The 43,073-nt window shown below is 68.4% G+C and carries 49 protein-coding genes and 3 pseudogenes; 41 read left to right on the top strand and 11 right to left on the bottom strand.

The genetic code is table 11. The annotated features are described in order from the left end of the window. The 4 genes and pseudogenes from MLGJGCBP_RS36600 to MLGJGCBP_RS36585 all read left to right on the top strand — a co-directional run. Nucleotides 1-102 (top strand): annotated as a pseudogene (locus MLGJGCBP_RS36600) (AMP-binding enzyme); the annotation flags it as partial. 43 nt (nucleotides 103-145) lie between these two features. Then, complete coding sequence (locus MLGJGCBP_RS36595; protein ID WP_201453301.1) at nucleotides 146-901, top strand: phosphoglyceromutase; 756 nt, start codon at nucleotides 146-148, stop codon at nucleotides 899-901. Between the two features lie 149 nt (nucleotides 902-1,050). Then, nucleotides 1,051-2,259, top strand: coding sequence for a sensor histidine kinase (locus tag MLGJGCBP_RS36590; RefSeq protein WP_087561671.1), 1,209 nt, complete (start codon nucleotides 1,051-1,053; stop codon nucleotides 2,257-2,259). Beyond that, entirely contained in the window at nucleotides 2,256-2,945 is a 690-nt protein-coding gene (locus MLGJGCBP_RS36585) for a response regulator transcription factor (protein WP_005251956.1), read from the top strand. The genes MLGJGCBP_RS36590 and MLGJGCBP_RS36585 overlap by 4 nt, the downstream gene beginning before the upstream one ends. Before the next feature lie 100 nt (nucleotides 2,946-3,045). Here the strand turns inward: MLGJGCBP_RS36585 and MLGJGCBP_RS36580 are convergent, their stop codons facing one another. Further along, nucleotides 3,046-3,381, bottom strand: a complete 336-nt coding sequence (locus tag MLGJGCBP_RS36580; protein ID WP_087561669.1) for a hypothetical protein — start codon at nucleotides 3,379-3,381, stop codon at nucleotides 3,046-3,048. Between the two features lie 69 nt (nucleotides 3,382-3,450). Further along, complete coding sequence (locus MLGJGCBP_RS36575) at nucleotides 3,451-4,236, bottom strand: hypothetical protein (RefSeq protein ID WP_160102026.1); 786 nt, start codon at nucleotides 4,234-4,236, stop codon at nucleotides 3,451-3,453. 66 nt (nucleotides 4,237-4,302) lie between these two features. Here MLGJGCBP_RS36575 and MLGJGCBP_RS36570 point away from each other — a divergent pair, with 66 nt between their 5' ends. The 10 genes from MLGJGCBP_RS36570 (at nucleotide 4,303) to MLGJGCBP_RS36525 (ending at nucleotide 12,793) form a co-directional block, all read left to right on the top strand. Next, the gene (locus MLGJGCBP_RS36570) at nucleotides 4,303-5,256 is read left to right on the top strand and encodes a Ppx/GppA phosphatase family protein (RefSeq protein ID WP_087561667.1); all 954 of its coding nucleotides are present in this window, start codon (nucleotides 4,303-4,305) and stop codon (nucleotides 5,254-5,256) included. Then, entirely contained in the window at nucleotides 5,253-6,506 is a 1,254-nt protein-coding gene (locus tag MLGJGCBP_RS36565; protein WP_160102024.1) for a hypothetical protein, read from the top strand. The genes MLGJGCBP_RS36570 and MLGJGCBP_RS36565 overlap by 4 nt, the downstream gene beginning before the upstream one ends. A gap of 7 nt (nucleotides 6,507-6,513) precedes the next feature. Beyond that, nucleotides 6,514-7,455, top strand: a complete 942-nt coding sequence (locus MLGJGCBP_RS36560; RefSeq protein ID WP_160102022.1) for a sugar phosphate isomerase/epimerase family protein — start codon at nucleotides 6,514-6,516, stop codon at nucleotides 7,453-7,455. Nucleotides 7,456-7,539: 84 nt separating this feature from the next. Then, entirely contained in the window at nucleotides 7,540-8,181 is a 642-nt protein-coding gene (locus MLGJGCBP_RS36555) for a MerR family transcriptional regulator (RefSeq protein WP_160102020.1), read from the top strand. Beyond that, nucleotides 8,178-9,020: a thioesterase family protein gene (locus MLGJGCBP_RS36550; RefSeq protein ID WP_160102018.1), complete on the top strand. Its 843-nt coding sequence runs from the start codon at nucleotides 8,178-8,180 to the stop codon at nucleotides 9,018-9,020. The genes MLGJGCBP_RS36555 and MLGJGCBP_RS36550 overlap by 4 nt, the downstream gene beginning before the upstream one ends. Nucleotides 9,021-9,056: 36 nt before the next feature. Then, nucleotides 9,057-9,872, top strand: coding sequence for a pyrroline-5-carboxylate reductase (proC, locus tag MLGJGCBP_RS36545; protein WP_087561662.1), 816 nt, complete (start codon nucleotides 9,057-9,059; stop codon nucleotides 9,870-9,872). Between the two features lie 125 nt (nucleotides 9,873-9,997). Further along, a complete protein-coding gene (locus tag MLGJGCBP_RS36540; protein ID WP_005258384.1) occupies nucleotides 9,998-10,234 on the top strand; it encodes a helix-turn-helix domain-containing protein in 237 nt (78 codons plus the stop codon). Nucleotides 10,235-10,433: 199 nt separating this feature from the next. Next, nucleotides 10,434-10,535 (top strand): 30S ribosomal protein bS22, encoded by a 102-nt coding sequence (locus MLGJGCBP_RS36535; RefSeq protein WP_003402602.1) that lies wholly within the window; start codon nucleotides 10,434-10,436, stop codon nucleotides 10,533-10,535. A gap of 159 nt (nucleotides 10,536-10,694) precedes the next feature. Next, nucleotides 10,695-11,777, top strand: coding sequence for an NAD-dependent epimerase/dehydratase family protein (locus MLGJGCBP_RS36530; RefSeq protein WP_160102016.1), 1,083 nt, complete (start codon nucleotides 10,695-10,697; stop codon nucleotides 11,775-11,777). Continuing rightward, complete coding sequence (locus tag MLGJGCBP_RS36525) at nucleotides 11,774-12,793, top strand: lysophospholipid acyltransferase family protein (protein WP_087561660.1); 1,020 nt, start codon at nucleotides 11,774-11,776, stop codon at nucleotides 12,791-12,793. Before MLGJGCBP_RS36530 ends, MLGJGCBP_RS36525 begins: the two co-directional genes overlap by 4 nt. A gap of 15 nt (nucleotides 12,794-12,808) precedes the next feature. Here MLGJGCBP_RS36525 and MLGJGCBP_RS36520 read toward each other — a convergent pair whose 3' ends face one another. Further along, nucleotides 12,809-13,795: an HAD family hydrolase gene (locus MLGJGCBP_RS36520; protein ID WP_160102014.1), complete on the bottom strand. Its 987-nt coding sequence runs from the start codon at nucleotides 13,793-13,795 to the stop codon at nucleotides 12,809-12,811. Between the two features lie 179 nt (nucleotides 13,796-13,974). On the opposite strand from MLGJGCBP_RS36520, the gene MLGJGCBP_RS36515 reads away from it, so the two are divergent. From MLGJGCBP_RS36515 to MLGJGCBP_RS36475, 9 genes are all read left to right on the top strand, one after another. Beyond that, nucleotides 13,975-14,235, top strand: a complete 261-nt coding sequence (locus tag MLGJGCBP_RS36515; RefSeq protein WP_087561658.1) for a glutaredoxin family protein — start codon at nucleotides 13,975-13,977, stop codon at nucleotides 14,233-14,235. Nucleotides 14,236-14,375: 140 nt separating this feature from the next. Continuing rightward, nucleotides 14,376-15,230, top strand: coding sequence for a redox-sensing transcriptional repressor Rex (locus MLGJGCBP_RS36510; protein WP_179220448.1), 855 nt, complete (start codon nucleotides 14,376-14,378; stop codon nucleotides 15,228-15,230). Then, entirely contained in the window at nucleotides 15,227-16,663 is a 1,437-nt protein-coding gene (locus MLGJGCBP_RS36505) for a glutamyl-tRNA reductase (RefSeq protein ID WP_087561656.1), read from the top strand. The genes MLGJGCBP_RS36510 and MLGJGCBP_RS36505 overlap by 4 nt, the downstream gene beginning before the upstream one ends. Further along, the gene (gene hemC / locus MLGJGCBP_RS36500) at nucleotides 16,660-17,625 is read left to right on the top strand and encodes a hydroxymethylbilane synthase (RefSeq protein ID WP_087561655.1); all 966 of its coding nucleotides are present in this window, start codon (nucleotides 16,660-16,662) and stop codon (nucleotides 17,623-17,625) included. The genes MLGJGCBP_RS36505 and hemC overlap by 4 nt, the downstream gene beginning before the upstream one ends. Before the next feature lie 75 nt (nucleotides 17,626-17,700). Beyond that, nucleotides 17,701-19,266, top strand: a complete 1,566-nt coding sequence (locus MLGJGCBP_RS36495) for a uroporphyrinogen-III synthase (RefSeq protein ID WP_087561654.1) — start codon at nucleotides 17,701-17,703, stop codon at nucleotides 19,264-19,266. Between the two features lie 78 nt (nucleotides 19,267-19,344). Next, nucleotides 19,345-20,319: a porphobilinogen synthase gene (gene hemB, locus MLGJGCBP_RS36490; protein ID WP_087561676.1), complete on the top strand. Its 975-nt coding sequence runs from the start codon at nucleotides 19,345-19,347 to the stop codon at nucleotides 20,317-20,319. A 28-nt stretch (nucleotides 20,320-20,347) separates the two neighbouring features. After that, the gene (locus MLGJGCBP_RS36485) at nucleotides 20,348-20,953 is read left to right on the top strand and encodes a hypothetical protein (RefSeq protein ID WP_087561653.1); all 606 of its coding nucleotides are present in this window, start codon (nucleotides 20,348-20,350) and stop codon (nucleotides 20,951-20,953) included. Between the two features lie 257 nt (nucleotides 20,954-21,210). Further along, nucleotides 21,211-21,693: a hypothetical protein gene (locus MLGJGCBP_RS36480; protein WP_160102012.1), complete on the top strand. Its 483-nt coding sequence runs from the start codon at nucleotides 21,211-21,213 to the stop codon at nucleotides 21,691-21,693. Next, nucleotides 21,690-22,025, top strand: a complete 336-nt coding sequence (locus MLGJGCBP_RS36475) for a hypothetical protein (protein ID WP_087561652.1) — start codon at nucleotides 21,690-21,692, stop codon at nucleotides 22,023-22,025. The genes MLGJGCBP_RS36480 and MLGJGCBP_RS36475 overlap by 4 nt, the downstream gene beginning before the upstream one ends. On the opposite strand, the gene MLGJGCBP_RS36470 is transcribed toward MLGJGCBP_RS36475, so the two are convergent. Beyond that, nucleotides 21,957-23,903: an acyl-CoA dehydrogenase family protein gene (locus MLGJGCBP_RS36470; protein WP_160102010.1), complete on the bottom strand. Its 1,947-nt coding sequence runs from the start codon at nucleotides 23,901-23,903 to the stop codon at nucleotides 21,957-21,959. The genes MLGJGCBP_RS36475 and MLGJGCBP_RS36470 overlap by 69 nt on opposite strands. Before the next feature lie 69 nt (nucleotides 23,904-23,972). Here MLGJGCBP_RS36470 and MLGJGCBP_RS36465 point away from each other — a divergent pair, with 69 nt between their 5' ends. Continuing rightward, nucleotides 23,973-24,215, top strand: coding sequence for a DUF3099 domain-containing protein (locus MLGJGCBP_RS36465; protein WP_236581571.1), 243 nt, complete (start codon nucleotides 23,973-23,975; stop codon nucleotides 24,213-24,215). Between the two features lie 4 nt (nucleotides 24,216-24,219). On the opposite strand, the gene MLGJGCBP_RS36460 is transcribed toward MLGJGCBP_RS36465, so the two are convergent. Both MLGJGCBP_RS36460 and MLGJGCBP_RS36455 read right to left on the bottom strand, forming a co-directional pair. Then, the gene (locus MLGJGCBP_RS36460) at nucleotides 24,220-24,723 is read right to left on the bottom strand and encodes a DUF427 domain-containing protein (protein ID WP_160102006.1); all 504 of its coding nucleotides are present in this window, start codon (nucleotides 24,721-24,723) and stop codon (nucleotides 24,220-24,222) included. Further along, on the bottom strand, nucleotides 24,720-25,577 hold the full coding sequence (locus MLGJGCBP_RS36455) for an alpha/beta fold hydrolase (RefSeq protein WP_160102004.1): 858 nt from the start codon (nucleotides 25,575-25,577) through the stop codon (nucleotides 24,720-24,722). Before MLGJGCBP_RS36455 ends, MLGJGCBP_RS36460 begins: the two co-directional genes overlap by 4 nt. A gap of 78 nt (nucleotides 25,578-25,655) precedes the next feature. Here MLGJGCBP_RS36455 and MLGJGCBP_RS36450 point away from each other — a divergent pair, with 78 nt between their 5' ends. After that, complete coding sequence (locus MLGJGCBP_RS36450) at nucleotides 25,656-26,114, top strand: MarR family winged helix-turn-helix transcriptional regulator (protein WP_160102002.1); 459 nt, start codon at nucleotides 25,656-25,658, stop codon at nucleotides 26,112-26,114. Here the strand turns inward: MLGJGCBP_RS36450 and MLGJGCBP_RS36445 are convergent. Further along, nucleotides 26,074-26,587, bottom strand: a pseudogene (locus MLGJGCBP_RS36445) (Lrp/AsnC family transcriptional regulator). The gene MLGJGCBP_RS36450 and the pseudogene MLGJGCBP_RS36445 sit on opposite strands and share 41 nt — an antisense overlap. A gap of 115 nt (nucleotides 26,588-26,702) precedes the next feature. Here MLGJGCBP_RS36445 and hppD point away from each other — a divergent pair. The 9 genes and pseudogenes from hppD (at nucleotide 26,703) to MLGJGCBP_RS36395 (ending at nucleotide 36,556) form a co-directional block, all read left to right on the top strand. Further along, nucleotides 26,703-27,911, top strand: coding sequence for a 4-hydroxyphenylpyruvate dioxygenase (gene hppD, locus MLGJGCBP_RS36440; RefSeq protein WP_087561646.1), 1,209 nt, complete (start codon nucleotides 26,703-26,705; stop codon nucleotides 27,909-27,911). 33 nt (nucleotides 27,912-27,944) lie between these two features. Continuing rightward, nucleotides 27,945-28,574 (top strand): annotated as a pseudogene (locus MLGJGCBP_RS36435) (SDR family NAD(P)-dependent oxidoreductase); the annotation flags it as partial. 421 nt (nucleotides 28,575-28,995) lie between these two features. Next, entirely contained in the window at nucleotides 28,996-30,321 is a 1,326-nt protein-coding gene (gene hemL / locus MLGJGCBP_RS36425; protein ID WP_160101998.1) for a glutamate-1-semialdehyde 2,1-aminomutase, read from the top strand. Nucleotides 30,322-30,400: 79 nt separating this feature from the next. Continuing rightward, on the top strand, nucleotides 30,401-31,060 hold the full coding sequence (locus MLGJGCBP_RS36420) for a histidine phosphatase family protein (RefSeq protein ID WP_087561644.1): 660 nt from the start codon (nucleotides 30,401-30,403) through the stop codon (nucleotides 31,058-31,060). Beyond that, entirely contained in the window at nucleotides 31,057-31,656 is a 600-nt protein-coding gene (locus MLGJGCBP_RS36415) for a TlpA disulfide reductase family protein (protein WP_087561643.1), read from the top strand. Before MLGJGCBP_RS36420 ends, MLGJGCBP_RS36415 begins: the two co-directional genes overlap by 4 nt. Then, nucleotides 31,653-32,483: a cytochrome c biogenesis CcdA family protein gene (locus MLGJGCBP_RS36410; RefSeq protein ID WP_087561642.1), complete on the top strand. Its 831-nt coding sequence runs from the start codon at nucleotides 31,653-31,655 to the stop codon at nucleotides 32,481-32,483. Before MLGJGCBP_RS36415 ends, MLGJGCBP_RS36410 begins: the two co-directional genes overlap by 4 nt. Beyond that, a complete protein-coding gene (gene resB, locus MLGJGCBP_RS36405; RefSeq protein WP_087561641.1) occupies nucleotides 32,480-34,144 on the top strand; it encodes a cytochrome c biogenesis protein ResB in 1,665 nt (554 codons plus the stop codon). Before MLGJGCBP_RS36410 ends, resB begins: the two co-directional genes overlap by 4 nt. After that, entirely contained in the window at nucleotides 34,141-35,118 is a 978-nt protein-coding gene (gene ccsB, locus MLGJGCBP_RS36400) for a c-type cytochrome biogenesis protein CcsB (protein WP_160101996.1), read from the top strand. Before resB ends, ccsB begins: the two co-directional genes overlap by 4 nt. A gap of 94 nt (nucleotides 35,119-35,212) precedes the next feature. Further along, nucleotides 35,213-36,556 (top strand): MinD/ParA family ATP-binding protein, encoded by a 1,344-nt coding sequence (locus MLGJGCBP_RS36395; RefSeq protein ID WP_160101994.1) that lies wholly within the window; start codon nucleotides 35,213-35,215, stop codon nucleotides 36,554-36,556. 47 nt (nucleotides 36,557-36,603) lie between these two features. Here the strand turns inward: MLGJGCBP_RS36395 and MLGJGCBP_RS36390 are convergent, their stop codons facing one another. Next, nucleotides 36,604-36,807: a hypothetical protein gene (locus MLGJGCBP_RS36390; RefSeq protein WP_072939927.1), complete on the bottom strand. Its 204-nt coding sequence runs from the start codon at nucleotides 36,805-36,807 to the stop codon at nucleotides 36,604-36,606. Nucleotides 36,808-36,973: 166 nt separating this feature from the next. Then, complete coding sequence (locus MLGJGCBP_RS36385) at nucleotides 36,974-37,201, bottom strand: BldC family transcriptional regulator (protein ID WP_005252019.1); 228 nt, start codon at nucleotides 37,199-37,201, stop codon at nucleotides 36,974-36,976. Nucleotides 37,202-37,388: 187 nt separating this feature from the next. Between MLGJGCBP_RS36385 and MLGJGCBP_RS36380 the strand changes: the two genes are divergently transcribed. Both MLGJGCBP_RS36380 and MLGJGCBP_RS36375 read left to right on the top strand, forming a co-directional pair. Beyond that, on the top strand, nucleotides 37,389-37,757 hold the full coding sequence (locus tag MLGJGCBP_RS36380; protein WP_160101992.1) for a DUF4229 domain-containing protein: 369 nt from the start codon (nucleotides 37,389-37,391) through the stop codon (nucleotides 37,755-37,757). Further along, on the top strand, nucleotides 37,754-38,863 hold the full coding sequence (locus tag MLGJGCBP_RS36375; RefSeq protein ID WP_160101990.1) for a PLP-dependent cysteine synthase family protein: 1,110 nt from the start codon (nucleotides 37,754-37,756) through the stop codon (nucleotides 38,861-38,863). The genes MLGJGCBP_RS36380 and MLGJGCBP_RS36375 overlap by 4 nt, the downstream gene beginning before the upstream one ends. On the opposite strand, the gene MLGJGCBP_RS36370 is transcribed toward MLGJGCBP_RS36375, so the two are convergent. After that, nucleotides 38,851-39,396 (bottom strand): GNAT family N-acetyltransferase, encoded by a 546-nt coding sequence (locus MLGJGCBP_RS36370; RefSeq protein WP_087561636.1) that lies wholly within the window; start codon nucleotides 39,394-39,396, stop codon nucleotides 38,851-38,853. The genes MLGJGCBP_RS36375 and MLGJGCBP_RS36370 overlap by 13 nt on opposite strands. Nucleotides 39,397-39,523: 127 nt before the next feature. Between MLGJGCBP_RS36370 and MLGJGCBP_RS36365 the strand changes: the two genes are divergently transcribed. The 4 genes from MLGJGCBP_RS36365 to MLGJGCBP_RS36350 all read left to right on the top strand — a co-directional run bounded on the left by MLGJGCBP_RS36365 (nucleotide 39,524) and on the right by MLGJGCBP_RS36350 (nucleotide 41,558). Next, a complete protein-coding gene (locus MLGJGCBP_RS36365) occupies nucleotides 39,524-40,276 on the top strand; it encodes a lysophospholipid acyltransferase family protein (protein WP_087561635.1) in 753 nt (250 codons plus the stop codon). Between the two features lie 64 nt (nucleotides 40,277-40,340). Continuing rightward, a complete protein-coding gene (locus MLGJGCBP_RS36360; RefSeq protein WP_005258323.1) occupies nucleotides 40,341-40,556 on the top strand; it encodes a hypothetical protein in 216 nt (71 codons plus the stop codon). A 6-nt stretch (nucleotides 40,557-40,562) separates the two neighbouring features. Continuing rightward, entirely contained in the window at nucleotides 40,563-41,129 is a 567-nt protein-coding gene (locus tag MLGJGCBP_RS36355; protein WP_160101988.1) for a Clp protease N-terminal domain-containing protein, read from the top strand. A gap of 48 nt (nucleotides 41,130-41,177) precedes the next feature. Beyond that, complete coding sequence (locus MLGJGCBP_RS36350) at nucleotides 41,178-41,558, top strand: phage holin family protein (RefSeq protein ID WP_072939943.1); 381 nt, start codon at nucleotides 41,178-41,180, stop codon at nucleotides 41,556-41,558. A 10-nt stretch (nucleotides 41,559-41,568) separates the two neighbouring features. Here the strand turns inward: MLGJGCBP_RS36350 and MLGJGCBP_RS36345 are convergent, their stop codons facing one another. Further along, nucleotides 41,569-42,438, bottom strand: a complete 870-nt coding sequence (locus MLGJGCBP_RS36345) for a 1,4-dihydroxy-2-naphthoate polyprenyltransferase (RefSeq protein ID WP_087561633.1) — start codon at nucleotides 42,436-42,438, stop codon at nucleotides 41,569-41,571. A 103-nt stretch (nucleotides 42,439-42,541) separates the two neighbouring features. Between MLGJGCBP_RS36345 and MLGJGCBP_RS36340 the strand changes: the two genes are divergently transcribed. After that, a partial coding sequence (locus MLGJGCBP_RS36340; protein ID WP_236581570.1) for an AfsR/SARP family transcriptional regulator occupies nucleotides 42,542-43,073 on the top strand: 532 nt, incomplete at its 3' end.

Raw genomic sequence — 43,073 nt, 5'->3', positions numbered from 1 at the left:
AAGAAGGTCCGCAAGGTCGAGTTCATCGACCTCGTCCCCAAGTCCGCCGCAGGCAAAATCCTCCGCAAGGACCTCCGGGCCGGCGAGGCCCGCCGGAGCTGACGGCGGGGGTTCACGGCGCGAGGGTTCCGGCAGGCATGCCAGGATGAACGGCATGAGTACCGGAACCCTTGTGCTGCTCCGCCACGGCGAGAGCGAATGGAATGCGCTCAACTTGTTCACCGGCTGGGTGGACGTTCACCTGACCGATAAGGGCATCGCCGAGGGCAAGCGCGCCGGCGAATTGCTGCTCGAGCACGACCTGCTCCCCGACGTGCTGTACACGTCGCTGCTGCGCCGCGCCATCAGCACCGCCAACATCGCACTCGACACGGCAGACCGGCACTGGATTCCCGTCGTCCGCGACTGGCGCCTCAACGAGCGCCACTACGGCGCCCTGCAGGGACGCAACAAGGCGCAGGTCAAGGAGAAGTACGGCGACGAGCAGTTCATGCTGTGGCGCCGCAGCTACGACACCCCGCCGCCCAAGATCGAGCCGGGCAGCGAGTACAGCCAGGACACCGATCCCCGCTACGCGAACCTCGACGAGGTCCCGCTCACGGAGTGCCTGAAGGACGTCGTCGTCCGCCTGATCCCGTACTGGGAAGAGACCATCTCGGCCGACCTGTTGGCCGGCAAGACCGTCCTGATCACCGCGCACGGCAACTCGCTGCGCGCCCTCGTCAAGCACCTCGACGGAATCTCCGACGAGGACATCGCCGGGCTGAACATCCCCACGGGCATCCCGCTGCGCTACGACCTGGACGAGAATCTGAAGCCGCTCAACCCGGGCGGGACCTACCTCGACCCCGAGGCGGCCGCCGCAGGCGCTGCCGCGGTCGCGAACCAGGGCGGGAAGTAACCCGTGCAACCGGCCGGACGTCCTGTTCGCGGGACGTCCGGCCAACAGCAGGTTAACTGCGGACGAAGACTCCGGTTGTCGCGTGTGACGTGCGCGGAAATGCCTGGACCCTGCGTAACCGGCCCGCCGCGCGAACGTACGATTCAGGCGTGAGTGTTGTTCAAGCCGTCTTGCTTGCCATCGTGGGCGGCTTCGTCGGTTACCTCGTCGGTGGCGTGCTGATCCCCATGCTCTCCACCCGGCAGGCTCAGCGAATGGAAGAGACGTCCGGGCTCACGATGTCGCAGGTCCTCGACCTGATCGTGCTGGCGTCCGAGAGCGGCATCGCCGTGGTCGACCAATTCCACGACGTCGTCCTGTTCAACCCCCGCGCCGAAGAGCTGGGCCTGGTGCGGAACCGGCTCGTCGACGACCGTGCGTGGGTGGCGGCGCTCCGCGTCCTCGAAACCGGTGAACCCGTCGAGGTCGACCTGAGCACCAAGACCCCGCAGCGGGGACGCGACCGGATCGCGGTGCGCGGCACCGCACGCCTGCTCAGCAAGGAAGACCACAACTTCGTGGTCCTGTTCGCCGACGACGACTCCGAGCAGGTGCGGATGGAAGCGACCCGCCGCGACTTCGTCGCCAACGTCAGCCACGAACTCAAGACCCCGGTCGGGGCGATGGGACTGCTCGCGGAGGCACTTCTCGAATCGGCCGACGACCCCGAGTCGGTCCGGCACTTCGGTGAACGCGTGCTCGGTGAATCCGTCCGGCTCGGCAAGATGGTCACCGAACTGATCGCGCTGTCCCGGCTGCAGGGCGCCGAGAAGCTGCCCGACCTCGAGGCCGTCTCCGTCGACGAGGTGGTCGACGAGGCCCTGCAGCGGTGCAAGATCTCCGCAGAGGCCGCAGGCATCGCCGTCACCACCGACCACCACAGCGGCTACGAAGTGCTCGGCGACCGCGCGCTGCTCGTCACCGCGCTGTCCAACCTGGTGCAGAACGCCATCGCCTATTCGCCGAAGGGATCCCCGGTCTCGGTGAGCCGGTCGATCCGCGGCGACAACGTGGCGATCTCGGTGACCGACCGCGGCGAAGGCATCGCCAAGGCAGACCAGGAACGCGTCTTCGAACGTTTCTTCCGCGTCGACAAGGCACGGGCCCGGGCGACCGGCGGAACCGGGCTCGGCCTCGCGATCGTCAAGCACGTGGCCGCCAACCACAACGGATCGATCGACTTGTGGAGCAAGCCCGGAACAGGTTCGACGTTTACCCTGCAGATTCCTGCACACATCGAGACAGTAGAGACGAACGGCGGGGACGCCGACGGCGGAACTGTCGGGAGGAGAGAAACCGGTATGGAGGCCAAGCGATGACAAGTGTGCTGATCGTGGAAGACGAGGAGTCACTGGCCGACCCACTGGCCTTCCTGCTCCGCAAGGAAGGATTCGAGACGACGATCGTCGGCGACGGACCGTCCGCGCTCGCCGAGTTCGACCGGGCCGGTGCCGACATCGTCCTCCTCGACCTCATGCTGCCCGGCATGAGCGGCACGGACGTCTGCAAGCAACTCCGCAGCCGATCCGGTGTCCCCGTCATCATGGTGACGGCACGGGACAGCGAGATCGACAAGGTGGTGGGCCTCGAACTCGGCGCCGACGACTACGTCACCAAGCCGTACTCCGCGCGGGAACTGATCGCCCGCATCCGCGCCGTGCTGCGACGCGGCGTCGACAGCGAACTCGACGTCGCGCAGGATTCGGCCGTCCTCGAGGCCGGACCCGTCCGGATGGACGTCGAACGGCACGTGGTCCAGGTGAACGGTGAGGCCGTCACGCTGCCGCTCAAGGAGTTCGACCTCCTCGAGTATCTGCTGCGGAACTCGGGCCGGGTGCTCACCCGCGGACAGTTGATCGACCGGGTGTGGGGCGCGGACTATGTCGGCGACACCAAGACCCTCGACGTGCACGTCAAGCGTCTGAGGTCGAAGATCGAGACCGACCCGGCCAAGCCGGAACACCTCGTCACCGTCCGCGGGCTGGGCTACAAACTGGAGGCGTGAGCGGACGCGCCCGTCACAGTTGCACACGAATTCGTCAGCCGCACAGGCAATTGCCGGTGCGGCTGACGAATTCGTGGGCTTTTGTCGGAACGGGCGCCTGTCAGAACGGGTTGTACACGTAGACACCGCGGAACGGCGCCGAGATGATCTGCGTGATCGCGTGCTCGCGGCCCTGGTCGTCGAACTGCCTGCAGTAGACCGCGACGTAGTGTCCGTCGCCCTTGCACTCGATGACCCGGCCGGTTCCGTACGGGCTCAGCACGAGTGCGCGGTCGCCCTTGTCGCCGAAGGCGCCGGGATCGAACGGTGCGACGAAGTTCGCCGTCTTGTCGTAGAAGGTGTTCCAGTCCGGGGTCGGGTCGGCGGACGCGGTCGGCGCGAGGGCGAGCGTGGCAGCGGCGGTCAGCAGGGCACCGGTCAGAATGCGAGCGAACATGATCTCTCCCGTCGTGGCTGTGCCCGGAATGGGGCAGCGACGGCTAAATCGACCGGTGGGTCCGATCCGTTACCCGGCGGGCTTCTTCTGCGCGGCCACGGTGGCGGGATGCACGGCGACGAGTCCGAGGCCTGCCCTGCGCTTGCACAGCTTCGCCAATTCCGCGTACGCGGCCTTGCCGAGCAGTTCCGTCAACTCCGGCGCGTACGACTCCCAGACGGCCTTGGCGCCCACATGGGCGTCGGGTGAGCCCGAGCAGTACCAGTCCAGGTCCGAGCCGCCCTCACCCCAGCCGCGCCGGTCGTACTCGGTGATGGTGGTCTTGAGGATCTGCTCGCCGTCCGGGCGTTCCACCCACTCCTGGGTGCGGCGGATCGGGAGCTGCCAGCACACGTCCGGCTTGACCTCGAGCGGCTCGATTCCGCGCTTGAGCGCCATCGAGTGCAGCGCGCAACCGATGCCGCCCTCGAAGCCCGGGCGGTTCAGGAAGATGCAGGCCCCCTGATACCGGCGGGTGCGCAGCGCGGGCTCGTCCTCGAGGTCGTCCTCCTCGACGTACCCCTTCTTGCCGAGTCCCTTGTCCATGAACTGCCAGTCCTCGGGTGTGAGCAGCTTCACTGACTCGTTCAGCTTCTCCAGATCCTCCTCGTCGGAGAGGAACGCGCCGTGCGAACAGCAGCCGTCGTCCGGCCGGTCGCCGATGATGCCCTGGCAGGCCGGGGTGCCGAACACGCAGGTCCAGTGGGATAGCAACCACGTCATGTCCGCGGCGATGAGGTGCTCGGCGTTGTCGGGATCGGGAAATTCGACCCATTCGCGAGCGAAGTCGAGGGGTACTTCGGGGCTGGGTGTCATCTTGTGTGAACGCCCTGCTTTACGTGCTGTCACAAAGCCCGACGGTAGACCCAGTACCGTGTCAATGTGCGACTAGGGGTACTCGACGTCGGAAGCAACACCGTCCATCTTCTCGTAGTGGACGCCCACAGGGGCGGCCACCCCACACCGATGAGTTCGACCAAGTCGACTCTGAGGCTGGCGGAGAACACCGACGACAGGGGTGACATCACCACTCAGGGCGCAGATCGCCTGGTCATGACGGTGGCAGATTTCTCCAGCATCGCGAGGACATCCGGGTGCGGTGAACTCATGGCCTTCGCGACGTCCGCCGTCCGCGACGCCAACAACTCGGACGACGTGCTGGCGCGCGTGCACGACGAGACCGGCGTGACGCTCGAGGTCCTGTCGGGTGTCGACGAGGCGCGGCTGACGTTCCTCGCCGTGCGCCGCTGGTTCGGCTGGAGCGCGGGCCGCATCCTGAACCTCGACATCGGCGGCGGATCCCTCGAACTGACGACGGGCGGCGACGAGGACCCGGACGTCGCGCTGTCGCTGCAACTCGGCGCGGGGCGGCTCACCCGGGACTGGCTCGAGGAGGACCCGCCCGGCAAGCGCCGGGTGGCGGTGCTGAGGGACTGGCTGGACGCCGAACTGACCGTCCCGTCGAAGGAACTGCGCGCGGCAGGGCAGTGGGACCGGGCCGTCGGCACGTCCAAGACGTTCCGCTCGCTGGCCCGGTTGACGGGCGCCGCCCCGTCCGGCGCAGGCCCGCGGGTCAAGCGCACGCTCACCGCCAGCGGTCTCAGGCAACTCATAGCTTTCATTTCGCGGATGACGGCCTCGGACCGTGCAGAATTGGAAGGGGTGAGCTCCGACAGGTCGCAGCAGATCGTGGCCGGAGCACTCGTTGCGGAGGCCAGCATGAGAGCACTGGGCGTGGAGGAACTCGAAATCTGCCCCTGGGCTCTGCGCGAGGGTTTGATCCTCCGCAAGCTCGATACGGAAATGGGCGGTGAATTGATGGTGGGTGCTCGATGACCGAGGACAGTCAGCAGATCTCTGTGTCAGAGCTGCTCAAACGCAACGGGCAGCAGGTGGAGTCCCGGGGCGGGCGCCGTCGGCGCGGTGTCGCGGGAGGAATCTCCGTCGCCGAGTTGACCGGTGAAATTCCGGTGGTCCGGGATCCGTCCGATTCGCGGGCACTCGAACCCGAACCGGAACAGGAACCCGCCGCGCCCGAGCCGTCGCGCACGCCCGCGCCGGCAGCACCGTCTGCGCGCGCCGACGAGCGCACCGCGGCATTCAAGGCTCCGGTCGACGACAGCGACGAGGACGACGACGAACCCATCGCCAGTCGCCCCGCCGGCCGTGGCCGCGCCGTGGTGTCGGGCGGGACGTCCCGCGATCACCAGGGAACGTGGGTCAGCCGCGCAGTCCGGAAGGAACCGCCTGCGCCGGAGTCCGCGGCTTCCACACCGGCTCCGACCGTCGCCGCCCCGGCCGTGAAGAAGCCGGAGCCGGCCCCGACCGTCGCCGCTCCGCGCGTGACACCGGCGCCGAAGACCGAAACCCCGGCCAAGCCCAACACAACGGCCAAGGCCGAACCGGCCGCGAAGTCCGACGCACCCGCGAAGTCCGAGGCACCGGCGAAACCCGGAATGCCGGCGAAGGCGGGTGCGGCAGCGAAGTCGGACTCCGCAGCGAAGTCGAATGCCGCAGCGGCGTCGAACGGCGCGTCGAAGTTCGTGAAGACGCCGAAGCCGGAAGCTCCCGCCAAGGCGAAGCCGGAACCCGCGCTACTGTCCGGATCGACGCTGGCCGGCGACCTGATGCGCCAGTCCCGGGACTCGGACGCGGCGAACGCGGCCGAAAAGACGGACCTCATCGAGGCCGCCACCGACGAGGCGGACACCGAGAAGCGCGACGGCGACACGCAGAAGTCCGACACCCCGCGCCGTTCCCGCAAGGAGGCGAAGGCCGAGGCCGCGAAGGCGGAGAAGGCAGGCAAGGGCGAGGCCGGCGAGAACTCCACCCGCGAGTGGGTCGTTCTCATCGGTCAGGGTGTCGTGGCCGTCATCGCCGGGGCCCTGCTCTTCAAGGGTTTCGAGAAGCTGTGGGACGTCTTCCCGTGGGTCGCGCTGATTCTGGCGCTGCTCGTCATCGTGGGCCTGGTCGCCATGGTCCGCATCCTGCGTCGCACCGACGACATCACCAGTTTCGTGATCGCCGTCGTCGTCGGGATGATCGTCACTCTGGGGCCGTTAGCCTTCATGCTTGCGTCGGGCTGAGTTGCTCATGGTCGGGGACAGTGGGCACGAGCAGGTTCGACGGTCACCGCGCGGGCGGAAGGTACTGGTAGGCCTGTCGACGGCCTCGGTGTACCCGGAGAACACCGAGGCGGCCTTCCGGTACGCGGCCGATCTCGGATACGACGGCGTCGAACTGATGGTGTGGGCCGAATCGGTCAGCCAGGACGCCGCCGCCGTAGCCGCGCTGGTGCGCAGGTACGCGATCCCGGTTCAGGCGATCCACGCGCCGTGCCTGCTCATCTCGCAGCGGGTGTGGGGCGCCGACCCCGTCGCGAAGCTGGAGCGGTCCGTCCGCACCGCCGAATCGCTCGGGGCGGCGAGCGTCGTGGTGCACCCCCCGTTCCGCTGGCAGCGCCGGTACGCCGACGGCTTCGCCGATCAGGTGGCCGAACTGGAACAGCGCAGCGACGTGATCGTCGCGGTCGAGAACATGTTCCCCATGCGGGCGGACGGCTTCTTCGGCAGCAAGGAGAGATCCGCCCAGCGGTTGCGGCGGCGCGGCGGACCGGGGGCGGCGCTGTCGGCATTCAGCCCGTCCTACGACCCCACCGATTCGGGGCACGCCCACTACACGCTCGACCTGTCGCACACGGCCACGGCCGGGATGGATGCGATGAAACTGGCGGAGCGGATGGGGGAGGGCCTCGCGCATCTCCACCTCGCGGACGGCCGGGGTGCGTCGATGGACGAGCACCTCATTCCCGGTCACGGCGCCCAACCGTGCGCGCAGCTGTGCCGGCACCTCGTCGACACCGGGTTCGACGGGCAGGCGGTGGTCGAGATCAACACGCAGAACGCCCGAACCCAGCGGGAACGGTCGTCGATGCTGGCGCAGGCGCTGGCCTTCGCCCGTGAACATCTCGAACCGGGCCGCGCCGCGTCGGGGTCGCCGCGCAGCCACTCCGGTGGCGATCACGACGACACCTGACATGTCTGCCGAGTTCTTCCTGCGGTAAGCTCGGGGCCACATTGGATAGTTTCAGTATCCAGTCGAGTTGCCGAAGGAGGGGCCGTGCGCGTTTCCGAGTTGGTCGCCCGCACCGGCGTACCGCTCGCGACGGTGAAGTACTACCTGCGCGAAGGCCTGCTGATGCCCGGCGAGGCGACGAGCGCCACCCAGGCGAAGTACGGCGAGGAGCACGTACAGCGCCTGGGCCTCGTCAAGGCGCTGGCCGGCGCCGGGCTCCCGATTCCGCGTATCCGGGAGATACTCCGCCTCGTCGACCATCCCGACGGCTCGCTGTTCGAGGTGCTCGGCCAGGCCATCGCGCAACTCCCCCCGTACCTCGACACCCCCGCCGCCGACGACGAGGCCGACGAGTTCCCGCGGGCCCGCGCCGTCCTCGACAGGCTCGGGCAGGTGTACGACCCCGGGTACGTCGCGGTCGGTCAGCTCGAACGTGCACTCGCGGCCCTCGAAGAAGCCGGCATCCCGATGACCGACGACCGACTCGACGCCTACGGGCGCCACGTGCGCGGGATCGCCGAGATCGACATCGGGCTCATGCCCACCGCATCGGCCGAGGATGCGATCCGGTACGCGGTGCTGGGCACGGCCGTCTACGAACCGGTGATCGCCGCGATGCGCCGGCTCGCACACCAGGACGTCGCGCAGAAGCGTCTCCGGAACCCCGAAGAACAGGACCAGCAGTGAGCTCAACTCCCTTCCGCGATCTCAACGTCCTCACCGCTGCCGGTGACGGGACCTACCGGGCGTCGATCGACCCGATCTGGACGATCGGCCCCAAGGTGCACGGCGGTTCGATGATGTCGCTCTGTGCCGCCGCCGCCCGCAGGCGACTGCTCGACGAGACCGGCGATGCCGGGCCGTCCCGGGTGCAGCCCCTCGCGGTCGGGGCCAACTACCTGTCCGCCCCCGATCCGGGCGAGGTGACGCTGTCGACGACGGTGCGCAAGCAGGGCAAGCAGGTGTCGTTCGTCGACGTGGAGCTGACGCAGGGCGACCGCGTCGCCGTCCGCGCGTCGGTCACGCTCGGCGTGCCCGACATCGGGGAACCGCAGTACAGCGGGGACCACGCCCTGTCGCGGCTCCCGGTGGAACCGCCCGCCGACGCCGTCGTGCTCACGACCGACCACCCGATGGGGCAGATCGTGCACGTGGCCCAGGGCTGCGACATGCGGGTGGACGGGACGTCGGCGCACTTCCTGACCGGCAACCAGGGCGAACCCGAGGTCCGCATGTGGGTGCGACCGCGCGCGGGCGACGAGAGCGACCCCGACACGGCGGCCCTGTTCGCGATCATGACCGGCGACATCAGCGCCCCCGTGACGATGAACCGCGGCATGTTCGGCTGGGCGCCCACGGTCCAGCTGACCACCTACCTGCGCAGGCAGCCCGCACCGGGCTGGCTGCGCGTGATGGCCAGCAGCACGGTGCTCGGCGGCGCCTGGTTCGAGGAGGACCACACCGTCCTCGACTCGACCGGGGCGATCGTCGTGCAGAGCCGGCAACTGGCGATGATCCCCCGCTAGGAGGACGCCGCAGAGCGTCGTGGCAGGCTGTTCGCCATGACGAGAATTGCGGTAATCGGAGGCGGCAAGATCGGCGAGGCCCTCATCTCGGGGCTTCTGCAGGCAGGTCACGCCGTCAAGGATCTGGTGGTGGCCGAGCAGCACCCGGCACGCGCCGACGAGCTGGCCGCGGCGTACTCGGTGCGGGTCACCACCCCCACCGACGCCGCCGAAGGCGCCGACGTCATCGTGATGGCCGTCAAGCCGGGAGACGTCGAGTCCGCGCTCACCGAGGTGTCCAAGGTGGAACTCGACGGCGAGCGCGAGCAGCTGCTCGTCTCCCTCGCTGCAGGCATCCCCACCGCCTTCTACGAGACGAGACTGCCCGCAGGGTTCCCCGTGGTCCGGGTCATGCCCAACACGCCCATGCTGGTCGGTGAGGGCGTCAGCGTGCTTGCGCCGGGCAGGCACGTGAAGAAGGAACACCTCGAACTGGTCCGCGGCGTCCTGTCGTCGGTCGGCAAGGTCGTCGTCGTCCCCGAATCTCAGATCGACGCCGTCACCGCCGTCTCCGGCTCCGGTCCGGCCTATTTCTTCCTGGTCGCCGAGGCCATGATCGACGCCGGCGTGGGGCTCGGACTGACTCGGGCGACCGCGACCGAGCTGGTCGTGCAGACCATGGTCGGCTCCGCAGCCATGCTGGACAGGTCGGGGGAGAGTGCGACCGAACTTCGTGCCGCCGTGACTTCGCCCGGCGGAACCACCGCGGCGGCAATCCGCCGATTGGAGGGAAACGGACTCCGAACGGCTTTTTTCGACGCCCTCGAAGCCGCGAAAATTCGTTCTGCCGAACTCGGCACGACGACCGAATGAATATTCGATTGCCCACACCCGTCGCAGTAACCCCATCCGTCCCGCTAAGCTCGAAGTAGCACGTGCGTGTCTGTTCCGCCGGAGGGGAAGCCGGCGGCGCGAGACGTGCCGGAGGTAAGTGGTTGATGACGTCTGCAAAAAAGCCGTCCAAGGGCTCGGCCCCGGACGGACAACCGGCACTGGCCGGAACGCAATTTCTCACCGTCGCCGAGGTAGCGACGCTGATGAGAGTGTCCAAGATGACTGTGTATCGGTTGGTGCACAGCGGCGAACTGCCCGCCGTCCGCGTGGGCCGTTCGTTCAGAGTGCATGCGAAAGCAGTGCACGACTACCTCGAAACCTCGTACTTCGACGCCGGTTGACCGGTCGGCACGAAGAGGGTCATCGACCTCGGTTTTCGAGGAGAGGACCCGCACCGGTACGATTAGCGACTGTCGTACCAGCCAGCTGGTGTCGTAAGGCGCTGAGCTAGTTAAAACGAGGCCCAGGCGCCAGAGTGGCGCGAGCGTACGTGATCGGCGTGCGCAGGAACGCTAGAGAAGAACGTGAGGGACACCCGCTATGGGTTCAGTGATCAAGAAGCGACGCAAGCGCATGTCGAAGAAGAAGCACCGTAAGCTGCTTCGCCGCACCCGAGTGCAGCGCAGGAAACTCGGTAAGTAAAGAGTTGCGTCTGGATGCCCGTCACCTCCGGTGGCGGGCATCCTTCGTTTCACGGCGGGCCTGTCGCGTATTGGGCGACCGACCAATTGTCGTTGTGCGGAGCGCCATCCCCCTCCTGCACGTATCGTTGACGTCACTCGCTACGTGATCGGGGGTCTTATGGTTGTGAGTGACGAAGACAGTACTACGCGGACGGCGGTGCCGCGCGTCGTGCTTGTCACTGGGGCAAGCAGGTTTCTGGGTGGATACCTGGTCACCCGGCTCGCTCAGAATCCGGCCATCGAGCGAGTGATCGCGGTGGATGCGGTGTCGCCGAGCAAGGACATGTTGCGCCGCATGGGCCGCGCCGAGTTCGTGCGCGCCGACATCCGGAATCCCTTGATCGGCAAGGTTATTCGTAACGCCGAGGTCGACACCGTCGTGCACGCGTCGACGTTGGCGCGCCCGCCGAAGTCGGGTAGTCGCGCGGCCATGAAGGACATGAACGTCATCGGCGCGATGCAGTTGTTCGCCGTCTGCCAGAAGGCCCCGAGCGTCCGCAAGGTCGTGTTGCGTTCGGCCTCCGTGGTCTACGGCTGCAGCGCCAAGGACCCGGCGAAGTTCACCGAGGAGATGAGCGCGCGGCGCCGCCCGGCGGGCGCGTACGCGCGGGACTGCATCGAGATCGAGGGATATCTGCGCGGAATGGGGCGCAGGCGCCCCGACATCGACGTGTCGATCGTCCGCCTCGCACCGCTGGTCGGGCCGCGACTCAACGCGACGGTCGCGCAGTACCTCACCTCACCGGTCGTGCCGACCATTCTCGGACGGGACGCACGCCTGCAGGTCCTGCACGAGGAGGACGCGCTGGCCGCACTCGAACGGGCCACGGTGTCGGGTCCGGCGGGCACGTTCAACGTCGCAGGCGACGGCATCGTCATGATGTCGCAGGCCATCCGCCGCGCCGGGCGGATCGAGGTCCCGATGCCGTTCGGGTTGTTCCGCAACGTCGGGCGTGCGCTGATGGGTCCGGTGATGCGGTCGTACACCACAGAACAACTCGAATACTTTCATTTCGGTTGCGGTCTGGACACCACTCGCATGCGAACCGAACTATCCTTCGAGCCACGGTGGACTTCGATGCAGGCGCTCGACGACTTCGCTCGCGCGGCAGGCGTCAAGGCGATCATCAAGAACGAATGGGTCGACGCAGCAGAAAACGCACTACTCGCTCTTACCGGCACGGCGAAAGGGGAGAGGTGAACGAAGTGGCGAAGGTCATTCCGTTGCACGGTGCGACAGCCGCGCGCGGGACCGCTATCGGACGTTCGAGGCGTGAGCAGAGCGAGAGCAGACATCCGTCGGCGATGCCGCCACCTGCCGTGATCACCCCACCCGAGCCCGTCACCGAGTCTTCGGCCGTCGACGCCGTCCGCCACGCCCTGGCCGAGCAGATCGTCAACACCGCCGAGTTCCTGCGCCGCCGGCTCTCGGGCGACTATCACGTCGACGACTTCGGCTACGACCCCCACTTCGCCGAGAACGTGTGGCTCCCCATCCTGCGTCCGCTGTTCGACAAATGGTTCCGCGTCGAGGTCAGCGGTCTGGAGAACATCCCGTCGACCGGCGGTGCGCTGGTGGTCGCCAACCATGCCGGTGTGCTGCCCATCGACGGCCTGATGACCTCGGTCGCCGTTCACGATCATCACCCAGCGCATCGCCCGTTGCGGATGCTGGCCGCCGATATGGCGTTCGAGATGCCGCTGGTCGGTGGTGTCGCCCGCAAGGCAGGCCACACGCTCGCGTGCCACCCGGACGCGGTGCGCCTGCTGCAGGACGGGGAGGTCGCGGCCGTGTTCCCCGAAGGTTTCAAGGGCATCGGCAAACCGTTCAGCGAACGCTACAAGTTGCAGCGGTTCGGCCGCGGTGGGTTCGTGTCCGCCGCCATGCGGACCGGTGCGCCGATCATTCCGTGCTCGATCGTGGGGTCCGAGGAGATCTACCCGAAGATCGGTGAACTCGGGACGCTCGCCCGGCTGCTCGGGATGCCGTACTTCCCGGTGACCCCGCTCTTCCCGCACTTCGGACCGCTCGGGCTCGTGCCGCTGCCGTCGAAGTGGTACATCGAGTTCGGCAAGCCGATCGTCACCGACACCTACGACGCGTCGGCGGCCGACGACCCGATGGAACTGTTCGAGGTCACCGACCACGTCCGGGAGACCATCCAGCAGACGCTGTACCGGCTCCTCGCGAAGCGCCGGAACGTGTTCCTGGGCTGAGCCGCGGCGGGCGGCTCAGGCCGCCTGTTCGCGGCGTCGCGCGACGATCGCGGCAAGTGCGCCGCCTGCCGCGCCGAGGAGTAGGGCGGTGGGGACGCCGATCTTGGCAGCCTTGCGTCCGGTCCGGAAGTCGCGGATCTCCCAGCCCCGGTTCTTGGCGAGCTCGCGCAGATCGGTGTCGGGGTTGATCGCGACCGCGGTCCCGACGAGCGACAGCATCGGCACGTCGTTGTGGCTGTCCGAGTAGGCGGTGCAGCGCTTGAGGTTGAGGCCCTCGCGGACCGCCAGGGCGCGCACGGCGTGCGCCTTGCCGAGGCCGTGCAGGATGTCGCCGACCAGACGTCCGGTGAACATCCCGTCCTCGCTCTCGGCGACCGTGCCGAGGGCGCCGGTGAGACCGAGACGCTTCGCGATGACCTGCGCCAGCTCCACCGGGGTCGCGGTGACGAGCCACACCTGCTGTCCGGCGTCGAGGTGCATCTGCGCCAGCGCCCGGGTGCCGGGCCAGATCTTGTCGGCGATGACCTCGTCGTAGATCTCCTCACCGAGCCGGGCGAGTTCGGCCGTCGACCGGCCGGAGACGAATGACAGGGCCTTCTCGCGGCCGGAGGCGACGTCGTCGCTGCTCTCCTTACCGGTGATGCGGAACTTGACCTGCTTCCATGCGAAGTCGACCAGGTCGGACGTCTTCAGATACTTGCGGGCGGCGAGCCCGCGGGCGAAGTGGATGATCGAGGCGCCCTGGACCATCGTGTTGTCGACGTCGAAGAACGCGGCGGCCGTCAGGTCGAGGGGAACGTCGTGTTCGACCAGTTCGGTGTCTTCGCCGGACGCGACGTGAAGAGCGAGGGCCGCGTCGGCGCTGGCCTCACCTGCGACGTTGGCACGTACCTCGGCTTCGCTGGGTCCCAGCGGATTCCTGAACTGGCGCCGGCCCGGGAGGATGATCCCCGCCAGACCTGAACCGAAACCCGAGCCGTTCGGTAGTGATCGCGCAGGCACTCGCACCTCCCGTATCGCAGAAGCCTCTGGGAGCAGCCTATCCCCCGAATCGGGGACGGGGCGGATGGATGGCCCCGCGGGGGGAACTGTGTGACGTTCATCTCCGAGCCGATTGGCGTCCGCGGACCCCGAAACGGCACAGTGACTCCACCGGAGGCGTCGAAAGGAAGTGACGGGGCATGGGCACGGGCGGACACGAGGTGACGCTTCTCACGAGGGCGGGGTGCGGTGCGTGCGCGCCGGCCCGCGAGCGGCTGCTGGTTCTGTGCGAGGAGTTCGGGCTGGAACTGACGTGCATAGACGTCGACGAGGCGGCGGCCACCGACCCCGAGATCCGGGCCGAATTCGGTGACCGATTGCCGGTGGTGTTGCTCGACGGACGTGAGCACAGTTACTGGGAGGTCGACGAAGAGCGCCTTCGCTCGGATTTACGCAAGTAAGGGAACCCTAAAAGGGCGATCTTCCGATGCCGTGCAGGTAGGACCGCATGTCGCGCAGTCGCAGCGACTTTGTGCATGGGTTCACAAGCAGTTACCGTGGTGTGAACAATTCCCCGGAGCATCGTGAAGAACGGCATCGAATGCCGGTCGGACGAGGAGCCAACGACGTGACCGAAACGCACCAGACGCATGGGTCTGTGGCCCCTGGCGTCACGGGGGCGGTCGGGCGGTCTGTGGTCGGGTCACCGGCCCCCTCGGTCACCGGCGCGGCCCCGCTCCCCGAATCGCGGGACATCCCCCAGGCTACGGTGACGCGCCTCGCGACGTACCTGCGGGTCCTCGGAGTGCTGACCGAACGCGGCACGATCATCGTCTCGAGCGAGGAACTCGCCGCCGCTTCGGGTGTCGGCTCGGCGAAGCTTCGCAAGGACCTTTCCTTCCTGGGGCCGAACGGCGTGCGCGGCGTCGGCTACGACGTGACGCGCCTGCGGGCCCGCATCGAGCGGGCGCTCGGCCTGGACCGCGGACACAAGGTGGTGCTCGTCGGCGTCGGCAACCTCGGCCAGGCGCTCGCCGGCTACGGCGGTTTCGGTCGTCGCGGGTTCTCCATGGTCGGACTGTTCGACAGCGACCCGGCCCGGGTCGGTGCGCCGGTGGGCGATCTCACCGTGCGGCACGTCGACGAACTCGAGCAGGCCTGCGTCGAACTCGAAGCCACTATCGGCGTCATCTCGACCCCTGAGGAGGCAGCGCAGGAAGTCGCCGACCGCCTCGTGCGCGCCGGACTGCGCTGCATCCTCAGCTTCTCGCCCACCTCCCTCGACGTCCCCGATCACGTCGAGATGCGCCGCGTCGACCTCGCGGTCGAAATGCAGGTCCTGTCGTTCAACAGCGCACGCAACACGGAATCGGTACCCACCGCTCCCCGCGTCCGCATCGGACATTCGGCTGTCCCGTCCACCGCACCAAGAAACGGATCAGTGATCGCGCCGTGAGTGTTCTACTTGTCGGGGTCTCGCACAGGACGGCCCCGGTGCCGGTTCTCGAGCGGGTGGCTGTCACCGACACCGATCGCCCGAAGTTGACGGACAAGCTTCTGGCGTCGTCGCACATCTCGGAGGCGATGATCGTCTCCACCTGCAACCGGGTGGAGATCTACGCCGTCGTCGATGCGTTCCACGGTGCGCTGGCCGAGGTCGGCGAACTGCTCGCCGACCATTCGGGGCTCGATCTCACCGATCTGCACCGGCACGCGTACGTCCGCTACAGCGAGGCTGCGGCGGAGCACCTGTTCGCCGTGGCCAGCGGTCTCGACTCGATGGTCATCGGCGAGCAGCAGATCCTGGGGCAGATCCGGACCGCGTACGCGTCCTCCGACGCCCAGCAGGCCGCGGGCCGCACGCTGCACGAACTCGCACAGCAGGCGCTGCGCGTCGGCAAGCGGGTGCACTCGGAGACCGGCATCGACTCCGCGGGCGCGTCCGTCGTGTCCGTGGCCCTCGACCGCGCCGCCGGCATCGTCGGCGCAGGCGGACTGACCGGACGCACCGCCGTCGTGGTCGGCGCCGGATCGATGGGCGGCCTGTCCGTCGCACACCTCACCCGTGCCGGAATCGGCCGCATCGTCGTCGTGAACCGCACCAAGGAGCGTGCCGAACACCTCGCCGACACGGCCCGCTCCAACGGCGTCGCAGCGGAGGCCCTCGAACTGGCCGAACTCCCGGACGCGATGGCCCAGGCAGACGTCCTCGTGACCTGTACCGGCGCGGTCGGCGCCGTCGTCACGCTCGCGGACACCCACCGCGCGCTGGCACAGCCCGGCCGCGACGCCGAACGTCCCCTCGTCATCTGCGACCTCGGACTGCCCCGCGACGTCGAACCCGCCGTGTCCGGTCTGCCCGGGGTCACCGTCCTCGACATGGAATCGCTGCAGCGCGATCCCGCCGCGGGCGCGGCCGCATCCGACGCGGACGCCGCGCGGACGATCGTCGCCGCCGAACTCGCCAACTACCTCGCGGGCCAGCGGCTGGCTGAGGTCACGCCGACCGTCACGGCCCTGCGCCAGCGCGCGGCGGACGTGGTCGAGGCGGAGCTCATGCGACTGGATTCGCGTCTGCCCGGACTCGACGATCCCGAGCGCGACGAGGTCGCGCGCACAGTGCGGCGAGTGGTCGACAAACTCCTGCACGCACCCACCGTCCGGGTGAAGCAACTCGCCTCCGCGCCCGGAGGCGACTCCTACGCCGCCGCCCTGCGCGAATTGTTCGAACTCAGCCCCGGATCCGTCGAGGCCGTCGCGAAGCCCACCGAACTCGGTGGCGCCGACCTGGGCGCCATCGACATCACGGAAGGCTTCTTCGCAGGCCAGGACCCGCTCCTGCGCCGCTTCGTCACAGATGACAACCACGGGAAGGGATCGCAGGCATGAGCGCCGTCGGCACCCGTACGCTGCGGATCGGAACCCGTGGGAGTGAGCTCGCGACCACCCAGGCCGGCACCGTGCGCGACGCACTGATCTCGGCCGGGCACGACGCCGAACTCGTCATCATCAAGACCAAGGGCGACCAGTCCATGGAATCGGTGGAGAAGATCGGTGTCGGCGTCTTCACCGCCGAACTCCGCGAAGCGCTCGCCGACGGCCGGGTCGACGTGGCCGTCCACTCCTACAAGGACCTGCCGACCGCCCGCGACGAGCGGTTCACGATCGCGGCCATCCCGCCGCGCGAGGATCCCCGCGACGCGCTCGTGGCCCGCGACGGACTGGTCCTCGGTGAGCTGCCCGCCGGTTCGAAGGTCGGCACGTCCGCACCTCGGCGCACGTCGCAGTTGCGGGCCCTGGGCCTCGGCCTCGACATCCAGCCGCTGCGCGGCAACCTGCAGCGGCGCCTCGGCAAGGTCGAATCCGGCGAACTCGACGCCGTCGTCCTGGCCCGGGCCGGCCTGGCGCGAATCGGTCGACTGGACCTGATCACCGAGTCCCTCGAACCGGTTCAGATGCTTCCCGCACCCGCGCAGGGCGCGCTCGCCGTCGAATGCCTGTCGGTCAACACGGCACTCGTCGCGATCCTGTCCGAGCTCGACGACCCGAACAGCCGCGCCGCCGTCACGGCGGAACGCGCCTTGCTCGCGGAACTCGAGGCCGGCTGCACCGCGCCCGTCGGCGCCATCGCCGAGGTCGTCGAATCCCTCGACGACGACGGCCGCATCTTCGACGAATTGTCCGTCCGGGGCTGCGCCGCGGCCATCGACGGTTCCGACGTCATACGCACGGGGGCCGTGGGCTCCCCGGAGAACGCCGAAGAACTCGGCCGCTCCGTCGCGCGGGAGCTTCTCGAGCTCGGTGCGCGGGAGCTGATGAATGTCACCGAGGCCGGTGATGCCGATGTTTGATGTGCGAAGGCCGACTGATCGGCCGATCCGCTTCCTGTACCCATCTCGACACATGATCGCACTGGAGAATTACCGATGAGCCGAGTCCGTAAGAACACCCCCGGACGAATCCTGTTCGTGGGATCCGGACCGGGCGATCCGGCACTGCTCACCGTGCACGCACGGGACGTCCTTGCCGCAGCCACCCTCGCCTTCACCGACCCCGACGTCGACAAGGGCGTCACCGTCCTCGTGGGCACCGAGCTGGGCGTCGACGCCGAGACCGGTGAGCCGCTCGCCGAGGTCCGGCCCGCACTGGGTGAGCCGGCGGAGGTCGCGAAGACCCTCGTCCACGAGGCGCGGAACGGCCACGACGTCGTGCGTCTGGTGTCCGGCGATCCGCTGACCACCGACTCCGTGATCGCCGAGGTCACCGCCGTGGCCCGCACCCAGGTGCAGTTCGAGGTCCTGCCGGGCCTGCCGTCCGCGTCCGCCGTCCCCTCCTACGCCGGCATGGCACTGGGATCGGGACACACCGAGGCCGACGTCCGCGGCGAGGTCGACTGGGCCGCTTTGGCCGCCGCACCCGGACCGCTGGTCCTGCACGCCACGTCGGGTCACCTCGCCGAGACGGCGAGCGCGCTCGTCGAGCACGGCCTGGCCCCGCAGACCCCGGCCGCCATCACCGTCCGCGGCACCACCCGGCAACAGCGCACCGTGGAGGCCACCCTCGCGACGCTGAACGAGGCCGGCTCCGAACTGGTCGGTTCGCTGGTCGTGACGGTCGGCAAGGTGGTCGCCCAGCGCAACAAGATGTCCTGGTGGGAGTCGCGCGCGCTGTACGGCTGGAAGGTCCTGGTGCCGCGCACCAAGGATCAGGCAGGCGAGATGAGCGACCGCCTCGTCACCCACGGCGCCATCCCGATCGAGGTGCCCACCATCGCCGTCGAGCCGCCCCGCAGCCCGGCGCAGATGGAACGGTCCGTCAAGGGCCTCGTCGACGGTCGCTACCAGTGGGTGGTCTTCACCTCCACCAACGCGGTGCGTGCGGTGTGGGAGAAGTTCGAGGAGTTCGGGCTCGACGCCCGCGCGTTCTCCGGCGTCAAGATCGCCTGCATCGGTGAGGCCACCGCCGCCAAGGTGCGCTCGTTCGGAATCAACCCCGAACTCGTGCCGTCCGGCGAGCAGTCGAGCGAAGGCCTGTTGGCCGAATTCGCCCCGTACGACGACGTTTTCGACCCGGTCAACCGGGTTCTCCTGCCCCGCGCCGACATCGCCACCGAGACGCTCGCCGAGGGCCTGCGCGAACGCGGCTGGGAAATCGACGACGTCACCGCGTACCGCACCGTCCGGGCCGCGCCGCCGCCGGCCGAGACCCGCGAGATGATCAAGACCGGTGGATTCGACGCCGTCTGCTTCACCTCGTCCTCGACGGTCCGCAACCTCGTCGGCATCGCCGGAAAGCCGCACGCACGCACCCTCGTCGCCTGCATCGGCCCGAAGACCGCCGAGACGGCCATCGAGTTCGGCCTGCGCGTGGACGTGCAGCCGGAGTCCGCTCAGGTCGGCCCGCTGGTGGAGGCTCTCGCAGAGCACGCCGCGCGCCTGCGCGCCGAGGGCGCACTGCCCCCGCCGCGCAAGAAGTCCCGCGCACGGCGATAGGCGCTACGCGCCTGTGCGCCTTTTTGGTTGTTCCCACTACCAAAAAGGCGCACGGGCCCGACGAAGGAGGGCATGTCCTTGTTCCCGACCCACCGGCCGCGACGGCTCCGCAGGACGCCGGCGCTGCGCCGCCTTGTGGCCGAGACTTCGCTCGAGCCAAGGCATCTCGTGTTGCCGATGTTCGTGGCGGACGGGATCGACGAGCCTCGTGAGATCTCGTCGATGCCCGGCGTGTTTCAGCACACCCCCGACTCGCTGCGGCGGGCGGCCACGGAAGCGGCCGAGGCGGGGCTCGGTGGGCTCATGCTCTTCGGGGTGCCGCGTCCCGACGACAAGGATGCCGAGGGTTCGGGCGCGTCCGATCCGGACGGCATTTTGAACCGCGGATTACGCTGGCTCGCAGACGAAGTCGGCGACTCTACGGTGATCATGGCGGACACCTGCCTGGACGAGTTCACCGACCACGGCCACTGCGGTGTTCTCGACGCGAACGGTGCGGTGGACAACGACCTCACGCTGCAGCGGTACGTCGACATGGCGGTCGCGCAGGCCGAGGCCGGTGCGCATCTGCTCGGGCCGAGCGGAATGATGGACGGCCAGGTCGGCGCCATCCGGAAGGCACTCGACGGCGCGGGCTACACCGACGTCGGTCAGCTCGCGTACTCGGCGAAGTACGCGTCCGCGTTCTACGGGCCCTTCCGTGAGGCGGTGGGTTCGTCGTTGCAGGGCGATCGCCGTACTTATCAACAGGATTCGGCGAACCGCCGCGAATCGTTGCGTGAGGTGGACCTCGACCTCGACGAGGGCGCCGACATGGTGATGGTGAAGCCGGCGATGTCCTACCTGGACATCCTGCGCGAGACGGCGGACCGCTCTCCGGTGCCCGTTGCGGCGTATCAGATCTCGGGTGAGTACTCGATGATCACGGCCGCCGCGCAGAACGGCTGGATCGACCGGGACGCCGCGATCCTCGAATCGCTCACCAGCATCCGCCGCGCGGGCGCCGACGTCGTGCTGACGTACTGGGCGACCGAAGCGGCCGGCTGGTTGTGATCGCCGCGCAGGCGGATACGGTGGTGCCATGACCCAGCAGTGGCCACCGACACCGCCGCACCAGGCCCCGCATCAGCAGGGCCCGTCTCAGCACAATTTCCCGTACCCCCCGCCGGTGCCGCAGCCGGAGCCCGAACGTCCGGCACCGGTCGACGTAGGCACCGCGGCCCAGTTGCTGTGGGCGGTGGCCGTGCTCGGCCTGATCCAGGCGCTGGGCGCGATGGTCCTGGTGGTGGGGGAGAAGTCGACGTTCGTCGACGAACTGATGAAGAACCCCAGCTTCACGTCCGGCGAGGTCGACATGACCCGCGACGGCGTGGAGAAGCTGTTCTACGTGGGTATCGGATTCACGGTCGTCCTCATCCTGATCCTCACCGGGCTCTTCGTCCTGTTCGTGCACTTCATGCGGAAGGGCCGGAACTGGGCCAGGATGCTGATCACCATCGCGTGCGTGATGATGGTGGTGTGGACGATCCCGGTGCTCTTCGGCATCGGATCGGACGGAACCGGAACCGCGCTCGCACTCGGCGGCGTGCAGATCCTGCAGGCCGTGGTGGCCGTCGGCGCCGTCGTGCTGATGCACCGCAAGGATTCCAACAGCTACTTCCTGAGGTTGCCCCCCTCCGCCGAGTAGCTTCGATTTGCTCGTGAAATATAAAGATGTACCGTGAAGTACGTCACAAGAGGTAGAACGGCAGACTTCATTTCGACCGAAGGACTTTTCTCCATGCGCGCTGACGATCGAGCACACGGGTCTCGCAAAGAAGCAATGATGTTCGCGATCATCGTGGCCTTCGTGCTGCTGACTCTGTTGCTCGTCGTGATCCCCGGCGTGCTCTCCTGACGAGCCCCACGTTTTCCTCGCGGACCGCGATGTCGCAGGATGAGCGGGTGAACGACACTGCTGTCCTGTTCAGTGAGCCGGGTGCCCGCTGGCGGATGGTGGCGTTCGGTCCGGTGTTCTGCCTGATCGCATTGGTCATCGAACTGCTCACCGGCCCCGTGGTGCACTGGTTCGCGCTGTCGCTGTTCGCGGTGCTGCTCAGCGGGTTCGTCTACGTGCAGGTGGTGGCCGCCCGCAGGCATGCGAGCGTCGAACTCACGACGTCGTCGTTGCGGCAGGGCACCGAAGACCTGCCAATTGCCGAGATCCTGAAGATCATGCCACCCGCCGACCCCGAGTTGTACGAGCAGCAGCCGTGGGAAACCGCCCGGAGTCTGGGCGAACTGTCCGCGGTTCCCCGCCGCCGGAAGGGCATCGGACTGCGACTGCGGGGCGGCGCCCTGGTGCAGGCGTGGGCGAAGGACGACGCGGCATTGCGGGCGCAACTCGAATCGCTGCTCGCGAAATCGGCGGGAGGATCTGCCGAATGAACCGCCGGACCGTGACGGCGGCAGCGGAGTGGCTCGGCGCGGTGGCTGCCCTCGCCGTCGCGGTGTGGTGCTGGAACCACGCCCGGGTCACATCGGAATTCGGTCCCGTCGCGCCGGGTGCGCCCTCGTTCGAGGGCACCGCGTATTCCGGGTCGTGGATCGCCGTCGCCGCCGCACTGGTGGCGGTCGCCGGACTGCTGGTGATCGATTCGGTGCGCCGGCTACGGCCAGGCCCGGCGGGCGAACCCGCCGAGCCGGCCCCGTCACCGGAAGATCTGGGTCTTGCGGACGGTGTCGGTCCCGGGACCGTCGAGCATCGCGGAGCCGAGTAGCGCCTCGGGAACCCCGAGCCCCTCGATCAGCGCCTGCGCGTGCGGCCGCAACGACCGGCACCGCTCGTTGATTCCCCGCTGCACCGCCTTCGACCGCTCCACCGACAGCTGCCGGTGTTCCATGAACCACGCCTTGTCGTCCTCGATCACGCTCAGCGCGTAGAGGTCGCAGACATCGCTCAGCAGGTCGCGGGCCTCGTCGTCCTCGCACTCGTCGATGCCGGCGACGAACGCCTCGAGCACGACCCGGTCGATGTGGGCCTGCGCGGCGTGCAGCACATGGTCCTGCACGAAATTGAAGGCGTCGAACGGGTTCTCCTCGCGTTTCTGCGCACCCTGCAGGCGGCGGGCGGCGGTCGAGAGCAGGTACTGCTCCCGGTCCTCGAACATCGTGAGCTGGGTGCCGCGGTTGAAGAGGCTGCCGTCCTCCTCGTTGTCCTGACGGGTGTCGAGGATCGTCTGGATGATCTGCTGTGCGGCGGTGCGCTTCTTGACGACGTCGGAGACCGTCGTGGCCGCGAACCGCATCCATTCGACGGGGCTCATGCCGCGCACCTCGTCCGCGTACGAGGTGAGCAGTTCCTTGGCCACCAGCTGTGTCAGGACGTGATTGTCGCCCTCGAACGTGGTGAACACGTCGGTGTCCGCCTTCAGTGCCGTGAGCCGGTTCTCGGCCATGTACCCGGCGCCGCCGCACGCTTCCCGGGCCTCCTGGATCGCGCGGGTGGCGTGCCAGGTGTTCGCCACCTTGAGCCCGGCGGCACGGCCCTCGAGTTCGCGCTGTTCCTGGGGGTCGGCGTCGTCGCGGCTCTGAATCTCGTGCATCTTCGCGACAAGCTCGTTCTGGGCGAATTGCAGTGCGTAGGACCGTGCGATCAGCGGGAACAGCCTGCGCTGATGGACGAGGTAATCCATGAGCAGCACCTCGTCCTCGGCCTGCGGTGCGTTGAACTGCCTGCGCTGCAAGGCATACCGGGTGGCGATCGCCAGAGCGACACGGGCGGCGGCGCCCGCGGACCCGCCGACGGTGACGCGTCCGCGCACCAGAGTGCCCACCATCGTGAAGAAGCGGCGGTTCGCGTTGTCGATCGGCGACGTGTACGTGCCGTCCGGCTCGACGTCGGCGTACTTGTTGAGCAGGTTCTCCCGCGGAATTCGCACCTGGTCGAACGTGATTCGGCCGTTGTCGACGCCGGGGAGGCCGCCCTTGTAGCCGCAGTCCGACGTGTGGACGCCGGGGAGGTCGTTGCCGTCCTCGTCCCGGATCGGCACGACGAAACAGTGCACGCCCCGGGACTCGCCGCCCGTGATCAACTGCGCGAACACCGCGGCCGTTGTCGCGTGCTGTGCCGCGCCGCCGATGTAGTCCTTGCGGGAGGACGGTGTGGGGGAGTGGACGACGAATTCGGCCGTGTCCGGATCGTACGTGGCGGTGGTCTCGAGCGCCTGCACGTCGCTGCCGTGACCCGTCTCGGTCATCGCGAAACACCCCAGCAGATCCAGGTCGACGAGACGCTTCACGTACGCCTCGTGGTGGCGCGCCGTGCCGAGGTTCTCGATCGCGCCGCCGAACAGTCCCCATTGCACGCCGGCCTTGACCATCAGCGACAGGTCGGACATCGCGAGCATCTCGATGCTCGTGACGGCGGCGCCCGCGTCACCGGTGCCGCCGTGATCTTTCGCGAACCCGGCGGCCGCGTAGCCGTTGCTCGCGAGCAGGCGCAACTGTGCCAGCGTCTTGGCGCGGGCCTCGTCGAGGTCGGGGGTGTAGTGCGGGGCGAAGTCGGGAGTGCCGGACAATTCCGCCCTGACGCGCTCGCGTACCTCCCGCCAGCGTCCGTCGAGTGTGCTTCTCAGGTGGTCAGCTGTGGTGGCCATGACTCGACAGTAGACGGCCGCCGCGACGGGTTGTGGGTTCGGTTCGCCGGTACCGGGTACTCCTGCCTCGTGAGTGCTCACCGCCATCCGATCAGCATCACCAGCGCGTCGGTGTCACTGGACGAACGGCATCGGCTGCGGGTGCGCCGGTACGTGATCGTGACGGCGGGCAGGCTTCTCGCCTTCGTGCTGTCGGCGGTGGTCTACGGACTCATCGGCAACCCATGGCTGGCGGTGGGGGTCATCGGGATGTCGATTCCCCTGCCGTGGTTCGTCGCCCTCGTCGTCGACGACCGGCCGCCGTGGGGGTAGGGGTTCACCAGAAACGACTGCCGGGCCCGCCCTTGAAGGGGCCGACCACCCGATAGGTGATCCAGCCGCCGTAGAAGCCTCCCACCTGGGGTCGCGCCCGTTCGCCGTCGACGAAGCATCCGTCCATCGAAATCGGTGTGACCGCCACGTGCCCGAGAAGGAGGTCGTAGCCGGCGACCGGCCGCGGATAGTGCCACGCCGCACGTTCGGCGACGTGCTCGCCGGCGACGACGTCGAAATAGTCTGCCCGCCCCTTCCACTCGCACACCGTGCTGCCGGTGACCGGACGCAGGACGCCGTCGGCGAAGCACGACCGCGGCAGGTAGTACGTCGGCGGGTGGCTCGTCTCGAGCACGCGCAACGGGGTGCGGGTGCGTGCGACGAGTTGTCCGCCGAACCACACCTCCACCAACTCGTCGCTCCGCCGGACCGCGGGCGGTCGCGGGTAGTCCCACACCGACTCCTGCCCCGGACCGACGGGGTCCGGCACCGGACGGCCGCTCGTCACGGCAGGTCCGCCGACGCGGTGATCACGGTGCGGCTCGGGTCACGCCAGAACTCGGTGATCACGTCGGCGAGCGTGCCCGGATCCGCGATCAGCGGTGTGACGTGTCCGGCACCGTCCACCGTGGTGGCCGCGGCGTGCGGCATCGTCGCCGCGGCGGCCCGTGCCTGCTCGAGGGAGATCATCGTGTCTGCGCGGGGGACGATCATCAGCGTCGGTGCACCGATCCGGGGGAGCAGGGGGTCCAACCCCTCGCGGTGCAGCATGACCGACTGCATCGCCTCGTGCATGCCCCGCCGCGGCGCCTGCCGGAAGGTCCGGGAGACGGCCTGGAACTGTTGCGGGTACGTTCGTGAAAGCTCCTTGCCGAGAAGGACGTTCATCACCGCGGTCGTGAGCGGCGGAATCGGCCCGGCGAGGCGGTAGGCCCACACCATCGGCACGATCCGGGCGCGTTCCCGTCGGGTGAGGGCTTGGGTCGGTGTCCCGATCGTGACGACGGTGCGGCATCGGTCGGGACTGTGGGCGGCCGCGACGAGTCCGACGTGTCCACCCCAGGCGTTGCCCACCCAGTCGACGGGTTCGGTGACGTCGAGCGCGTCGAGGACGGCGACGGCTGCCGCGGCGCACTCCTCCAGCGTGAACCGTCGCTGCACGGCGGTGCTCGCCCCGTGGCCGGGTCCGTCGATCGAGATCAGCCGACGGTGCGCGACCAGATGGCTGCGCAGGGGAGCCCACGTCGTCGAGTCGACGAAAAGGCTGTGCCACAGCACGGTCGGAGGTCCGCTGCCGGTGACGTGGACGGCGAGGTTCCCGACGCCCGTCGGGATCGTGCTGGTGATCGCTTGTGTATCCATGGGATGCCCCAGGTGAGTGACGTTTCGAGAATTGCTTCGGAAACCGAAACTTCGGTAACCGTAGTATTCTCCTGTGTCATGGAACGGTCAAGTGGTCTGCCGACCGATCGGCCGGCGGTAGGACAGTTGCTGGTCCGTCTGCTGCACGAGTTCCGCCGGGAGCTGAGCGAACCCATGGCGGAGCGCGGGTACGGCGACATCCGGCCACCGCATCTGCAGATCTTCGGCAACATCGGCTGGGACGGGCGGCGGCTGACCGAGATCGCCGCCCGGGCCGAATTGAGTCTGTCCGCCACGTCCGAACTGATCAACGATCTCGAGCAACTCGGGTACGTCGAGCGGGTGCCGGACACGCGGGACCGGCGCGCCAAACTCGTCGTCCCGACCGCGCGGGGGCGGCAGGCGCTGCAGGACGCCGCGATGCGTGTCGCCGAGATCGAGCACCACTGGGGCAGCCTCGTCGGCCACGACCGTTTCGACGACGCCTGCCACCTGCTCAGTGCGCTGCTCGACGAACTGGGTCCCGAGGACCGCTAGGCGCGCGGCGGGACCGCGGCGCGGACGAGCTGGTCGTGACGCAGCGCGATCTGGGTCTGCGTCGCGATGACCGTCGACGAACGAAGGACGTTGTGCCCGTCGACGATCGAGTTGATCACCCGCTGCAGGTCGGCGTGGGTGCGGGCCACCACCCGGACGAGGACGTCGCCGGCGCCGGTGATCGTGTGCGCCTCGAGCACTTCGGGGATGGCGCTCAGGTGCTCGACGACCGCGGCGTGCCCGTTGCCCTGGGCGATCTCGAGGGTGGCGAACGCGACCACCGGGAACCCCAGCGCCTCCGGGTCGAGGGTCGGTGCCGAACTGGTGATCACGCCGGTGCGTTCGAGCCGGTCGAGTCGCGCCTGGACGGTGCCGCGGGCCACTCCCAGGCGTCGCGAGGCCTCGAGCACCCCGACCTTCGGTTCGGCGTGGAGCAGGTCCAGCAGTGCGGCGTCGAGTTGATCGATGTTCATGGCGTCCCTGGTCAAGATGTAGGGTCGATCGGTATTTTCATCCAGCATTGTGTACAGAATGAGCAGCGTCAAGGAGCACCGTTGCGCAGCGGTGTGTGCTGGATCACAGTGAGGTATGACTACCACCGACATTCGCCTGACGCCCCGTGAGGTGGCCGCACAACTGGAGTCCGACGAGCTCCGGCAGCTGGTCGGTCTCGTCGAACACGACGACGCATCGGATCCGTTTCCCGTGGTCGCGATGGACGCCGTCGTGTTCGTGTGCGGCAACGCGACGCAGAGCATGCAGTACTTCGTCTCCACCTGGGGGATGACCCTCGTCGCCTATGCCGGGCCGGAGACCGGTCAGCGCTCGCACAAGTCGTTCGTCCTCGAATCCGGAACGGCGCGATTCGTGCTGCACGGCGCCGTGGATCCGAAGAGCCCGCTCGCCGACCACCACCGGGCCCACGGCGACGGCGTGGTGGACCTCGCCATGGAGGTGCTCGACGTCGACCGCTGCATCGCACACGCACGCTCACAGGGGGCCACCATCCTCGAGGAGCCGCGCGACGTCACGGATCGGCACGGCACCGTGCGGCTCGCGGCGATCGCCACCTACGGCAGCACCCGGCACACCCTCGTCGACCGCAGCCGGTACGACGGCCCCTACCTGCCCGGATTCGTCTCGCGCTCCAGCGGTTACGCGGCGCGGCCGGGGAAACCGACACGACTGTTCCAGGCGCTCGACCACGCGGTCGGCAACGTCGAGATGGGCCGCATGGATCACTGGGTGCGGTTCTACAACCGGGTCATGGGATTCACGAACATGGCCGAATTCGTCGGCGACGACATCGCCACCGAGTACTCGGCGCTCATGTCGAAGGTCGTGGCGAACGGCAACCACCGGGTGAAGTTCCCACTCAACGAACCGGCGGTGGGAAAGAAGAAGTCGCAAATCGACGAATATCTCGAGTTCTACGGGGAGCCGGGCTGCCAGCACCTGGCCCTCGCGACCGGTGACATCCTCGCCACCGTCGACGCGCTGCGCGCGGAGGGCGTCGAATTCCTGGCCACACCCGATGCCTACTACGAGGATCCGCAACTGCGTGCCCGCATCGGCACGGTGCGGGTGCCGGTGGAGGAACTGCAGAAACGCGGAATCCTCGTCGACCGCGACGAGGACGGGTACCTCCTGCAGGTCTTCACCAAACCGCTCGGTGACCGGCCGACCGTGTTCTTCGAGGTGATCGAACGGCACGGATCACTCGGGTTCGGGGCAGGCAACTTCCGGGCGCTCTTCGAATCCATCGAGCGCGAACAAGCGGCCCGCGGCAATCTGTGAACCTCCGAACGGCACGCGGTGCAACATCGACTGATGGATGACTCGGATCGGGGAACGTTCGCAGGGAAAGTCGCTCTCGTCACCGGGGCCTCCTCGGGGCTCGGACACGCCGTCGCCCGGATCCTCACCGACCGGGGAGCCCGCGTCTTCGGGGTCGCCCGGAGCGGGGATGCACTGCGACAGGCCATGATCGAGATCGCCGGACCCGAAGCGGCGGGGAGCTGTGTGCCCGCCGACGTGGCGTCGCCGGATGCGTGCAGTGCGGCCGTTGCGGCCTGCGTCTCCGGGCTCGGCGGTCTCGACGTGCTGGTCAACGTCGCCGGATCGCACACCCTCCGGCACACCGCCGACGTAACGGACGACGACTGGGCCCGGGACCTCGCCGTGAACCTGAACGGGCCGTTCTACCTCTCGCGGGCAGCGTTGCCGCATCTTCTCAACGGCACCCCGCTGCGGATCAACGCCGTCTGCCCGGGCGGGATGATGACGCCGCAGGTCACGAACTTCGCGTTTCCGGACGGTGTCGACTTCGACCTCGTCATGAAGTCGGCCTCCCCGAGAGGGTTGATGGAACCCGGGGGCGTGGCGAAGACGGTGGCCTTCCTCGCCTCCGACGACGCCGCCGCCATCCACGGAGCCGTGTACTCGGTGGACAACGGGAGATGGCATGAGTCTCGTAGAGGGCCCGATCTTCCAGATCTGCTGGGTCGTCGACGACATCGAATCGGCGGAACGGTACTTCACGGAGCAGTTGGGCGTCGCGCGCTGGTTGCGGCTCCCGGACGGCATCCACCACGTGGCGTGGGTGCCCGAGGACTTCGAGGCCACCCTCGCCGAGGCCGCGCGCCGTGGACTGCCGGTGGTCCAGCAGGGCCGGTCGAGGGCGTCGGGATGGAGTTCGCCTACCTGGACGGCGGCCCGCTCGGCGGCTACGTGGAGCTGATGAAACTGTCCGAGGAGATGCGCGCGATGTTCGCCTCGCTCGTCCCGGAACGTCGCGAAGCGCCGGAGCGGGCAGAGTGATCCTTGCCACCCACTACACCCTGTCGTTGGCAAATTCGACAGAACTGGGACACTGGAGGCCGTGACTGTTTCCTCCGGTGACCCCGACGTGCACGCTTCCCGCTCCGCCCAGCTCTTCGAGAGGGCTGATCTGGTCATTCCCGGCGGCGTCAACTCTCCGGTGCGGGCCTTCCACTCGGTCGGCGGCACCCCGCGGTTCATCAGGGAAGCGTCCGGCTACACGCTCACCGACGTCGACGGCAACGACTACGTCGACCTCATCTGCTCCTGGGGACCGATGATCCTCGGGCACGCGCACCCCGCCGTCGTCGAGGCCGTGCAGAAGGCCGCCACCACCGGACTCTCGTTCGGTGCGCCCACCGAGGGTGAGATCGAACTGGCCGAGGAGATCGTCCGCCGCGTCGCGCCGGTGGAGAAGGTGCGGCTGGTCAACTCCGGCACCGAGGCCACCATGAGCGCCGTCCGCCTCGCCCGCGGATTCACCGGCCGGACCAAGGTCCTCAAGTTCTCCGGCTGCTACCACGGACACGTCGACGCGCTGCTCGCCGATGCCGGTTCGGGACTCGCCACGTTCGGCCTCCCCACGTCGCCCGGCGTGACCGGCGCGCAGGCTGAGGACACCATCGTCGTGCCCTACAACGATCTCGACGCCGTCGCCCAGGCGTTCGCCGCCAACGACGGCCAGATCGCGTGCGTCATCACCGAGGCCGCCGCGGGCAACATGGGCGCGGTCGCGCCGCAGCCCGGATTCAACGAGGGCCTGCGCACGCTGACCCGCGACAACGGTGCGCTGCTCATCATGGACGAGGTGATGACCGGATTCCGGGTCAGCTCCGCCGGCTGGTACGGACTCGACGGCGTCGCCGGTGACCTCTACACGTTCGGCAAGGTGATGAGCGGCGGTCTGCCCGCCGCGGCGTTCGGTGGCCGCGCCGACGTCATGGCCCACCTCGCCCCCGCCGGACCCGTCTACCAGGCAGGCACCCTGTCCGGGAACCCCGTCGCCGTCGCCGCCGGGCTCGCCAGCCTGCGCGCCGCCGACCAGGGCGTGTACGACGCCCTCGAGCGCAACAGCGCCACCCTCCGCACGCTGCTGTCCGACGCACTGACCGCGGCGAGCGTGCCGCACCGCGTGCAGACCGCGGGCACCATGCTCAGCGTGTTCTTCAGCGAAGACCCGGTGACCAACTACGCCGAGGCCAAGGCCGCGCAGACCTGGCGCTTCCCGGCCTTCTTCCACGGACTGCTCTCGCGCGGGGTGTACCCGCCGCCGAGCGCGTTCGAGGCGTGGTTCGTCTCCGCCGCCATGGACGACACCGCATTCTCGATCATCGCCGACGCCCTGCCGCATGCCGCGAAGGCCGCCACCGCGGCCGTCCAGCCCTGACGAGTCTTCCAGCCCGGGGGCCGGCGGCCCCGCCGCCGACACCCACCTGACCTCCCGCCCCGACCCGAGGAACTGCAACGTGACCGAAGCCGATCATCTCGACCACACACAGACCCGCACCATCGTGCATGTGCTCCGGCACGGCGAGGTGCACAACCCGAGAGGGATCCTCTACGGCAGGCTCCCCGGGTTCCGGCTGTCGGTGACGGGTGAGGCGCAGGCCCGCGCGGTGGCGTCGGTGCTGGCCAAGCACGACATCACGCACGTGGTGTCGTCGCCGCTGCAGCGGGCACAGGAGACGGCCGCCCCGATCGCCGACGCACACGGCGTCGACATCGCGACCGACGAGAACCTCATCGAGGCCGGCAACGAGTTCGAGGGACTCAAGGTCTCCGTCGGCGACGGCGCGCTGTCCCGTCCCCGGCACTGGTGGAAACTGCGCGACCCGTTCACGCCGTCCTGGGGCGAGCCGTACCTGCAGATCGCGCACCGCATGCTGGCCGCCGTCAACACCGCCCGCGTGTCGGCGGTCGGTCACGAGGCCGTCGTCGTCAGCCACCAACTCCCCGTCTGGACCCTCCGCCGGTTCCTGCAGGGGGAGCGGCTGTGGCACGATCCGCGCCACCGGCAGTGCGGTCTCGCGTCGCTGACGTCGCTCGTCTACGAGGGCGACACCCTCATCGACATCGTGTACTCGGAGCCCGCGGGCGCGTCGGATCCGAGGGTGACCGGGGCATGAATCGGGGGCGCTTCGCCGGGCTTCTCGCGGTGATCTGTACGGCCGCGGTGTCGCTGTCGGCGTGTGCGTCCGGCGACGACGCCGTGGCCCAGGGCGGCACGTTCGACTTCGTGTCGCCGGGCGGTCAGACGGAGATCTTCTACGACCCGCCTGCCGACCGCGGCACCATCGGCACGGTGTCCGGACCCGACCTGATGAACGAGGGCAAGACCACCTCGCTCGACGACTTCGCGGGTCAGGTCGTGGTCCTCAACGTGTGGGGCCAGTGGTGCGGACCGTGCCGCGGTGAGGCGAACGACCTCGAGCAGGTGTACGAGGAGACCAAGGACCAGGGCGTGTCGTTTCTCGGGATCAACGTGCGGGACAACCAGCAGGACAAGGCGCAGGACTTCGTGATCGACAACAAGGTGTCGTATCCGTCGATTTACGACCCCGCCATGCGGACGATGATCGCGCTGGGCCAGAACTACCCCACGAGCGTCATCCCCACCACGATCGTGCTCGACCGGGAACACCGCGTGGCCGCGGTGTTTCTGAAGGAACTGCTCGTCGAGGACCTGAAGCCGGTGGTCGAACGGGTGGCGCAGGAATCGTGAACACCAGCACCGCCCTTCTCGCCGGCGGCGTCGGCGACGCCTTTCAGTCCACCGCGGCAACCGGACCGCTGCTGCTCGCGCTCGGCGCGTGCGTCCTCGCCGGCCTGGTGTCGTTCGCTTCGCCGTGCGTCGTGCCACTCGTCCCCGGCTACCTGTCCTATCTCGCGGGTGTCGTCGGTGCGGACGCCCCGGCCGTCACCGCGGAGGAAGCAGCCACCCGGACGAAGACCGTGTCGGACGGACGGTTGCGGGTCGCGGGCGCCGCGGCCCTGTTCGTCGCCGGTTTCACCGTGGTGTTCGTGCTGGCTACGGCGTCGGTGTTCGGCGCCATCTCGGCCCTCGCGATCAACCGCGACATCCTGATGCGGGTCGGCGGGGTGGTCACCATCGCCATGGGCCTGGTGTTCATCGGTCTGATCCCGGCCCTGCAGCGGGACACCCGGCTCGAGCCGCGGCGCATCTCCAGCCTGGCCGGGGCCCCGCTTCTCGGTGCCGTGTTCGCATTGGGCTGGACCCCGTGCCTCGGCCCGACCCTGGCGGGCGTCATCTCCCTCGCCGCGGGCACTGACGGTGCCACCGCGGCCCGCGGAGTGGCCCTGATCGTCGCGTACTGCCTCGGCCTCGGGTTGCCGTTCGTGATCCTTGCGCTCGGCTCGTCCCGCGCGCTGCGCGGCGTCGGCTGGCTGCGCCGCAACGCGCGCACGATCCAAATTTTCGGCGGAATCATGCTGGTGGCCGTGGGCGTCGCCCTCGTCACCGGCGCGTGGGACCAGTTCGTCGGCTGGGTTCGCGACGCCTTCATCTCGGAAGTGACCTTGCCCATATGAGTGACATCCAGACCCCCGAGGCCCCGGAAGCCGCACCGGTGCCCCGTCAATCGTTGCCGGGCCGCGCGTTCGCGGTGGTCCGCAACACCTGGCGCGGACTCACGTCCATGCGCACGGCGCTGGTGCTGCTGTTCCTGCTTGCCCTCGCCGCGATCCCGGGTGCCCTGCTCCCGCAGCGCAGCCTCAACGCGGGCAAGGTCGACGAGTACATCGCGAACCGCCCCACCCTCGGTCCGTGGATGGACAAGCTCGAACTGTTCGACGTGTTCGGCAGTTTCTGGTTCACCGCGATCTACGTCCTGCTCTTCATCTCCCTCGTCGGCTGCATCCTGCCGCGCTGCGTCGACCACGCCAAGGCGCTGCGCACCCGTCCGGTGCCCGCCCCGCGGAACCTCGCGCGACTTCCGCACCACCACGAGGATCGGGTCGACGAGACGCCGGAGGAAGTCGCCGCGCGCATCCGCACCCACCTGAAGGGGTGGCGGGTCGAGACCCGCGCGGGCGGGGAACGGGCCGCCCACGACGGCGAGATCACCATCTCCGCGGAGAAGGGGTACTTCCGCGAACTCGGCAACCTCGTCTTCCACCTGTCGCTCGTCGCGCTGCTCGTCGCGATCGCCGTCGGCAAGCTGTTCGGCTACGAGGGCAACGTGATCGTCGTCGCCAACAACGGTCCGGGTTTCTGCACCACGTCGCCGGCGGTGTTCGACTCGTTCAAGGCGGGCAACACCCAGGACGGCACCGGCATGACGCCGCTGTGCATCAAGGTGAAGGACTTCGCCGCCGACTACCTCGACAGCGGTCAGGCGGAGATGTTCACGTCCAACATCGCCTACCAGGCCGGCGACGACCTCGAGACGAACACCTGGCGGGACGGGCAGTTGCAGGTCAACCACCCGCTGCGCGTCGAAGGTGACCGCGTCTACCTGCAGGGACACGGGTACGCGCCGACGTTCACCGTCACGTTCCCGAACGGGGAAACCCGCACCGAGACGCTGCAGTGGCGTCCCGACGACGCGACGACGTTCCTGAGCAGCGGCGCGATGCGGTTCGACCCGCCCGGCGGCATGTACCCCGACACCGACGAGCGCCGGAAGAACCAGATCGCAATCGAGGGGTTGTTCGCCCCGACCGCGCTGCTCCACGGCAACCTGCTGGCGTCGAGTTACCCGGCGATGACCGACCCGGCCGTCGCCATCGACATCTACAAGGGCGACACCGGCCTCGACACCGGCAATCCGCAATCACTGTTCTCGCTGAACACGGAACTGATCAACCAGGGCCGCCTCGTGAAGCAGGACCGGGTGAATCTGAAGCCGGGGGAGAGTTCGACCCTGTCCGACGGCACCCAGGTGCGGTTCGACGGCGCCGTGGACTTCGTGAACCTGCAGGTGTCGCACGACCCGGCGCAGCAGTGGGTGCTGGTGTCGGCTCTGACGATGATGGCGGGACTGCTCGTCTCGCTGCTGGTCAAGCGCCGCCGGATCTGGGCCCGCATCTACCCCGCGGACGCCGCCGACCCGGGGCCACGACGTACTGTAGTAGAGCTTGGTGGACTCGCCCGGACCGATCAGGCCGGCTGGGGCGACGAGTTCGGCCGACTCTGCACCCGTCTGCTCACGGACGACACGAAGCCTGACGCGCAGGAGAGCCAACGATGACGACCAACGAGACACTGGCGCAATACAGCGACTGGGCCTTCCGATCAGCCTTCACCGTGCTGGTGCTGGCGCTCGTGCTGCTCATCGTGCAGTACGCGTCCACCCGGGCGCAGGCCGTGCAGGACCGGGAACTCGTGTCGGCCGGATCCGGCGCGCGCCCGTCCGAAGCGCCCGGCGTCCCCGGCCGAGTGGTCGAGCAGCCGAAGAAGCCCCTGTCCGAGCGGTTCGGCGGTATGGGCGCCGCCGTGCTCGTCGTCGGCACCGTACTGATCTTCGCGTCGATCGTGCTGCGCGGATTCGCCACCGAGCGGTTCCCGCTCGGCAACATGTACGAGTTCGTCACCATGGCCTGCGCGGCCGCGCTCGTCGTCGGACTCGCGCTGCTGTCGAAGCCGGCGTACCGGTCGATGTGGGTGTTCCTGCTCGTTCCCGTCCTGATCCTGATGTTCCTCGCGGCCACCGTGCTGTACGCGGACGCGGCGCCCGTCGTGCCCGCGCTGCGGTCGTACTGGCTGCCGATCCACGTCACCATCGTGAGCGTCGGTTCCGGTGTGTTCCTCGTGTCGGGCATCTCGAGCCTGCTGTTCCTGCTGCGCATGCGGTACCCGCGCGGCGAGGAGGGAACCGGCGTGTTCGCGCGGATCGCGGAACGGTTGCCCGACGCGCAGACCCTGGACCGCCTGGCGTACAAGACCACCATCATCGGGTTTCCGCTGTTCGGCGCGGGTGTCATTCTCGGCGCCATCTGGGCCGAGGCCGCCTGGGGCCGATTCTGGGGCTGGGACCCCAAGGAGACGATGTCGTTCATCGCTTGGGTGATCTACGCCGCCTACCTCCACGCCCGCGCGACGTCGGGATGGCGCGACACCAAGGCTGCCTGGATCAACGTCGCGGGCTTCGTCGCGATGCTGTTCAACCTGTTCATCATCAACATGGTGGTGTCGGGATTGCACTCGTACGCGGGCCTGAACTGACGGTAGCCACCGACTGATATCCTTCCGCCGCGACGTCTCCGACCGGTGAGAACCGGTGGGGACGATGGAGACTTCACGAGGGGGACGTTCAGCCATGTCCGAAAACAACTCCGGCATGTGGGAGCCGGTACGGCCTGCATCGAATCCGCCCGCGGACGACACCGCATCGACCGTCGCCTGGAACGCCGCGCGGCAGGCCCCGTACGTTCAGCCGCAGGGTCCCAATCCGTTCGCACAACCCGCCGCCCAGGGCACCGCCGCACCCGCGCGGCCGCAGACCCAGGCCCCCGCCCCTCACCAGGCCCCCGCCCCGCAGCAGGCCCCCGCCGCGCAGCAGGCTCCGGCACCCCAGCCGGCGGCGTTCACGCCCCCGCAGCAGCCGGTCCGGCAGGTACCCCAGCCCCCCGTCCAGCAGGCACCCCAGCCGGGTGCGTTCGCGCCCCAGCAACCCGCGAATCGTCCGCCCAACACGAACGCCGATCAGCAGTACGCGGTTTCGGCCCGTGACCTGTCGACGTCGCTGCTCCTCAAGCAGGTCAAGCCGGCTCCCACCACGGGGTGGCGCAAGGCGCTGTACCGACTGTCCGGCCGCTACGTCAACGTCGGGAACAGCGCGAAGGAACAGCGCCGGATCGAGCTGACCAAGCAGGTCAACCAGCCGCTGCAGGGGTGCTACAAGATCGCGCTGCTGAGCCTCAAGGGCGGGGTCGGCAAGACCACGACCACCGCGACCCTCGGTTCCACGTTCGCGTCACTGCGCGGCGACCGCGTCATCGCCGTCGACGCCAACCCCGACCGCGGCACGCTGAGTCAGAAGATTCCCCTCGAGACGCCCGCGACGGTGCGGAACCTGCTGCGCGACGAGCAAAGCATCGAAAAGTACAGCGACGTCCGCAGTTACACGTCGCAGAGCAGGCACCGGCTCGAGGTGCTCGCGTCCGACAGCGACCCGGCCGTGTCGGAGGCGTTCAGCGCCGACGACTACGCCCGGACCGTCACGATGCTCGAGAAGTTCTACAGCATCGTCCTCACCGACTGCGGCACCGGACTGATGCATTCCGCGATGCAGACCATCCTCGAAGAGGCCGACGCGCTCGTGGTGGTCAGTTCGGGATCCGTCGACGGCGCCCGAAGCGCCTCCGCCACACTCGACTGGCTCGACGCACACGGATACCGCGAACTCGTGGCCCGATCGGTGGCCGTCGTCAATGCAGTGCGCCCGAGGTCGGGCAAGGTGGATCTGCCGAAGGTCGTCGAGCACTTCGAGCAGCGGTGCCGCCTGGTGCGGCTGATTCCGTTCGACCCGCACCTCGAAGAGGGCGCCGAGATCGAACTCGAGCGGCTGCGTCCGAAGACGCGCAACGCACTCCTCGAACTGGCCGCCGCGGTGGCCTCCGACTTCCCGGCGTCGAGTTTCGCGCTACAGGACCGTCGCTGAGGCAGTGACGCCGATGGTGCCGGCTCGACCGGCACCACGGCTCTTGCTCATCCGGCCGGGTCCGCCGGACCGGCGTCGGGTTCGTCGGACTTCTTCCGACGCGTCTCCCGGTCCACCTTCCACAGGAAATCCGGATCATCGTCCGGTCCCTGCACCCGCGTGCTCAGCACGGGCCGCGTGTTCGGGCCGAACGCCTTCCACATCAGGACCGCCACTGTCACGAGCCCGATGAGTGCCAACAGATAGATCACCGCGCACCTCCTTACACCGCTCGAGGGTAGCCGGTATTCCTCGAGCGTAGCCGCGTCGGCGGCAGAGGGCACCCACCCGATCGCAGAGCGCCCGGGCAGTGCGGTGTTACCAGCCGAACCGCAGGGTCGGCCCGCCTGCAGCGTCAGGGTCGGCCCGCCTCCAGCATCAGGGTCGGCCCGCCTCCGTGGTGAGGGAGCGGAGCAACTGCATGACCTCTGCCTCGCGGAAGCGGCGGTGCCCACCGGGGGTGCGCAGTGATCCGAGTCGGCCCGCGTGCGCCCAACGCGTCACGGTCTTCGGGTCGACATGGAACAGGGCAGCCACCTGGCCCGGGGTCATGAGGGCTTCGTTGGATCCGCTGAATCCGGGTCCGTTGTAGGTGGGTGCGCTCATCGACGATCCTCCACTGCTTTCGACTGATCTGTGCTGAAGCCGGCCGCTGTTGCGACTGATCCCGGCCATCGTGACATCCGGAACCCTGGGTACTCGAACGATCTAATGTTGGTAAAGGGGAGGTAATAGACAAATCGGATAAGTCGGACGTGTGGGGAGCCCCCTCGGCGGTGGGTAACCTGGGGGCGTGAGCGAGTCATCCGAGAAGCCAGAAGACCAGGTCGAGCCCGTAGATTCGAGCCCGAAAGCGAAGCGGGACGGGCGGGTGACCAAGGGGCAGCTGGCGCGTGACGTCGCGATCTATTCGATCGCCCGGCTGGTGCTGGTCGTCGTCATCGGCGCCATCATTCTCGGGGTGGCCGCACTCGTCGGAGTCGCCGTGCCGCTGCTCGTCGCCGCGATCTTCGCGGTCCTCATCGCGCTCCCGCTGTCGCTGTTGCTGTTCGCGAAACTCCGCAAGCGGGTCAACGAGGGGATCGCCACGTTCGACGCGCAGCGCCGCGCGGACCAGGCCGACCTGCGTGCCCGGCTCCGTGGTGAGGGCACGTCCCGGTGACGGTCGACGACTGCGTCGTCATCGACCGGAGCTTGCCGCGGGACTGGGTCGACAACGCGGTCCGACTCATCGACGCCGACGCACAGCGCAGCGCCGACACGCACCTGCTGCGGTACCCGCTGCCCGTCGACTGGGGTGTGCAGCTCTATCTGAAGGACGAGTCGACCCACATCACGGGCAGCCTCAAGCACCGGCTGGCCCGGTCGCTGTTCCTGTACGCGATCTGCAACGGCTGGATCACCGAGGGAACCACGGTCATCGAGGCGTCGTCGGGATCGACGGCCGTCAGTGAGGCGTACTTCGCGAAGATGCTCGGCCTCGACTTCGTGGCGGTCATGCCGCGCAGCACGAGCGGCGCGAAGATCGCCCTCATCGAGGCGCAGGGCGGTCGCTGCCACTTCATCGACCACCCGCCGGAGATCTACAGCGAGGCTCGGCGGCTCGCCGCGGAGACGAACGGTCATTTCATGGACCAGTTCACGCACGCGGAACGGGCCACCGACTGGCGGGGCAACAACAACATCGCCGAGTCGATCTACCAGCAGATGACGCAGGAAGAGCACCCGGTGCCGGAGTGGCTCGTCATGAGCGCCGGGACCGGCGGCACCAGTGCGACGCTGGGCCGGTACATCCGCTACCGCAGGCACGCGACCCGCCTGCTCGTCGTGGATCCCGAGAACTCCGCGTTCTTCGGCGGCTACGAGATCAACTCCTGCGAGTATGCGACGGGAATGCCCTCGCGGATCGAGGGCATCGGCCGGCCCCGGGTGGAGCCGTCCTTCGTCGGGCAGGTCATCGACCGGATGATGCGGGTGCCCGACGCCGCATCCATCGCGACGGCCCGGCACGCCAGTTCGGTGCTGGGTCGCCGGGTCGGTGGGTCGACGGGCACGAACCTGTGGGGTGCGTTCACCGTCGTCGCGGAGATGCTCGCGGCCGGGCGGTCCGGCAGCGTCGTCACCGTCCTGTGCGACGGCGGTGAACGGTACGCCGACACCTACTTCGACGACGACTGGGTGGCCGGCGAGGGCATCGACCTCTCGGGCCCGACCGCGGTGCTCGACCGGTTCGCGTCGACCGGGGAGTGGCTCGGTCAGCCCGGCTGAGGCGCGGGTGCGGCGGTGCGCACCGGTGCGGTCACCGCGCGGGACATCGTGACTCGCGGCCACGCGGCGAGACCGTGCCGGGCCTCGTCGTCGCGGATGCGTGACAGGCCCGGTGTGAGGTCGGTCTCCGGCAGGGGGCGGAAACCCAGCCGCTCGTAGTAGGGGGCGTTCCACGGGACGTCGACGAATGTAGTGAGGGTGAGGGCGGGCAGTCCGCGGACGGCCGCCCACGACGAGATCTCGTCGAGCAGCCGCGCGCCGAGACCCTGGCGGGCGTGGCTGGGGTGGACCGACACCTGCTCGATGTGTGCGCCGCCGTCGACGACGGCGACGAGTGCGTAGGCGACCGGGGCATCGTCTGCGTCGACCGCGACCCAGATGCATTCCAGCTGGAGGTATTCGGTCAGCTCGTCGAGTGAGAACGGGGGATCGTCGGCGACGGCGTCCATTCCGATGTCACGAAACGGCGCACCCGCCGCGATTTCGATGTCTTGCAGAGCGGGAAGGTCGGTGGAAATGGCCGTGCGGATCACAGGTCTTTTGTACCCGAAATCGTGCTGTTCGCACAGTTTCCCTGCACTTTCCTAAAACCTACTCCTCCGTAGGCTACGGAACCGTAGGTTGGTAGCCTGGCGTTAGGACGACGGAGTGGGGACGCGCATGGACAAGCCCGAGGTGACTCTCGAGAACTACGAAGCGGTGTACGCGTACTACCGCGACCACCGGCAGAATCGGGTGCTCGCCAAGCTGGCGTACGCGTCGCTGTATGCGAAGTACCGGCCGCGGATCGTGTACGCGGACGACGCGAAGGCGCAGCTCGCCGGGCTGGTGAAGTCCGGCAGAGTGCTGATCGTCGCCGCCAACCACGTGACCCACAGCGATCAGTACACGCTGGCGGCGACGGCCTGGAACACGCCGTTGCGCCGCGCGATCGGACGCACCCGGGTGCTCGCGAAAGACGAATTGTTCGTCGACCCCGACCTGCACAAGAAGGTCGACATGATGGGCGGGATCCCGGTGTTCCGCAGCAAGAACTACGGGCTCCGGGCGGTCGCCGACGCGGGCAGGCTCATGATGGACACCTCCGCCGAACGGCTCTGTCGCGGCGACAACCTGGCGATCTTTCCCGAGGGTACGTGCAACGAGGACGACCCGACCCGGCTGCAGCACATCAACAGCGGCATCGGTCACATCGCGAAACGTGCGGCGGATCGCGGAGTCTCGCCCGTGCTGCTGTCCATCGGCATCAGTTACGGGCCGGATGCCCACGGGCCCGACACCGAGAACGTGAAGTCGGCCAGCGTGTTCGTGTCGGAGCCGGTGTTCGACTTGCCGGCGAAACCGATGGACATCGCGCACGTCGTGCAGAAGGACCTGCAGATCGCGGTCGACGGGGCGGTCGCGGCGTACTGACCTCCCACCTCGAATCTGTCAAGCAGGGTTGACACCCGGTCGGTGTCAACCTAAATTGACATGCATGACCGAAGCAACCACGCTCGCCGCAGCGGCGGGCAGCCCCGACCCCGCCGAGGGGTTGCGGGCCGTGCGTGCGCTGCGGCGACTCCTCGAACGGCTCGAGGCCATCCAGGTCGCCAACGCCCGCGCCCAGGGCTGGTCCTGGCAGGCGATCGCCGACTCCCTCGAGGTGAGCAGGCAGGCCGTCCACCAGAAACACAACCGGAGAGGGAGGTAACGGCGCATGTTCGAACGATTCTCGATGGACGCCCGGGCCGTGGTGATCGGCGCGCAGCAGGAAGCGCGCGACGTGAAGTCACCGCAGATCGGGCCCGAACACCTCGTACTCGCGCTGCTGTCCGTGAAAACCGAACCCGTCCACGGCATCCTCGCCGACGCCGGCATCGAGGAGGACATGGCGCGATCGACCGTCGTTGCGCACGGCACCGCCCTGAGCGACGCCGACGCGGAAGCACTCGAATCGATCGGGATCGACCTCGACGCCGTGCGGCAGAGTCTCGAGCAGAACTTCGGCAAGGGCGTGCTCGATCCCGAACAGCCCTCGGAGAAGCGCGGTTGGTTCGGCCGGAAGTCGGGGCACATCGGGTTCACCCGCGACGCGAAGAAGGCGATCGAACTGTCGCTGCGGGAGGCGCTGGCGCGCAAGGACGATCACATCGGTGCCGAGCACATCTTCCTCGGCGTGCTGCGTGTCGCCGAGGGCACGACGAAGGAGATCCTCGAGGTCCGGGTCGGAGTCGGCGAACTCCGCCGGCGCGTGCACGCGGCCCTCGACGACCGCGCGGCCTGACCGGTCGCCCGGTTCCCGTTTGTCCGATCGGTGTGCCAGCATGCACGCATGACCTTCTTGGTACGCCTCGTCATCAACGCGTTCGCGATCTGGCTGGCGGCAGCCTGGGTGTCGGGTATCGACATCTCCAGTTCGGGCAACGGAACCGGCTGGGACATCGTGGTGCTGCTCGGCATCGCGCTGGTGTTCACCGTCGTCAACATCTTCGTCAAGCCGCTGGTGAAGTTGCTGTCGCTGCCGCTGCTGATCCTGACGCTCGGCCTGTTCACCCTGGTGATCAACGCCCTGATGCTGTTGCTCACCGCGTGGCTGAGCTCCCAGACCGAGTACGGCCTGACCGTCGACGGCTTCTGGACGGCCGTGTGGGGCGGCCTGATCATCTCGATCGTCAACTTCGTCCTAGGCATCCTGCTGCCGGACGGCGACTGACCCGAAAGACTCAGGCGGCAGACAGGGCCACAGCGGTGGCGGCGCCCCACACCAGCATCGCCAGCCCCGAATCACGCAGCGCGGGAATCAGTGCGAGACCCAGGCCGCCCGAGCGGACGGGGGCGTTCGCCCGGACCGCGAGGGGCAGCGCGAGCAGTCCGACGAGAGCCCATGGGGTGCGCAGCACCAGGACGAGGGTCACGACGAACGGGACCGTCAGCGTGACCAGGTGCAGGATGCGGGTGCGCGAGTCGCCGAGCCGGACGGCGAGCGTGCGTTTGCCGGACTCGGTGTCGGTGGGAATGTCCCGCAGATTGTTGGCGACGAGAACCGCGCTCGAGAACGACCCGACGGCGACCGCGGACACGATTCCGGCCCAGTCCACCGTCTCCGCCTGCACGTACTGGGTGCCCAGGACGGCGACGAGACCGAAGAACACGAACACGGCGACCTCGCCGAAGCCGCTGTACCCGTACGGCTTCTTGCCGCCCGTGTAGAACCAGGCGCCCACGATGCACAGGGCACCGATCAGCACGAGCCACCACGCGGTGGTGACGGCGAGGACCAGACCGGCCACCGCGGCGACCGCGAAGCAGGCGATGGCCGCCGCCTTCACCGCCGACGGTTTCACCAGCTTGGACCCGACGAGCCGCAGCGGTCCGACCCGCTCGTCGTCGGTGCCGCGAATCCCGTCCGAGTAGTCGTTGGCGAAATTGACGCCCACGATCAACGCGAGAGAGACCACCAGTGCCAGTACCGCCTTCCACCACACCGCGCCGCCGAGCGATGCCGCGGCGCCGGTGCCCACGAGCACAGGGGCGATCGCGTTCGGGAGGGTGCGCGGACGAGCGCCTTCGATCCATTGAGCAGCCGTTGCCATGCACCGATCTTTGCATCGCGCGAGAAGGCGCCCGCACCCACACCGAACTTCGAGAAGTTCGCGCCCGCCCGGTGCAATACCATCGGACGCGGTGGACCAGCAGATGAGCGTGGACGAGACGGTGGCACCGGCAAGCGCACCCATCCAGGTCGCCTTGTTGGGTGAGGTATCGACGCGGCGATCGGGCGCGCTCGCACCGCTGCCCGGCACCCGCGCGCGCAGCCTGCTCGTTGCCCTCGCCCGCGATCCCGGCCGGAGCCGATCCGCGCAGGCCCTCATCGACGAGGTGTGGGGCGAGGATCCCCCGCGGTCCCCGATGAACGCGCTGCACACACAGGTCTCCCGGCTGCGGGCGGCGTTGCCGGACGGGGCGCTGGAGATCGGTCCGGCCGGATACCGGCTGGCTGTGTCCCGGGACGCCGTCGACCTGACCCGTGCGGAGGACGTGGCACGCCGACTGCAGGGCCGGGGTCACGGCGGCGGCGCCGGGCCGGACGAGATCCGCTGCGTACTCGCGCTGTGGCGGGGCGACCCGGGCGCCGACCTCCCCGAGCGGCCGCCCGCCCCCCGGCGCGCGGCGGGGCCCCATCACCCCGGCGTACGCTGCGGGGGCCGTTGCGGGCGCCCACTCGGGG

The sequence above is a fragment of the Rhodococcus sp. T7 genome (genome assembly GCF_009872365.1).
GTDB lineage: Bacteria > Actinomycetota > Actinomycetes > Mycobacteriales > Mycobacteriaceae > Rhodococcus_F.
The sequence above is the reverse complement of the archived record's forward strand: the minus strand, read 5'-3'. Positions and strand labels throughout refer to the sequence as shown.

What these genes read in the sequence shown, in the direction of transcription:
- MLGJGCBP_RS36515 (WP_087561658.1), top strand. Translation starts at nt 13,975, where the DNA reads ATGGGCACGGGCGGACACGAGGTGACGCTTCTCACGAGGGCGGGGTGC.
- MLGJGCBP_RS36385 (WP_005252019.1), bottom strand. Translation starts at nt 37,201, where the DNA reads ATGAGCGCACCCACCTACAACGGACCCGGATTCAGCGGATCCAACGAA.
- MLGJGCBP_RS36485 (WP_087561653.1), top strand. Translation starts at nt 20,348, where the DNA reads ATGACCCAGCAGTGGCCACCGACACCGCCGCACCAGGCCCCGCATCAG.
- MLGJGCBP_RS36585 (WP_005251956.1), top strand. Translation starts at nt 2,256, where the DNA reads ATGACAAGTGTGCTGATCGTGGAAGACGAGGAGTCACTGGCCGACCCA.
- MLGJGCBP_RS36595 (WP_201453301.1), top strand. Translation starts at nt 146, where the DNA reads ATGAACGGCATGAGTACCGGAACCCTTGTGCTGCTCCGCCACGGCGAG.
- MLGJGCBP_RS36565 (WP_160102024.1), top strand. Translation starts at nt 5,253, where the DNA reads ATGACCGAGGACAGTCAGCAGATCTCTGTGTCAGAGCTGCTCAAACGC.
- MLGJGCBP_RS36395 (WP_160101994.1), top strand. Translation starts at nt 35,213, where the DNA reads ATGTCCGAAAACAACTCCGGCATGTGGGAGCCGGTACGGCCTGCATCG.
- MLGJGCBP_RS36495 (WP_087561654.1), top strand. Translation starts at nt 17,701, where the DNA reads ATGAGCCGAGTCCGTAAGAACACCCCCGGACGAATCCTGTTCGTGGGA.
- MLGJGCBP_RS36350 (WP_072939943.1), top strand. Translation starts at nt 41,178, where the DNA reads ATGACCTTCTTGGTACGCCTCGTCATCAACGCGTTCGCGATCTGGCTG.
- MLGJGCBP_RS36455 (WP_160102004.1), bottom strand. Translation starts at nt 25,577, where the DNA reads ATGGATACACAAGCGATCACCAGCACGATCCCGACGGGCGTCGGGAAC.
- hppD (WP_087561646.1), top strand. Translation starts at nt 26,703, where the DNA reads ATGACTACCACCGACATTCGCCTGACGCCCCGTGAGGTGGCCGCACAA.
- MLGJGCBP_RS36510 (WP_179220448.1), top strand. Translation starts at nt 14,376, where the DNA reads ATGCCGGTCGGACGAGGAGCCAACGACGTGACCGAAACGCACCAGACG.
- MLGJGCBP_RS36475 (WP_087561652.1), top strand. Translation starts at nt 21,690, where the DNA reads ATGAACCGCCGGACCGTGACGGCGGCAGCGGAGTGGCTCGGCGCGGTG.
- MLGJGCBP_RS36365 (WP_087561635.1), top strand. Translation starts at nt 39,524, where the DNA reads ATGGACAAGCCCGAGGTGACTCTCGAGAACTACGAAGCGGTGTACGCG.
- MLGJGCBP_RS36415 (WP_087561643.1), top strand. Translation starts at nt 31,057, where the DNA reads ATGAATCGGGGGCGCTTCGCCGGGCTTCTCGCGGTGATCTGTACGGCC.
- MLGJGCBP_RS36470 (WP_160102010.1), bottom strand. Translation starts at nt 23,903, where the DNA reads ATGGCCACCACAGCTGACCACCTGAGAAGCACACTCGACGGACGCTGG.
- resB (WP_087561641.1), top strand. Translation starts at nt 32,480, where the DNA reads ATGAGTGACATCCAGACCCCCGAGGCCCCGGAAGCCGCACCGGTGCCC.
- MLGJGCBP_RS36575 (WP_160102026.1), bottom strand. Translation starts at nt 4,236, where the DNA reads ATGACACCCAGCCCCGAAGTACCCCTCGACTTCGCTCGCGAATGGGTC.
- MLGJGCBP_RS36355 (WP_160101988.1), top strand. Translation starts at nt 40,563, where the DNA reads ATGTTCGAACGATTCTCGATGGACGCCCGGGCCGTGGTGATCGGCGCG.
- MLGJGCBP_RS36560 (WP_160102022.1), top strand. Translation starts at nt 6,514, where the DNA reads ATGGTCGGGGACAGTGGGCACGAGCAGGTTCGACGGTCACCGCGCGGG.
- MLGJGCBP_RS36360 (WP_005258323.1), top strand. Translation starts at nt 40,341, where the DNA reads ATGACCGAAGCAACCACGCTCGCCGCAGCGGCGGGCAGCCCCGACCCC.
- MLGJGCBP_RS36535 (WP_003402602.1), top strand. Translation starts at nt 10,434, where the DNA reads ATGGGTTCAGTGATCAAGAAGCGACGCAAGCGCATGTCGAAGAAGAAG.
- MLGJGCBP_RS36530 (WP_160102016.1), top strand. Translation starts at nt 10,695, where the DNA reads ATGGTTGTGAGTGACGAAGACAGTACTACGCGGACGGCGGTGCCGCGC.
- hemC (WP_087561655.1), top strand. Translation starts at nt 16,660, where the DNA reads ATGAGCGCCGTCGGCACCCGTACGCTGCGGATCGGAACCCGTGGGAGT.
- ccsB (WP_160101996.1), top strand. Translation starts at nt 34,141, where the DNA reads ATGACGACCAACGAGACACTGGCGCAATACAGCGACTGGGCCTTCCGA.
- MLGJGCBP_RS36580 (WP_087561669.1), bottom strand. Translation starts at nt 3,381, where the DNA reads ATGTTCGCTCGCATTCTGACCGGTGCCCTGCTGACCGCCGCTGCCACG.
- MLGJGCBP_RS36345 (WP_087561633.1), bottom strand. Translation starts at nt 42,438, where the DNA reads ATGGCAACGGCTGCTCAATGGATCGAAGGCGCTCGTCCGCGCACCCTC.
- MLGJGCBP_RS36540 (WP_005258384.1), top strand. Translation starts at nt 9,998, where the DNA reads ATGACGTCTGCAAAAAAGCCGTCCAAGGGCTCGGCCCCGGACGGACAA.
- MLGJGCBP_RS36450 (WP_160102002.1), top strand. Translation starts at nt 25,656, where the DNA reads ATGGAACGGTCAAGTGGTCTGCCGACCGATCGGCCGGCGGTAGGACAG.
- proC (WP_087561662.1), top strand. Translation starts at nt 9,057, where the DNA reads ATGACGAGAATTGCGGTAATCGGAGGCGGCAAGATCGGCGAGGCCCTC.